Origin of the sequence: Vitreimonas sp., from assembly GCF_036392335.1 — a bacterium.
Lineage (GTDB): Bacteria > Pseudomonadota > Alphaproteobacteria > Caulobacterales > Aquidulcibacteraceae > Vitreimonas.
Genome location: NZ_DASVYD010000045.1, coordinates 1 through 53,923 on the forward strand (window position 1 = coordinate 1; position 53,923 = coordinate 53,923).

Annotated in this window: 61 protein-coding genes and 1 other RNA gene (1 of these 62 cut by a window edge); 32 read left to right on the forward strand and 30 right to left on the reverse strand. The window is 64.3% G+C overall.

Annotated elements, in window-relative coordinates:
• The first annotated feature begins 257 nt into the window (after positions 1-257).
• Positions 258-1,127 carry an HAD family hydrolase gene (locus VF769_RS10305; protein WP_331008316.1) on the forward strand — a complete coding sequence of 290 codons (870 nt, stop codon included), beginning with the start codon at positions 258-260 and terminating at the stop codon, positions 1,125-1,127.
• On the opposite strand, the gene VF769_RS10310 is transcribed toward VF769_RS10305, so the two are convergent.
• A complete protein-coding gene (locus VF769_RS10310) occupies positions 1,124-1,492 on the reverse strand; it encodes a DUF6491 family protein (RefSeq protein WP_331008317.1) in 369 nt (122 codons plus the stop codon). The genes VF769_RS10305 and VF769_RS10310 overlap by 4 nt on opposite strands.
• A 98-nt stretch (positions 1,493-1,590) precedes the next feature.
• On the opposite strand from VF769_RS10310, the gene murB reads away from it, so the two are divergent.
• A complete protein-coding gene (gene murB / locus VF769_RS10315; RefSeq protein WP_331008318.1) occupies positions 1,591-2,520 on the forward strand; it encodes a UDP-N-acetylmuramate dehydrogenase in 930 nt (309 codons plus the stop codon).
• On the opposite strand, the gene VF769_RS10320 is transcribed toward murB, so the two are convergent.
• Complete coding sequence (locus tag VF769_RS10320; RefSeq protein WP_331008319.1) at positions 2,517-3,209, reverse strand: hypothetical protein; 693 nt, start codon at positions 3,207-3,209, stop codon at positions 2,517-2,519. The genes murB and VF769_RS10320 overlap by 4 nt on opposite strands.
• A gap of 121 nt (positions 3,210-3,330) precedes the next feature.
• Positions 3,331-3,672 (reverse strand): c-type cytochrome, encoded by a 342-nt coding sequence (locus VF769_RS10325; RefSeq protein WP_331008320.1) that lies wholly within the window; start codon positions 3,670-3,672, stop codon positions 3,331-3,333.
• A gap of 389 nt (positions 3,673-4,061) precedes the next feature.
• Between VF769_RS10325 and VF769_RS10330 the strand changes: the two genes are divergently transcribed.
• The 3 genes from VF769_RS10330 to ftsA are packed head-to-tail and all read left to right on the forward strand — an operon-like array spanning position 4,062 to position 7,260.
• Positions 4,062-4,976 (forward strand): D-alanine--D-alanine ligase, encoded by a 915-nt coding sequence (locus VF769_RS10330; RefSeq protein ID WP_331008321.1) that lies wholly within the window; start codon positions 4,062-4,064, stop codon positions 4,974-4,976.
• Positions 4,964-5,923: a cell division protein FtsQ/DivIB gene (locus VF769_RS10335; RefSeq protein ID WP_331008322.1), complete on the forward strand. Its 960-nt coding sequence runs from the start codon at positions 4,964-4,966 to the stop codon at positions 5,921-5,923. Before VF769_RS10330 ends, VF769_RS10335 begins: the two co-directional genes overlap by 13 nt.
• The gene (ftsA, locus tag VF769_RS10340) at positions 5,923-7,260 is read left to right on the forward strand and encodes a cell division protein FtsA (RefSeq protein WP_331008323.1); all 1,338 of its coding nucleotides are present in this window, start codon (positions 5,923-5,925) and stop codon (positions 7,258-7,260) included. Before VF769_RS10335 ends, ftsA begins: the two co-directional genes overlap by 1 nt.
• Here ftsA and VF769_RS10345 read toward each other — a convergent pair.
• The 6 genes from VF769_RS10345 to VF769_RS10370 all read right to left on the reverse strand — a co-directional run bounded on the left by VF769_RS10345 (position 7,257) and on the right by VF769_RS10370 (position 13,122).
• A complete protein-coding gene (locus tag VF769_RS10345; protein ID WP_331008324.1) occupies positions 7,257-7,934 on the reverse strand; it encodes a hypothetical protein in 678 nt (225 codons plus the stop codon). The genes ftsA and VF769_RS10345 overlap by 4 nt on opposite strands.
• Before the next feature lie 100 nt (positions 7,935-8,034).
• Positions 8,035-8,580 carry a class I SAM-dependent methyltransferase gene (locus VF769_RS10350; protein ID WP_331008325.1) on the reverse strand — a complete coding sequence of 182 codons (546 nt, stop codon included), beginning with the start codon at positions 8,578-8,580 and terminating at the stop codon, positions 8,035-8,037.
• On the reverse strand, positions 8,573-10,546 hold the full coding sequence (locus tag VF769_RS10355) for a protein meaA (protein WP_331008326.1): 1,974 nt from the start codon (positions 10,544-10,546) through the stop codon (positions 8,573-8,575). Before VF769_RS10355 ends, VF769_RS10350 begins: the two co-directional genes overlap by 8 nt.
• 41 nt (positions 10,547-10,587) lie before the next feature.
• The gene (locus tag VF769_RS10360; protein ID WP_331008327.1) at positions 10,588-11,259 is read right to left on the reverse strand and encodes an STM3941 family protein; all 672 of its coding nucleotides are present in this window, start codon (positions 11,257-11,259) and stop codon (positions 10,588-10,590) included.
• Positions 11,260-11,360: 101 nt separating this feature from the next.
• Positions 11,361-11,624: a GlsB/YeaQ/YmgE family stress response membrane protein gene (locus tag VF769_RS10365; RefSeq protein WP_331008328.1), complete on the reverse strand. Its 264-nt coding sequence runs from the start codon at positions 11,622-11,624 to the stop codon at positions 11,361-11,363.
• 124 nt (positions 11,625-11,748) lie between these two features.
• Entirely contained in the window at positions 11,749-13,122 is a 1,374-nt protein-coding gene (locus VF769_RS10370) for an L-serine ammonia-lyase (protein ID WP_331008329.1), read from the reverse strand.
• A gap of 185 nt (positions 13,123-13,307) precedes the next feature.
• Between VF769_RS10370 and ccrA the strand changes: the two genes are divergently transcribed.
• From ccrA to VF769_RS10400, 6 genes are all read left to right on the forward strand, one after another.
• Positions 13,308-14,579 (forward strand): crotonyl-CoA carboxylase/reductase, encoded by a 1,272-nt coding sequence (gene ccrA, locus VF769_RS10375; protein ID WP_331008330.1) that lies wholly within the window; start codon positions 13,308-13,310, stop codon positions 14,577-14,579.
• 59 nt (positions 14,580-14,638) lie between these two features.
• Positions 14,639-15,094: a pyridoxamine 5'-phosphate oxidase family protein gene (locus VF769_RS10380; RefSeq protein WP_331008331.1), complete on the forward strand. Its 456-nt coding sequence runs from the start codon at positions 14,639-14,641 to the stop codon at positions 15,092-15,094.
• A gap of 161 nt (positions 15,095-15,255) precedes the next feature.
• Positions 15,256-16,203 (forward strand): hypothetical protein, encoded by a 948-nt coding sequence (locus tag VF769_RS10385; protein ID WP_331008332.1) that lies wholly within the window; start codon positions 15,256-15,258, stop codon positions 16,201-16,203.
• An 87-nt stretch (positions 16,204-16,290) separates the two neighbouring features.
• On the forward strand, positions 16,291-16,911 hold the full coding sequence (locus tag VF769_RS10390; protein ID WP_331008333.1) for a glutathione S-transferase family protein: 621 nt from the start codon (positions 16,291-16,293) through the stop codon (positions 16,909-16,911).
• Between the two features lie 72 nt (positions 16,912-16,983).
• Positions 16,984-18,462, forward strand: a complete 1,479-nt coding sequence (locus tag VF769_RS10395; RefSeq protein WP_331008334.1) for a M20 family peptidase — start codon at positions 16,984-16,986, stop codon at positions 18,460-18,462.
• Positions 18,459-18,908, forward strand: a complete 450-nt coding sequence (locus VF769_RS10400; RefSeq protein WP_331008335.1) for a protease inhibitor I42 family protein — start codon at positions 18,459-18,461, stop codon at positions 18,906-18,908. The genes VF769_RS10395 and VF769_RS10400 overlap by 4 nt, the downstream gene beginning before the upstream one ends.
• Here the strand turns inward: VF769_RS10400 and VF769_RS10405 are convergent.
• Positions 18,889-19,338 (reverse strand): hypothetical protein, encoded by a 450-nt coding sequence (locus VF769_RS10405; protein WP_331008336.1) that lies wholly within the window; start codon positions 19,336-19,338, stop codon positions 18,889-18,891. The genes VF769_RS10400 and VF769_RS10405 overlap by 20 nt on opposite strands.
• A gap of 128 nt (positions 19,339-19,466) precedes the next feature.
• Here VF769_RS10405 and VF769_RS10410 point away from each other — a divergent pair, with 128 nt between their 5' ends.
• Positions 19,467-19,676 (forward strand): hypothetical protein, encoded by a 210-nt coding sequence (locus VF769_RS10410; RefSeq protein ID WP_331008337.1) that lies wholly within the window; start codon positions 19,467-19,469, stop codon positions 19,674-19,676.
• The gene (locus VF769_RS10415; RefSeq protein ID WP_331008338.1) at positions 19,673-20,731 is read left to right on the forward strand and encodes an aromatic ring-hydroxylating dioxygenase subunit alpha; all 1,059 of its coding nucleotides are present in this window, start codon (positions 19,673-19,675) and stop codon (positions 20,729-20,731) included. The genes VF769_RS10410 and VF769_RS10415 overlap by 4 nt, the downstream gene beginning before the upstream one ends.
• On the opposite strand, the gene VF769_RS10420 is transcribed toward VF769_RS10415, so the two are convergent.
• The gene (locus tag VF769_RS10420) at positions 20,732-21,157 is read right to left on the reverse strand and encodes a Gmad2 immunoglobulin-like domain-containing protein (protein WP_331008339.1); all 426 of its coding nucleotides are present in this window, start codon (positions 21,155-21,157) and stop codon (positions 20,732-20,734) included. It abuts the gene before it with no gap.
• Between the two features lie 70 nt (positions 21,158-21,227).
• On the opposite strand from VF769_RS10420, the gene VF769_RS10425 reads away from it, so the two are divergent.
• A complete protein-coding gene (locus tag VF769_RS10425; protein ID WP_331008340.1) occupies positions 21,228-21,926 on the forward strand; it encodes a VIT family protein in 699 nt (232 codons plus the stop codon).
• 55 nt (positions 21,927-21,981) lie between these two features.
• Here the strand turns inward: VF769_RS10425 and VF769_RS10430 are convergent, their stop codons facing one another.
• Positions 21,982-23,808, reverse strand: a complete 1,827-nt coding sequence (locus VF769_RS10430; protein ID WP_331008341.1) for a HAMP domain-containing methyl-accepting chemotaxis protein — start codon at positions 23,806-23,808, stop codon at positions 21,982-21,984.
• 245 nt (positions 23,809-24,053) lie between these two features.
• Between VF769_RS10430 and VF769_RS10435 the strand changes: the two genes are divergently transcribed.
• The gene (locus VF769_RS10435) at positions 24,054-25,286 is read left to right on the forward strand and encodes a hypothetical protein (RefSeq protein WP_331008342.1); all 1,233 of its coding nucleotides are present in this window, start codon (positions 24,054-24,056) and stop codon (positions 25,284-25,286) included.
• Positions 25,287-25,295: 9 nt separating this feature from the next.
• Here VF769_RS10435 and VF769_RS10440 read toward each other — a convergent pair whose 3' ends face one another.
• Positions 25,296-27,035 (reverse strand): cation:proton antiporter, encoded by a 1,740-nt coding sequence (locus VF769_RS10440; RefSeq protein ID WP_331008343.1) that lies wholly within the window; start codon positions 27,033-27,035, stop codon positions 25,296-25,298.
• 100 nt (positions 27,036-27,135) lie between these two features.
• Between VF769_RS10440 and VF769_RS10445 the strand changes: the two genes are divergently transcribed.
• The 4 genes from VF769_RS10445 to VF769_RS10460 all read left to right on the forward strand — a co-directional run bounded on the left by VF769_RS10445 (position 27,136) and on the right by VF769_RS10460 (position 29,901).
• Entirely contained in the window at positions 27,136-28,755 is a 1,620-nt protein-coding gene (locus VF769_RS10445; protein WP_331008344.1) for an acyl-CoA dehydrogenase family protein, read from the forward strand.
• A gap of 26 nt (positions 28,756-28,781) precedes the next feature.
• On the forward strand, positions 28,782-29,105 hold the full coding sequence (locus VF769_RS10450; protein ID WP_331008345.1) for a hypothetical protein: 324 nt from the start codon (positions 28,782-28,784) through the stop codon (positions 29,103-29,105).
• Positions 29,102-29,536, forward strand: coding sequence for an META domain-containing protein (locus VF769_RS10455; RefSeq protein WP_331008346.1), 435 nt, complete (start codon positions 29,102-29,104; stop codon positions 29,534-29,536). The genes VF769_RS10450 and VF769_RS10455 overlap by 4 nt, the downstream gene beginning before the upstream one ends.
• 92 nt (positions 29,537-29,628) lie before the next feature.
• On the forward strand, positions 29,629-29,901 hold the full coding sequence (locus VF769_RS10460; protein ID WP_331008347.1) for a hypothetical protein: 273 nt from the start codon (positions 29,629-29,631) through the stop codon (positions 29,899-29,901).
• A gap of 3 nt (positions 29,902-29,904) precedes the next feature.
• Here VF769_RS10460 and VF769_RS10465 read toward each other — a convergent pair whose 3' ends face one another.
• The 4 genes from VF769_RS10465 to VF769_RS10480 are packed head-to-tail and all read right to left on the reverse strand — an operon-like array spanning position 29,905 to position 33,050.
• Positions 29,905-30,303: a DoxX family protein gene (locus VF769_RS10465; RefSeq protein ID WP_331008348.1), complete on the reverse strand. Its 399-nt coding sequence runs from the start codon at positions 30,301-30,303 to the stop codon at positions 29,905-29,907.
• A gap of 58 nt (positions 30,304-30,361) precedes the next feature.
• Positions 30,362-30,976 carry a recombination mediator RecR gene (recR, locus tag VF769_RS10470; RefSeq protein WP_331008349.1) on the reverse strand — a complete coding sequence of 205 codons (615 nt, stop codon included), beginning with the start codon at positions 30,974-30,976 and terminating at the stop codon, positions 30,362-30,364.
• A 5-nt stretch (positions 30,977-30,981) separates the two neighbouring features.
• Positions 30,982-31,305 carry a YbaB/EbfC family nucleoid-associated protein gene (locus VF769_RS10475; protein WP_331008350.1) on the reverse strand — a complete coding sequence of 108 codons (324 nt, stop codon included), beginning with the start codon at positions 31,303-31,305 and terminating at the stop codon, positions 30,982-30,984.
• On the reverse strand, positions 31,302-33,050 hold the full coding sequence (locus tag VF769_RS10480; protein WP_331008351.1) for a DNA polymerase III subunit gamma/tau: 1,749 nt from the start codon (positions 33,048-33,050) through the stop codon (positions 31,302-31,304). The genes VF769_RS10475 and VF769_RS10480 overlap by 4 nt, the downstream gene beginning before the upstream one ends.
• A gap of 141 nt (positions 33,051-33,191) precedes the next feature.
• Here VF769_RS10480 and VF769_RS10485 point away from each other — a divergent pair, with 141 nt between their 5' ends.
• Positions 33,192-34,601, forward strand: a complete 1,410-nt coding sequence (locus tag VF769_RS10485) for a sensor histidine kinase (protein ID WP_331008352.1) — start codon at positions 33,192-33,194, stop codon at positions 34,599-34,601.
• Here VF769_RS10485 and VF769_RS10490 read toward each other — a convergent pair.
• Both VF769_RS10490 and VF769_RS10495 read right to left on the reverse strand, forming a co-directional pair.
• On the reverse strand, positions 34,598-35,206 hold the full coding sequence (locus tag VF769_RS10490; protein WP_414731776.1) for a TetR/AcrR family transcriptional regulator: 609 nt from the start codon (positions 35,204-35,206) through the stop codon (positions 34,598-34,600). The genes VF769_RS10485 and VF769_RS10490 overlap by 4 nt on opposite strands.
• 19 nt (positions 35,207-35,225) lie before the next feature.
• On the reverse strand, positions 35,226-35,858 hold the full coding sequence (locus VF769_RS10495; protein ID WP_331008354.1) for a TetR/AcrR family transcriptional regulator: 633 nt from the start codon (positions 35,856-35,858) through the stop codon (positions 35,226-35,228).
• A gap of 390 nt (positions 35,859-36,248) precedes the next feature.
• Between VF769_RS10495 and VF769_RS10500 the strand changes: the two genes are divergently transcribed.
• Together VF769_RS10500 and VF769_RS10505 are read left to right on the forward strand one after the other, a co-directional pair.
• Positions 36,249-37,586 (forward strand): tetratricopeptide repeat protein, encoded by a 1,338-nt coding sequence (locus VF769_RS10500; protein ID WP_331008355.1) that lies wholly within the window; start codon positions 36,249-36,251, stop codon positions 37,584-37,586.
• Positions 37,587-37,665: 79 nt separating this feature from the next.
• Positions 37,666-38,496 (forward strand): alpha/beta fold hydrolase, encoded by an 831-nt coding sequence (locus VF769_RS10505; protein ID WP_331008356.1) that lies wholly within the window; start codon positions 37,666-37,668, stop codon positions 38,494-38,496.
• A gap of 1 nt (position 38,497) precedes the next feature.
• Here the strand turns inward: VF769_RS10505 and ffs are convergent.
• Positions 38,498-38,595, reverse strand: an RNA gene (gene ffs / locus VF769_RS10510) — signal recognition particle sRNA small type.
• A gap of 178 nt (positions 38,596-38,773) precedes the next feature.
• On the opposite strand from ffs, the gene VF769_RS10515 reads away from it, so the two are divergent.
• Together VF769_RS10515 and VF769_RS10520 are read left to right on the forward strand one after the other, a co-directional pair.
• Complete coding sequence (locus VF769_RS10515) at positions 38,774-39,037, forward strand: hypothetical protein (protein WP_331008357.1); 264 nt, start codon at positions 38,774-38,776, stop codon at positions 39,035-39,037.
• A 59-nt stretch (positions 39,038-39,096) separates the two neighbouring features.
• Positions 39,097-39,492 (forward strand): OsmC family protein, encoded by a 396-nt coding sequence (locus tag VF769_RS10520; protein ID WP_331008358.1) that lies wholly within the window; start codon positions 39,097-39,099, stop codon positions 39,490-39,492.
• Here the strand turns inward: VF769_RS10520 and VF769_RS10525 are convergent.
• Both VF769_RS10525 and VF769_RS10530 read right to left on the reverse strand, forming a co-directional pair.
• Complete coding sequence (locus VF769_RS10525) at positions 39,489-39,992, reverse strand: hypothetical protein (RefSeq protein WP_331008359.1); 504 nt, start codon at positions 39,990-39,992, stop codon at positions 39,489-39,491. The genes VF769_RS10520 and VF769_RS10525 overlap by 4 nt on opposite strands.
• 109 nt (positions 39,993-40,101) lie before the next feature.
• Entirely contained in the window at positions 40,102-40,848 is a 747-nt protein-coding gene (locus tag VF769_RS10530) for a hypothetical protein (protein ID WP_331008360.1), read from the reverse strand.
• A gap of 146 nt (positions 40,849-40,994) precedes the next feature.
• On the opposite strand from VF769_RS10530, the gene def reads away from it, so the two are divergent.
• From def to truA, 4 genes are all read left to right on the forward strand, one after another.
• On the forward strand, positions 40,995-41,507 hold the full coding sequence (def, locus tag VF769_RS10535) for a peptide deformylase (RefSeq protein ID WP_331008361.1): 513 nt from the start codon (positions 40,995-40,997) through the stop codon (positions 41,505-41,507).
• Positions 41,508-41,537: 30 nt separating this feature from the next.
• Positions 41,538-42,458, forward strand: a complete 921-nt coding sequence (fmt, locus tag VF769_RS10540; protein WP_331008362.1) for a methionyl-tRNA formyltransferase — start codon at positions 41,538-41,540, stop codon at positions 42,456-42,458.
• Positions 42,459-42,516: 58 nt separating this feature from the next.
• A complete protein-coding gene (locus VF769_RS10545) occupies positions 42,517-43,089 on the forward strand; it encodes a hypothetical protein (RefSeq protein WP_331008363.1) in 573 nt (190 codons plus the stop codon).
• 72 nt (positions 43,090-43,161) lie between these two features.
• Positions 43,162-43,896, forward strand: a complete 735-nt coding sequence (truA, locus tag VF769_RS10550) for a tRNA pseudouridine(38-40) synthase TruA (RefSeq protein ID WP_331008364.1) — start codon at positions 43,162-43,164, stop codon at positions 43,894-43,896.
• On the opposite strand, the gene VF769_RS10555 is transcribed toward truA, so the two are convergent.
• Together VF769_RS10555 and dapE are read right to left on the reverse strand one after the other, a co-directional pair.
• Positions 43,890-44,279, reverse strand: coding sequence for a VOC family protein (locus VF769_RS10555; RefSeq protein ID WP_331008365.1), 390 nt, complete (start codon positions 44,277-44,279; stop codon positions 43,890-43,892). The genes truA and VF769_RS10555 overlap by 7 nt on opposite strands.
• Positions 44,276-45,421, reverse strand: coding sequence for a succinyl-diaminopimelate desuccinylase (dapE, locus tag VF769_RS10560; RefSeq protein ID WP_331008366.1), 1,146 nt, complete (start codon positions 45,419-45,421; stop codon positions 44,276-44,278). Before dapE ends, VF769_RS10555 begins: the two co-directional genes overlap by 4 nt.
• 58 nt (positions 45,422-45,479) lie before the next feature.
• Between dapE and VF769_RS10565 the strand changes: the two genes are divergently transcribed.
• From VF769_RS10565 to VF769_RS10575, 3 genes are all read left to right on the forward strand, one after another.
• Positions 45,480-46,694: a DUF418 domain-containing protein gene (locus VF769_RS10565; RefSeq protein ID WP_331008367.1), complete on the forward strand. Its 1,215-nt coding sequence runs from the start codon at positions 45,480-45,482 to the stop codon at positions 46,692-46,694.
• A gap of 16 nt (positions 46,695-46,710) precedes the next feature.
• A complete protein-coding gene (locus VF769_RS10570; protein ID WP_331008368.1) occupies positions 46,711-47,082 on the forward strand; it encodes a hypothetical protein in 372 nt (123 codons plus the stop codon).
• A 77-nt stretch (positions 47,083-47,159) separates the two neighbouring features.
• Complete coding sequence (locus VF769_RS10575) at positions 47,160-47,516, forward strand: carboxymuconolactone decarboxylase family protein (protein WP_331008369.1); 357 nt, start codon at positions 47,160-47,162, stop codon at positions 47,514-47,516.
• Here the strand turns inward: VF769_RS10575 and dapD are convergent.
• Complete coding sequence (gene dapD, locus VF769_RS10580; RefSeq protein ID WP_331008370.1) at positions 47,513-48,358, reverse strand: 2,3,4,5-tetrahydropyridine-2,6-dicarboxylate N-succinyltransferase; 846 nt, start codon at positions 48,356-48,358, stop codon at positions 47,513-47,515. The genes VF769_RS10575 and dapD overlap by 4 nt on opposite strands.
• 88 nt (positions 48,359-48,446) lie before the next feature.
• Here dapD and VF769_RS10585 point away from each other — a divergent pair, with 88 nt between their 5' ends.
• A complete protein-coding gene (locus tag VF769_RS10585) occupies positions 48,447-49,232 on the forward strand; it encodes an SDR family oxidoreductase (RefSeq protein WP_331008371.1) in 786 nt (261 codons plus the stop codon).
• On the opposite strand, the gene VF769_RS10590 is transcribed toward VF769_RS10585, so the two are convergent.
• The 5 genes in view from VF769_RS10590 to yidC are tightly spaced (at most 54 nt apart) and all read right to left on the reverse strand, a layout consistent with a single transcriptional unit that may run on beyond the window.
• Positions 49,229-49,873: a pyrimidine 5'-nucleotidase gene (locus VF769_RS10590; protein WP_331008372.1), complete on the reverse strand. Its 645-nt coding sequence runs from the start codon at positions 49,871-49,873 to the stop codon at positions 49,229-49,231. The genes VF769_RS10585 and VF769_RS10590 overlap by 4 nt on opposite strands.
• Entirely contained in the window at positions 49,873-50,976 is a 1,104-nt protein-coding gene (locus tag VF769_RS10595; RefSeq protein WP_331008373.1) for a DUF1036 domain-containing protein, read from the reverse strand. The genes VF769_RS10590 and VF769_RS10595 overlap by 1 nt, the downstream gene beginning before the upstream one ends.
• 49 nt (positions 50,977-51,025) lie before the next feature.
• The gene (gene argB / locus VF769_RS10600; protein ID WP_331008374.1) at positions 51,026-51,961 is read right to left on the reverse strand and encodes an acetylglutamate kinase; all 936 of its coding nucleotides are present in this window, start codon (positions 51,959-51,961) and stop codon (positions 51,026-51,028) included.
• Between the two features lie 28 nt (positions 51,962-51,989).
• Positions 51,990-52,622 (reverse strand): ribosome biogenesis GTP-binding protein YihA/YsxC, encoded by a 633-nt coding sequence (gene yihA / locus VF769_RS10605; protein WP_331008375.1) that lies wholly within the window; start codon positions 52,620-52,622, stop codon positions 51,990-51,992.
• 54 nt (positions 52,623-52,676) lie between these two features.
• Positions 52,677-53,923: the 3' portion of a membrane protein insertase YidC gene (gene yidC / locus VF769_RS10610; protein ID WP_331008376.1), read on the reverse strand. It continues 613 nt past the right edge of the window; the window shows 1,247 of its 1,860 coding nt (coding positions 614-1,860); the start codon falls outside the window, past its right edge; its stop codon occupies positions 52,677-52,679.

The following is a 53,923-nucleotide window of genomic DNA, read 5'->3' on the forward strand; positions in this document are numbered from 1 at the left end:
TGAGAATGTGCACAGATGGTCTCCGAGGTAGCGGGTGCATCATATTGGATTGTGCGCTGAACGGGAGCTGAGTGCGCCGGCCGTCATCCCGGGGTGATCTCGCGAAGCGAGAGCGAACCCGGGGCCCAGGGCAAACGACGCGCTGGTTGCCCTGGGTCCCGGGTTCTCGCTGCGCGAGCCACGGGATGACGGGGGCGCTTTATCAATTCGCCAGTGCAACATTTGACGACTCCCCCGACTCTGGGCAGCCGGGTGGGATGGCTGATACGGCATCACGTAAGCGCATCCGCGAACCGCTTCGGGCGGCGATTGTGTATGACTTCGACGGCACGTTGGCGCGGGGCAATCTGCAGGAGCGCAGCTTCATCCCCGACATCGCCGGCATGAAGCATCCGGACTTTTGGCTTGAGGTGAAGCGCCTCTCCAAGGCCGAGGATGCGGACGAGATCCTGGTTTACATGCATCTGATGCTCGATCGCGCGCGCGCCGCGGGGCATCCGGTGACGCGCAAGCAATTGCAGGAGACCGGCGCCGATCCGGATTTCTTCGATGGGCTCGATCATTGGTTCGATCGCGTCGACGCGTTCGCCGATGATTTGGGACTGCAGCTCGATCATTACGTCGTCTCGTCCGGCATTTACGAGATGATCGAGGGTTGCCCGCTGTTTCCGCGGTTTCGCAACGTGTTCGCCTCGCGCTTTCTTTACGACAAGAACGGCGAAGCGAAATGGCCGAGTGTGGCGATCAATTACACGACCAAGACGCAATTCCTGTTCCGCATCAACAAAGGCATCGACAATGTCTGGGATACGGACTCGATCAATCGCTGGGTGCATGACGATGCGCGCGCGCTGCCGTTCGAGCGCATGATCTTTATCGGCGATGGCGACACCGACATCCCGTCGATGCGGATGGTGACACAGCAAGGCGGTTGCGCGATCGCGGTGCTCGATCCGTATCAATGGACCGAGCCGCGTTCGTTGGACAAGATTTCGCGGCTGATCGCGGAAGATCGCGTGAGCTACGTAGCGCCGGCGGATTATCAGCCGAAGAGCCAGCTCGATGTGATCGTGAAAGGCGCGCTCGGCCGGATTGCTCTGCGCGCCGGGCTGAAGGTCAGCGCTTAGGAGCCGGTGGGCTCGGGTTGATCCGTGGTCGCGCGGGTGATGCTGGTCACGGGATAGCGTTGCTGCGGTTCGCCGCCGATGATTTCGACGCCCAAGCCGTTGCCGGTGCAGATGAAGCCGGCGCTGGAGCGGATGGCGATGGCGTGCGTCCAGTCGAGGTCGCGCGCGTTCCAGGTGGTGGAGAGCACGTAATTGCGGCTGGCGCCGACGCGCACGCCGATATTGTGGTCGTCAATCACGCTATAGCCGCTGACGTCCTCGGCGCGGAAGCAATCGCGGGCGGCGGACGTCGTCTCGGTGCTTTCGCTGGTGGCGCAGGCGGAGAGCGCGAAAGCGGCGATGATGGCAATTCCCATACGTTTCATCGGGGACTCCTTTAACGCCAGTATGTACGGGTCAGTTGCAGGCGGCGAGGCGCCCAGCGCGTTGACGGCGCTCAAATCCCTGCGATACGGCATCAAGAATGAGTGAACTCGCCCTGCCGCCGGTCCGTGGACAAATCCTGCGTGGGGAGAGCCTTGCGCCGTTTACCTGGTTTCGTGTCGGCGGGCCGGCGGAGGCGCTGTTCATCCCGGCCGATGAACAGGATTTGGCCGACTTCCTGCGGGCGTTGCCGGAAGAGATTCCGATCACGGTCTTGGGGGTCGGCTCCAATGTGATCGTGCGCGATGGCGGCGTGCCGGGCGTCGTGATCCGCTTGGCGGGTCGGCAATGGGCCCAGATCGTCGCCGACTTTGACAGCGTCGATGCGCCTGAGGCGCGCATTGTCGCCGGCGCCGGCGCGCTGGACTCGATGGTGGCGAAAGCCGCGGCGAAAGCGGGCGTGGCGGGGTTGGAATTCTTCGCCGGCATTCCTGGCACGATCGGCGGTGCGCTGACCATGAACGCAGGCTGCTATGGGGCCGAGACGAAGGACGTGTTGGAATCCGCGTGGGGCTTTGATCGCACTGGCGAGATGCGCACGTTCAGCGTCGAAGATATGGGCTTCACCTATCGCCATAGCGCCTTCGACGGGAAGATCATCTGGATGCAGGCGGTGTTTCGGGGACGTCGTGACAGTCCTGAAGCGGTGCAAGCGCGCATGAACGAGATCACGGCGCGGCGCGAAGCGTCGCAGCCGATCCGGGAGAAAACGGGCGGCTCGACGTTCAAGAATCCGGAATTGGAAAGCGGCGAGAAGCTGTCGGCGTGGAAGCTGGTCGATGAAGCGGGCATGCGCGGCGCCCAGCGCGGCGGCGCGCAAGTGAGCGAGAAGCACGCGAATTTTCTCATCAATACGGGCGAAGCGACAGCCGCCGATATTGAAGGCTTGGGCGAAGACGTGCGCGCGGCCGTGAAGGCCAAGCACGGCGTTGAGCTGAATTGGGAAATCAAGCGCGTGGGGCGCCCTTAATCCAAGCTCTCAGCGAAGGCGTTGACCTGCGCGGCGAAGCCGGGATCGCGGACGTAGAAGACGGCGCCAGCGGCGAGTGCGATGAGCGCGCCGACGAAGAGTGTTGTCACCAACACGCCAAACACGCCTATGCCGCGCTGCTTTGGCTTTTCGCTGATCGGCGGCGCTGCCGCTTTCATGGGTGCGGGCTTTGCGGCGATGGTCTGTGGCCTCGGTGGCGGGGTCGCAGCTTTTGATGACGTCGGCGCTGTCGTGGACGCGGCGGCTCTGCGTTCGCGCATCGGGCGCGCGCGCTTTTCGAGTTTACGCGGCGCGGGGCGGATGGGCGTTTGCGCGGGCGTCGGCGATTGCGGGCCGAGCAGACGCCGCCATGCGCGCGTGGTTTGCCTGCCGCGCGGCAGCTTTACGGCGCGGCCCGCTTCCTTCGGCGGGCGCGTGGAATCGACGCGCACGGTGACGAGTTTGCCGTTGGCTTTGGCGCGGCGTGCGGCGGCGCGGAGCGCGGGGCCGCGCGCTTGGCCGCTGGTCCAGAGCAGCACGACCTTGTGCGCTTGATCGACTTCGGCGCCGGTGATGCGGCCATCGCAGCCCTCGACCTTGAAGCCGAGCTTGGAGAGATCGCCCGCGACGCGGCGTGCGTGTTTGAGGGCGGCGGCGTTGGGCGCGAGAATGACGACGGGTTCTGACATGCGAACGCGACGCTGGCCGGCTTCGCGTGGCGGCGCCAAGTGGGCGGGCGGCGTCGCGTGAACTCTTCAAACGGGCGCCCATTTCCACGGCGCCGGGCGCCGCTCCAGTGCGCGACCACGGTCAGTTCTCGAGCGTTGAAATATAGGCCGACAGCTCGTCGATCTGTTCCGGCGGCACAATGAGGTTCGGCATGCTCGGATGGGGGGTGTTGAGCCAAGCATTGAGGGCGCGGCGGTTCATGCCGGGCATGCGCGCCGCCTCCGCAAACGCCGGAGCGTCGGGATTGGGCGAAGTTTCCTGGTAGGCCTCGATGGCGTGGCAGGCGGCGCAATTCTGGATCGCGTAAGCTTGACCGCGTGCGGCTTGGCGCGCGGTTTCACGGTCGGCGACGTCTTCCGGCGTAGCGCACGCCGTCAGCGCCAGGGCCAATGCGGCGAGACCCAGAATGCCTGTGGCTCTCATCACTGCCTCCACTCATGCCGCCAGCATCATGCAGCCGAATGGCCCGGCATTGCGATGGAGCAAAAAGAACGCGCGCCGGCCTCTCAGCCCAGCGCGCGTTCGCACACAGGAGATGTGCGGGGAGGATGCCGCAGAATGTTTTCGCGCGGCGTATTCATCCAATCGATTGATTGGATGCCAAGGATAGAGGACGCCAATGCGCGCGGTGATGTGGTTAAGCCAGCTCAATCCTGTTGAACGGAAATTTACCATGAAAATCAGCAACTAAGAGCCTCGCCCTCATGATGCCTTAACCCCAAGGCGTTTCATTATGACACTCTCGGAATGAGCGCGAAAACGCGTCGATCCGGGCGCTGGTTGGTTGGTCGGTTAGTCTCGAGGCGCAGAACATGGCGCGCGTGGTGGTTCTTCTTGGGGGGTTAAGCCCTGAACGGCCTGTGAGCTTAAGCTCCGGGGCTGGGTGCGCGGCGGCGCTGCGCCGGCTTGGCCATGATGTCATTGAAATCGATCCGCAGAATCCCGGCTGGATCGCCGAACTCGCGGACGTGCGCCCAGACGCGGTGTTCAACGCGCTGCACGGCGAATGGGGCGAGGACGGCCGCACGCAAGGCGTGCTCGAATATTTAAAGCTTCCTTACACGCACTCGGGCGTGCTCGCGTCGGCGATCGCGATGGATAAGGACAAGTCCAAGGCGGTGTTCGCGCAAGCCGGGCTGCCGCTGGCTAAGGGCAAGCTGATGGATCGCCACGAGGCGGCCAAGGCGCACCCGATGCCGCTGCCGTACGTGGTGAAGCCGAACGCGCAGGGCTCGTCGGTCGGCGTCTATATCGTGCGCGAAGGCGCCAATCGCCCGCCCGAACAATTGCTCGATCCGGACTGGACCTTCGGCGACGACGTGTTGGTGGAAGAATTCATCGACGGCCAAGAGCTGACGGTCGCGGTGATGCACGATCGCGGCGCGCTGGCGGTGACGGAGATTTTGCCGGCCGGCGAATGGTACGATTTCGACGCGAAATATTCCGAAGGCGGCTCGCGTCACGAAATTCCGGCGAAAATTCCGCAGACAATTGCAGACCAATTGATGCGCGCCGCGGAAGCGGCGCACCATGCTTTGGGCTGCCGCGGCGTGTCCCGCTCGGATTTCCGTTACGATCCCAAACGCGATGTGATCGCGCTGCTGGAAGTGAACACCCAGCCGGGCATGACGCCGACGTCGCTCGTGCCGGAGCAAGCCGCTTATGTTGGCATGTCGTATGACGACATCGTCGCCTGGATCCTGGGAGACGCGTCATGCCAGCGGTAAGAGGGGCGCGCCGCTCGGGGCGCAATCAGCATGCTGATCATCCGCGGTCGCGCCGTGGCAAAGCCGTGCCGCCGCCGTCGATGAGCTCGATGCCGCGCTTGGCGCAGATCAAATTGAGCGGCGGCTTAGCGCCCGACGACGTGAAAGTGTCGGGCAAGAGTCTGATGCTGGCGCTGACCGGGGCGGTGTTTTTCCTGGGCGCTGGCGTTGCCGGCGCGGCGTGGCTTGGATCGTCGCTGTTTGACGTGCGCGAAGCGTTTGCGCGCGCGGCGGATGGCGCGGCGGCCAATGTGGGTTTCGCGATCGACGAGATTGAAGTGTCGACGATCGAAGGCGCATCGGCAATTTCGCCGGCGCGTGCGGCTGAGGTGCGCGCGCTGATCGTGCCGGAGGGGCGTCAATCGATCCTCGCGCTCAACCCCGCTGACGTGAAGACGCGGGTGGAGAGCCTGGATTGGGTGCAGGGCGTGCGCGTGCGCCGCCTGTGGCCGAACGACATGCTGATCGAAGTCGAGCGCCGTCAGGAATATGCGCGCTGGCAGGAAGATGGCGAGATTTCCGTGATCGATGCGAACGGCGAGCGTTTGCTCACCGAGCGCGCGGCGGACCATGCGCATTTGCCGCTCGTGGTGGGTCAAGGCGCCGGCCCCGCGTCGCCGCCGATGCTGGCGGCGCTCGAGAGCCTGCCGCAGGTTCGCGCGCACTTGCGTGCGCTGGTGCGCGTGGGCGATCGCCGCTGGAATGTTGAACTGACGAGCGGGACGACGGTGGCGCTGCCGGAGGAGCATCCGGAAGCGGCGCTGGCGCAACTCGAACAATTGCAGACGGAACACGCGCTGCTCGACCGCCCGCTGGCGCAGATCGATATGCGCGTGCCGAACCGTGTCGCCATTCGCGTGCATCCGGTGCTGGCCGGCGGCTTGCGGCCTCTTCTGGGAGGCGCGTGATGGCTCTGGCTTACGACCCCGTCCGCGAAACGCGCGCGCCGCGCGAGGATGCGCCGCGTGAAGCCTTGGCGCCTCTGGTGGCGACACTGGATGTGGGTGTGGCGAAAACCGTGTGCTTGGCCGCGCGCCGCGACCCAGTGCTGGAAATGCACCCGGACCGGCCAATGCGCGTGTTGGGTATTGGCGTGCAAACCGCGCCGGCGATCGCCAGCGGCAAGCCGGCGGATTTCGATGCGTGTGCGCGCGCTATTCAAGTTTCGATCGAAGAGGCGGCGGCGATGGCTGGCGCGCCGATCCGTCGTGTCGTGGCGTCGTATTCGGGGCCGGGTGTGGCGTCGCGCATTTCGCGCGGCGCGGTGCGTTTGAAGAGCGGCGCGGTGACCGGCCGTGACATCGACGCGGCGATCAACGCGGCGATGCAAGCGAGCCCGACGCCGAACCTGGCGGTGCTGCACATCGAACCGCTGCGCTACATGGTCGACGATGGCGAGCCGATCGACGATCCCTATGGCTTGAGCGGCAAGACGCTGGCGGTTGAAGCCTGCATCGTGACCGCGCCGGATGCAGCTGTGAGCGCGCTGAAATCGTGCGTACGCGCGGCGGGCGCCGAAATCGAAGAGATCGTCGCGGCGCCGCAAGCGGCGGCGCTTGCGGTGATGACGGCCGAAGAACGCGAGATGGGCGCGCTTGTTGTCGATCTGGGCGCGGGCTCGATCGGCTTGGCGGCGTATGCGGCTGAAGGCTTGGTTTACGCTGAGACTGTCGCGTGTGGCGGTGGCGTGCGTATGACGCGCGATCTGGCGGCGAAGCTGCAAACGACGTTCGCCGCGGCCGAGCGCGTGAAATTGCATTTCGGCGCTGTCGGCAATGCGTGCGATCCGCGTGAAGCAGTGTCGGCGCCCAAGCTTGGTTTGGACGGGCGCTTGGAAGCGGCGACGACGTTGCGCGGCGTGATCGTCGATACGCTGACGCCGCGTTTGACGGAAATGCTGTTGCTGGCGCGTCAGCAATTGTCGCGCGCGGGCTTCTCGGGCGCGGCTGGTCCGCAACGCGCGATCCTTGTGGGCGGCGGCGCGCAAATGCCGGGCGTACGTGAATTAGCGGCGGAAGTGCTGGGCATGCCGGTGCGGCTGGGCCGTCCGCATGATCTGTGCGGCTTCGATCAATACGAAGCGGGGCCGGGCTATGCGGCGAGCGCTGGCTTGTTGCGTCATCGCTTCGACAACCCACAGCTCGCCGACGTCGAAGATCATTTCGCGCCGAGCTTGGCGCATGTGGCGTCGATGATGCGCGACACCATGGGCAAAGCTTGGAATTGGTTGCGCGATAATTTCTAGCGGCGGCCGCCGCGCCCGTAATTGGCGGGGTCGGCGTTCGGGCCGCTGTCATTATCGGTGACGCCGGTGTAGCCGCGCGAGCCACCGCGGCCATAGCCGGCACGGTCGGCGTACGCGCCGCTGTCGTTGTCGGTGTAGCCGCTGCCGCCGCCATAGCCGCGCCCGCCACGTCCGTAGCCGGCGCGATCCGCATATGGACCGGAATCGTTGTCTGTGTAGCCGGTTTGGCCGCCCGAGCCGCGACCGCGTCCGGCGGGATCGGCATAGGGGCCAGAATCGTTATCGGTCATGCCGGTGCGACCGCCGCGGCCACGACCGGCGGGGTCGGCGTACGGGCCTGAATCGTTATCGGTGACGCCGCTCGAACCGCGTCCGCGTCCGGCAGGGTCGGCGTAAGCGCCCGTGTCTTGATCGGTGACGCCCGCATAGCCGCCACGCCCGTAGCCGGCGCGGTCGCTCGGGTCGTTGTCGGTGACGCCGCTGCGTCCATAGCCGGCGCGATCCGCGTAAGCGCCGGAATCGGCGTCGGTGCGGCCTGTGTAGTAGCCACCGCCATAAGCGCCGCCGGTGGCGGTCGCGCAACCCGTCACGGTTGCAGCTGCGCCGCCGATGATCAGCGTGCCGCCGACGCGGCTCATGAATGAACGCCGATTGAGCGGCTTCTTGTCTGACATCGCGCCTTCTCCCCATCGAGGATGCTAGGCGCCCGTGATGCTGATGCAAGCGGAGATCCGGAACTGCGAGTCGTTCGCGGATTTTGCCCGGGCGTTTGCGCTAGACGGTCGCGCGCTTCTTAGGTGCGCTGGCGATGATGGCGACGAGCCCGGCGCCGCCGCGTGTCGTCATCTTGGTGGTGACGTTCTCAAACAGCTCGTCAGCGTTCTTGGCCGCGGCGCGGGCGATGCCGCGGCGTTGGTTGGCGTTGGGCGGTTCGTACACTTGCACGAACACGCCGCGCTTGGTGACGATGCGGCGGATGTCAGTTTTGGGATCGTACGCGTCGGTCCAGAACAGGTTTACGTTCACGGCGAAGACGCGATCGAACAGAGCGGGTTCGCGATCGAACACGTTGAGCGGCGCTTCGATGAAGATGGAGCGGCCGGCCTTCGTGTAGGCGGCGTTGCGCGCTAGCGCGGCTTTGATGGCGGCGGGCGATTTGTCGAGCCCCATATAGGAGCCGCGCCCGAGCAAGGGGCAGATGCGCTGGGCGGCAATGCCGCTGCCGCAGCCGATTTCGAAAATGTTGTGCTTCGGCTCGATCTCCATGAGCTCAATCGCCCACTTGATGCGCGCCGGCGCCATCGCTTGGATTTTACGCACTCGTTTTCGCAGCCACCAGCTTCACGACGTCGCCCATGATCTGGGTGATGCGGAAATCCTTGGGCGTGTACACGCCGGCGACGCCCATTTGGCGCAGAGCGAGCGCATCAGCCGGCGGGATGATGCCGCCGACGATGAGGGGAACATTGTCCAAGCCTTCGGCGCGCATCAGACGCACGACTTCCTGCACGAGATCGAGATGCGAGCCGGAGAGGATGGAGAGGCCGACGGCGTGCGCCTGCTTTTCCTTAGCGGCTTTGACGATCTCGGCGGGCGTGAGGCGGATGCCTTCGTAGATCGCGTCCATGCCGACGGCGCGGGCGCGGGCGGCGATCTGCTCGGCGCCGTTGGAATGGCCGTCGAGGCCCGGTTTGCCGACGAGGAAGGTGAGCGTGCGGCCGAGCTTTTCGCTGAGGGCGGCGACATCTTGCTTCACCGCGTCGATGTCTTCGCCGCTGGACTCGATGACGACGGCGACGCCGGTGGGGCCGCGATATTCGCCATAGACTTTGCGGAGCGTCGCCGCCCATTCGCCGGTGGTGACGCCCGCTTTCGCGGCGGCGATGGACGCTGGCATGATGTTCTTTTCTTCTTGTGCTGCCGCGCGCAACGACGCTAGCGCGGCTTCGACGGCTTTGCCGTCGCGCGCGGAGCGCCAAGCCTTGAGGCGGGCGATCTGTTCGCCTTCGACGGCGAGATCCACTGTTTGAATGCTCTTCTCGCCGGCTTCGAGCGGCGAGGGCTCGCCGCCGGTAAAGGCGTTGACGCCGACGACCTTCTGCTTGCCGGCCTCGATCTGCTCGATACGGCGGCGATTGGACTCGACCAGCGCGCCTTTCATGTAATCAACATTGGCGACCGCGCCGCCACTGGCTTCGATCTTCGCGAGTTCGGTGCGCGCGCCTTCGATCAATTGCGCGACCTTGGCCTCTATGACTTTTGAGCCGTCAAAGATGTCTTCGAACTCGAGCAAATCGGTTTCGTAGGCGAGCACTTGCTGCATGCGCAGCGACCATTGCTGATCCCACGGGCGCGGCAGGCCGAGCGCTTCGTTCCAAGCGGGCAATTGCACGGCGCGGGCGCGGGCGTTTTTGGAGAGTGTGACGGCGAGTGTTTCGAGCAGGATGCGATAGACGTTGTTTTCCGCTTGCTGCTCGGTGAGACCGAGCGAATTGACCTGCACGCCATAGCGGAAGCGCAGCGCCTTCTCGTCGGTGACGCCATAGCGTTCGCGGCCGATTTCTTCCCAGAGCGCGGTGAACGCGCGCATTTTGCAGAGCTCGGTGACGAAGCGCATGCCGGCGTTCACGAAGAACGAGATGCGGCTAAACACATCGGCGAAGCGCTCGGGCGCGACTTCGCCGCGGGCTTTGACGCCGTCGAGAATGGCGATGGCGTCCGCGAGCGCGAAGGCGAGCTCTTGTTCGGGCGTCGCGCCGGCTTCCTGCAGATGGTACGAGCAGACGTTCATCGGATTCCATTTTGGAATCGTGTCGAGGCTCCAGGCGATCGTGTCGGCGGTGAGTTTGAGGCTCGGCGCTGGCGGGAAGATGTAGGTGCCGCGCGAGAGATATTCCTTGAGAATGTCGTTCTGCGTCGTGCCGGTGAGCTTGCGCGGATCGGCGCCTTGTTCCTCGGCGAGCGATACATAGAGCGCAAGCAGCCAAGCGGCCGGCGCGTTGATCGTCATCGACGTGTTCATCTGTTCGAGCGGGATCTGATCGAACAGCGCACGCATGTCGCCGAGATGCCCGATCGGTACGCCGACTTTGCCGACTTCGCCGCGCGCGAGGATGTGGTCGCTGTCGTAGCCTGTCTGCGTCGGCAGATCGAAAGCGACGGAAAGCCCAGTTTGACCCTTCGCCAAATTGGCGCGGTAGAGCTTGTTGGATTCAGCCGGCGTCGAATGGCCCGCATAGGTGCGGAAAATCCAAGGGCTGTCGGGGGCGTGCTGGAACGCGGTCATGGCGCGCGCAAGGAAGCATGCGCCGCGCCATGGCGGCAAGCTTAATGTTGCAGTGCAGCAGGCGCTGAAGCGTCGCGGTGACGCTGCCAGAGGTCGAGAACGATGCTCTGCAAATCCTCAAACCTCAGCCGCGAGCCATGCACGCCGAGCGTATAGCCGGGCCCGGCGGTCGGCAGAATGCGTGCGGTGTCAGTGTCGAAGGCGAGGAAAAGTTGGCCCGCGATCGCACCGCTGCTGACGCCGCTTATATCGCGCCAGGCGAGTGACCATGCGCCGACGCCGAAGGTGCGCACGCCGTCCTGGTCGATGCGGGCGAGCGGTTTATCTGTGAACACGCGCCACAAAATGAAGACGCCGCCGAGGCCGAAGAAGACAGCGCCGGCATAACCGACGAGCGAGATGACCTGCCTGTTCTCGGAGGCGGCGATCGGCGCGAAGATGCCGCAGCCGACCGCCATGCCGATCGCGGCGATGGCCATGCCCGCGAGTTGGATGCGATCGGGTTGGATGGTGAGCCCGCCTTGCGCATCAAGCGCGGCGCGCTGGTGCGGCAGGAGCTGCAATCCGCCGACAAGCGCGCAGGCGCCGAAAAAGAGCGTCACCCCGAGCGCCATGAGGCGATCTTCGGGATCGCCTTTGATCAGCAGGAATATGCCGATGGCAACGAAGGCGAGGCTGCCGAGGGTGAGCAGAATGTCTTTGCCGCGATTCATGAGTCTGGGTGGTGTTGTGCGAACTGTCGTACCCAGGGACTATCGACGTATCGGCGCCTGTCAACGCCACTCGCTTGGAACAGGCGTGGATAGCGCCGTTCCTATCTCGCGCGTCGCACCAATCCTATGAGGATCAGCAGCACGACCGCGCCGATGACGGCATAGAGGATTGATGTGACGAGCGGTCCGCCCACGCTGAAGCCTAAGCCCAGCTGCGGCAAGAGCCAGCCGGCGAGGACTGCGCCCAGAATGCCAATCACAATGTTGCCGATTAATCCGAAGCCATAGCCTTTGACGATCAGGCCGGCGAGGAAGCCAGCGACCGCACCAACGATCAACCAAACGATCAGCGTTTCAAGGGTCATAAGCGCCTCCGTTGGTCCGCGCGCCAATATCGTGCGGACTCAACAATGGTAGCACACTTTAGGGCAAATGCCGCGTCATACCGCGCTCATCCAAAGTGGCGCTCTTGTGCAGTGCGATATGTCCTCAACACTCCACCACATTCACGGCCAAACCGCCTTGGCTGGTTTCCTTGTATTTCGACGACATGTCGAGGCCGGTTTGGCGCATGGTCTCGATGACTTGATCGAGTGACACTTTGGTGGCGCCGGTGGTGTGGAGTGCGAGACGCGCGGCGTTGACCGCTTTGACCGCGCCGATGGCGTTGCGCTCGATGCAGGGGATTTGCACAAGCCCGCCGACGGGATCGCAGGTGAGCCCAAGATTGTGCTCCATGCCGATCTCGGCGGCGTTGGCGACTTGTTGCGGCGTCGCGCTCCATATGGCGGCGAGCCCGGCGGCGGCCATCGAACAGGCGACGCCGACTTCGCCTTGACACCCCATCTCGGCCCCGGAGATCGAGGCGCGCTGTTTGTAGAGCAGGCCAACCCCGCCAGCGGTAAGAAGGAACGTGCGCGTCTTCGCCTGCACGTCGCCTTCGCTGCAATAATGGCGCAGCACCGCGGGGATGATGCCGGCGGCGCCATTGGTGGGCGCGGTGACGACTTGGCCGCCGGCGGCGTTCTCTTCGTTCACGGCCATCGCATAGACGTTGAGCCAATCGAAGAGCCGTTCAGGCTCGTTGGCTGCGCCAGCGCTGCTCATCTTGCGCCAGAGCTCTGGCGCGCGGCGCTGGACTTTGAGGCCGCCGGGGAGTTCGCCGGTGCGCTGCAGGCCGCGCTCGATGCAAGCGCGCATGACCTCGCCAATGCGATCGAGTTTGGCTTCGGTCTCGCTGCGTGGACGCATCGCGTCTTCGTTGGCGAGGATGATGTCGGCGACACTCGCGTTAGTGCGGTCGCAGGCCTCGAGCAATTCAGCGGCGGAGCCGAAGGGATGCGGCACGCTGATGCGTGAGGGGATGAGGTCGCCGTCGACGGGTGTTTCGAGCTGGCGGCGCGTGGCGATGAAGCCGCCGCCGGTCGAGTAATAGTCTTCGCTCGCCAGCACGGCGCCGTTGGCGTCATAGGCGGTGAGCTTCATGCCATTGGGGTGCAGCTTGGGCATGACATCGTAGGCGAAGACGATGTCTTGCTCTGGATCGAACGCGATGACGCCGCCGTGGGGCAAATCGATCTGCTTCTGTGCATGCACATGCGCGACGATGCGATCGGCTTCGGCGGGGTCGAGAGTCTCAGGCTCAAGACCGGCAAGGCCCAGGATGACAGCCTTTGGCGTGGCGTGACCGGCGCCCGTGAGTGCCAGCGAGCCTTGCAGTTCGACGACGATGCGCTGTGTGGCGGCGCGCGTGCGCGCGCGCTCGAGACTATCGACGAAACGCTTGGCGATACGGATGGGGCCGACCGTGTGGGAACTCGAGGGCCCAATGCCGACGCGAAAAAGGTCTAGAACTGAAAGCATGGGCGGCAGCTATTTCCCGAACGCGCGGTCGGCGCTTGCGCTGCTTACACGTGCGCGTTGGCAACCGCTACGCTGCTTGACGTTGGGAAAACGACGCGGCGGCGCCGCTTGCAGCGCCAGGGCATTGACGACTTGCCTAAAAGATGTCCCATTGTGCGCTGCAGCATAAATCGCGAGAGCGCTCCATGGCCCAGCCGAACCTGAAAGCCGTCAAGGACCTGTACGATATCGGGGAGATTCCGCCCCAATTCCATGTGCCCAAAACCATGTGGGCGTGGGCTATCCGCAAGGAGCGGCATGGCCGCCCCGCGACGGCGATGCAGCTGGAAGAAGTGCCAGTGCCCACGATCGGCGAGGACGAAGTGCTCGTGCTCGTGATGGCGGCCGGCGTGAATTATAATGGCGTATGGGCCGCGCTCGGCCAGCCACTCAGCCCGCTCGATGGCCACAAGCAACCTTATCACATTGCCGGCTCCGACGCCTCCGGCATCGTGTGGGCTGTTGGCTCAAAGGTGAAGCGTTGGAAGCCCGGCGACGAAGTCGTCATCCACTGCAATCAAGACGATGGCGACGACGAAGAATGCAATGGCGGCGATCCGATGTTCTCGCCCAGCCAACGCATTTGGGGTTACGAGACGACGGACGGCTCTTTCGCGCAATTCTGCAAGGTGCAAGCGCGCCAGCTGATGCCGCGGCCGAAGCATCTCACCTGGGAAGAGGCCGCGTGTTACACGCTCACCCTGGCGACTGCGTATCGCATGCTGTTCGGCTGGCGTCCGAACGTGCTCCGGCCCGGCCAGAACGTGCTGGTGTGGGGCGCCTCGGGCGGCCTCGGCGTGTTCGCGACGCAACTCTGCGCGGTCAGCGGCGCCCACGCGATCGGCGTCGTCTCCGATGAGAGCAAGAAAGATTACGTGCTCTCGATGGGCGCGAAGGCGGTGCTCAACCGGAAAGACTTCGATTGCTGGGGCCAGCTGCCAAAGGTGAATGGCGAGGGCTTTCCCGAATATATGAAAGAGGTGGCGAAGTTCGGCAAAGCCGTGCGCGCCATCACCGGCGGCAAGGACCCCGACATCGTGTTCGAGCACCCGGGCGAGCAGACCTTCCCGGTTTCCGTGCGCATCGTGAAGCGCGGCGGCATGGTTGTGATCTGCGCCGGCACCACGGGCTACAATCTGACCATGGACGCGCGTTATCTCTGGATGCACCAGAAGCGCGTGCAAGGTTCGCACTTCGCCCACCTCTATCACGCCAGCCAGGCCAACCAGCTCGTGATCGACCGCCGGATCGATCCGGCGATGTCGGAAGTGTTCGCCTGGGACAAGATCCCGGACGCGCACGAGAAGATGCTCGATAACAAGCACGCGCCAGGCAACATGGCCGTGCTGGTGAACGCGCAGCGTTCGGGTATGCGCACCTGGGAAGAAGTGCTGGAAGCCAGCGACGCGCGGGGCTGATTGCGCCAGCTCAATGCGGCATGCGGCAAGGGAGCGCTCCTTAACCAAAGGAGGCTCCCATGCTTAACCCAGCCCAGCGCGACTTTGTCGTGTCGATCCTGGATGAAGCGGCCGATCTGACGGTCGCCACGCTGCGCGCCGACGGCTGGCCGCAGGCGACCACGGTCAGCTTCGCCAATGACGGGCTCGCGGTGTATTTCGGAACGAACGCGGAGAGCCAGAAGGCGCAGAACATCGCCCGGGACAATCGCGTTTCGGTCACGGTCAATTGCCCCTACGATGGCGATTGGTCTGCGATCCGCGGCGTTTCCATCGGCGGGCGGGCGCAGCGCGTGACGGCGAGCGATGAGGCGGCGCGGGTCGGCGCGCTCATGGCGAAGAAATTTCCGCAAATATCGCAATTCGTGGATGTCGGCGCCGGCTTTGAGATGGCGCTCTTCCGGATCGACGCGGAGATCATTTCCGTGCTCGATTATTCAAAGGGCTTCGGCCACGTCGACCTCCTGACGGTTTAACCAGACCTGGCGCGGCGCCGGTTTGGTTATCGGCCCTAAACGATACAAGCAGGTCTCGGGACATACGCGCGGCAGGGGTTTTGCGTGCCGGATTGATCGAATCCCGCGGCGCCGCACATGCACAGCGGCCTCCGAAGCTTATGAAAGCTGGGAGAATACAAGTGGGTTTCGCGAAACAAGTTCTGGCGACCGCCGCTGTGATCAGCGTCGTCGCCTTCGCGCCGGCGGCGTCCGCCGGCGGCACCAATCATGGCGGCGGCAATCAGTGCCACTACAATTGCAGCGGATCGCCGTCGGCCAACGCCAACGCGAACGCCAATGCCTGGGCGCAGGGCGGCAACGCCACCAACAACAACAGCATTCGTAACGACAACTCGAACAGCAACGAGAATCGTAACGAAAATTGGAACCAGAACCAGAACCAAAACTGGAACGAGAACCGGAACGAAAACTGGAACCAGAACACCAATCAAAACTGGAACCAGAACACGAACAACAACACGAACAACAACGCCAACACCAACAACAACTCGGCTAACGCCTCGAACTCGAACACGAACAACGCGTCGAACTCGAACACGGTGACGGCGAACGGCGGTTCGGCGACAGCGTCGAACAGCAACACCAACAGCGCTGACAATTCGAACTCGAACAATTCGAGCCAGACGGTCAACGTCAACAACAACACGCCGCGCGATCCGGTGAACACGGCGTACGCCGCCGGCCTCACCGCGGGCGAAGACACCTGCATGGGCTCAAGCTCGGTCGGTGCGCAAGGCATCAGCTTTGGTCTGTCGATCGGCACGACCTGGCGTGATCGCAACTGCCAACGCCTGAAGAACTCGCGTCAGCTGGTTGCGCTTGGCTATCACAACGCCGCCACCGCGCTGATGTGCGTGGACCCCGATGTCCGCGAAGCGATGGAAGAAGCCGGCACGCCTTGCCCGAGCCGCGCCTCGGCTCAACCGGCGGCCTTCGTGGCGCCGGCGCCGGAACCGACCCCGGTTGCGGAAGCGCCTGTGGTTGCCCCGGTCGTTGTCGCTGAAGAGCCAGCGCCCGCGCCGGCCCCGCGCCGCCACCGCCGCTTCTACGGCGAAAAGTCCAACTAAGCCGATCCCATACCAGATCGTCTCAACGAAGCGGCCCCGGCAACGGGGCCGCTTTTCGTTTGCGCGCGCCGCGGGCATAAGCGCGGCATGCTGCGTATTCTGGGCCGTGTCACCTCGATCAATGTCCGCAAAGTTCTGTGGACGGCCGACGAGCTTGGGCTGACCTACGCGCACGAGGATTGGGGTTTGCCGCTGCGCGATCCGGACGTTCCAGAATTTCGCACGCTTAATCCGAACGCGCAGGTCCCCGTCCTGATCGACGGCGATTTCGTGCTTTGGGAAAGCCACGCGATCATGCGCTATCTCGCGGAGCGTGAAGCCTCACACCTTTTGCCCGCGGATGTGCGCCAGCGTGCGATCGTCGAGCAATGGCTTGGTTGGCAGGCAAGCGACCTCAACATGTCTTGGCGCTACGCGGTGGCGGCGCGGGTGCGCCACCTGGCCGGCTATGACGATGAAGCGCGCATCGCGGAATCGTTGAAGGAATGGACCTCGAAGATGCGCGTGCTCGATGCGCGACTGGGGGAGACAGGCGCGTACGTCGCGGGCGCCGAATTCTCGCTCGCGGACCTCGCCTTGGGGCTCTCTGCACATCGCTGGTTCGGCGGCGCGTTCGAGCGGCCGGACTTGACGCATGTCAGCGCGTATTACGAGCGCGTGCGGGCGCGGCCCGCGGCGCTGGCCCATTTTTCCGCGGCGACACCCTGAGCGGCGCCGTCCGGCGTTGACGGGGGCGCCGGGCAGGGCGCTAATGCCCGCAGATTGCGGGGGAGCGCTTTCATGGTTCGATTGATTGTGGCGGGCTTGGCCGTCGTGTTGTTGGCGGTCGCCGGGTTTGTCGGCTACCGCACCATGTCGTTCACCGCGCCCCCGCCGCCGGCCGAGACGGCGATCCCCGCGACAGGCGCGTATGAAATCGACGTGAGCGCGGCCGCGCAGCATGTCGCTCAAGCTATTCAATTTCCGACCGTCTCGTTGGTGAGTGTCGAGGAAGACCGCACGCCTTTCCTCAATCTGCATGCGTGGCTGCAACAGACGTATCCTGCGCTCCATGCCGTGGCGCGGCGCGAACTGATCAACGAGCTCTCGCTGCTCTACACGTGGGAGGGCTCCGATCCGGCGCAGCCGCCCATCGTGCTCTTGGCGCACCAAGACGTGGTGCCCGTGCCCGACGATACGCGCGCGGCGTGGCGCGTCGATCCGTTTGGCGGCGTCATCCAAGAGGACGCCGTGTGGGGGCGCGGCGCCATCGACGATAAGGGCTCGCTGGTCACGCTGATGGAGGCGGCCGAGTTTCTGGCGCGGCAAGGGCGTCAGCCGCGACGCACGATCATCTTTGCATTCGGTCACGACGAGGAGATCGGCGGCGACGACGGCGCGATTGCGATGGCCGAAGCGCTGAAGGCGCGCGGCGTGCGCGCCTGGTTCGTGCTTGATGAGGGCATGGCCGCGATCGACAATCATCCGCTCACAGGCGGTCCCGCATCGATGATCGGCATCGCCGAGCGCGGCTTCGGCACGTTGCGTGTGCACGCCACGGGACAGCCGGGGCATTCCTCGATGCCGCCGCCGGAGACGGCGGTGTCTTCGGTCGCGGAAGCGGTGGTGCGTATTCACGACATGCCGATCGAGCAGCGGCTCGAAGGCGGCCCGGCCTTGGAGATGATGCGGGCGCTCGCGCCGGAGCTTTCACTCACCAATCGCATGGCGGTGTCGAACGAATGGCTGTTCGGGCCGATGCTGCGTGCGCGCATGTCGGAGAATCCCACGGCGCGGGCGTTGCTCGGGACAACGCAGGCGCCGACCATGATCAACGGCGGCGTACGGCCGAACGTGCTGCCGGCGGAAGCGACCGCCATGATCAATTTCCGCTTTCACCCGCGCGATCCCGCCGCCGATATCTTGCAGCGCGCCCGCGCCGAAGTGGCTGATATCGAAGGCGTCGATGTCGATTGGGCGGAGCCGCCGCGCGAGGCGACGGCGATGTCGAGCACGACGAGCAGCTCCTATGCGCTGCTGGCGGCGCTGTCGCGCGATATCCTGCCGGATGCGCCGGTGGCGCCGGGCCTAGTACTCGCCGGTACGGATTCACGGCACTATTCGGAAGTGGCGGAGAATGTTTATCGCTTCCAGCCGATGCTGTTCTCGACGGAAGACCTTGAAGGTATTCACGGCACGAATGAACGCCTGACGCTGGCCAATCTTGAGCGTACGGTGCGGTTCTATATTGGCTTGATGGAAGCAGGAGCGATGCAATGATCCGCGTTTTGCTGATGGCGGCGGCTTTGGCTGCGTGCACGCCGGCGCAGGAAGCCAAAGAGGAGGCGGCGCCCGTGACCAATCAAGCCGTGCCCGCGCCGACGCCGGAGGATGTCACGGTGCGCATCACGGCTGCGCAGGCGGGGCAGACGATCGAGGTGGGCGTGAACCAGCGCTTCGCTGTGGAGCTCGTGGGCGTGCCGACGGCTGGCTATGTGTGGACGCCCGCGCAGCTGCCAGCGTTCGTGACGCGAGCGGGCGAGGCGTCGGGCAATACGACGCAAGCGCAGAGCCAACCGGGTTTCGTCGGCGGCAATCATTGGGAAGTGCTGATGTTCGTCGCCACCGCGTCGGGAACGGGCGAGTTGGTGCTGGAACAGCGGCGGCCCTGGGAAAGCAATGAGCCCGCGGCCGACGTGTTCCGCGTTACGATCGTCGCGCGCTGAGCTGGGATTTGACGCCAGTCCCGAGCGCGCCGCTGGCGAGTATCGGGATGAGGAAGGTGACGAGAAAGCCGGTGTTCGAAACCGCATTCAACGGCCAACCTGACGCCACCGAGATGACTGAATCGATGAGGTACCAAGTCACGATTGCGATCGTGAGGCCGCGCCAGGCCGGTGCGCCAATCTGATCGGCTGCGGCCACGAGGGCGAACACAGTCATGGCCCAGCCCATCATCACCGCGCCGAGCAGTGCGGCGGTGAAGCGCACCTCTTCGCCATAAGGGCTTACACCATCAATCGGCCAAGCGACGGCATCGTAGAACAGCCGCACGCCGCCGTCCGCATCAGGGATCGCCCCCAGGGCGAAGATGGCGCCGACGCCGAGGACCGCCCAGCACCAAACCTGCATCCAGTGTTTCCATATGCCTTGCATGGCCAAATTCCGTGTTTGATGGCCTGAGACTCAATGCGGTGGCGGCGCGGGCCAATTCCCTTCCAGGTAATGGAGCACTGGGCCAACATCTGGCCGCGTGCTAGGCCCTGGGCATGTTGTTGCTCCAATTGCTGCTCTATCTGGCGGCCGTCGCGGGCGTCGTGGTCGGGTCGCTGGGCGCGATCTTTTTCGCCGGTGGGGCGCTGAATCGAGCGCGGGCGCGTGAATACAGGGTAAGGCGGGCTATTTACGCCGCGCTTTGCGTGTGCGGGATCGTCGCATCGGCGGCGCTGGGCTTTGTCGGCATCGCCGCGATCGTGTATTTCGCTCAACAATGAGCGACCTTCTCCGAGACCTTTGGTATTTCGCCGCGACCTCGAAAGAGCTGAAGCGCGGCAAGATGTTTCGCCGCGAAATCCTGGGCGAGCCGATCGTGCTGGGGCGCGACGAGGAGGGGCGTGCGTTTGCGTTGCGCGATATTTGCCCGCACCGCGCCGTGCCGCTCTCTTCCGGCAAGATCGAAGCGACCAATGGCGTGCAGACGGTGGAATGCCCTTATCACGGCTGGCGCTTCGGCACGCAGGATGGCGTGTGCAAGCAGATCCCGTCGCTCGTGGAAGGCCAGCCTTACGAGGCCAGCCGCATTCGCGTGCGCAATTTCCCGACGCATGAGGCCAACGGCATCGTGCTCGTGTTCGTTGCCGCCGATCCGCGTTTCGCGGGCGAGCCGCCGCCGGCGCCGGACTTTGGCTTGGGCGATTTGGTCGAGCCGAAATTCGTCATCCATCGCGTCTTCGCGGCGAGCATGGACAATGCGGTGGTGGGGCTGATGGACCCCGCGCACGTGCCGTACGTGCATAATCAATGGTGGTGGCGCCCGCCGAGCGCGGGCAAGAAGCTCAAGCAAAAGCGCTTCGTGCCGCGCGAGCGCGGCTGGGCGATCGAACGCCATGCGCCGAGTGGTAATTCGCTTGCGTATCGCGCGCTGTTTGGCGGCGAGGTGACCACCGAGATTTGCTTCATGCTGCCGGGCTTCCGCTGGGAAGTGGTGGACAATCCAACCTCGCGCCTGTTCACGCTGACCTGTCTCACGCCGGAGAATGAAAACTCCACGCGCATCACGCAAGTGACGTATTGGAAGAACGCGCCGTTGCTTGATGTGATGAAGCCGATCCTCATTCCGGCGGGGCGTGAGTTCTTGGATCAGGACGGCCGCATGGTCGATCTGCAGAATACTGGGCTTGCCTATTCGCCGGCGATGCTTTGGATCGACGATATCGACGTGCAGGCCAAATGGTATCTGAAGCTCAAGCGCGAGTGGACGAAGAGCCGCGAAGAGAAGCGCGATTTCGTCAATCCGATTGAGCCGACCACGCTGCAGTGGATGAGTTAATCAGCGCGGCGCCAGCACCACCGGAATCGTGATCTCGCGCGGGGTTGCGCCTTCGCCGGGCATGTCTTCCTGCAGGACGAGTGTTACGGGCGTGTCTTGTGTGACGCGGAACGTTAGTTCGCCACGGAACGGCACCGGCGCCTCCGTCATCCAATCGCTCTGGGCGCGCGCGGGCGCTTCCGCAAGCAGCGTGCCGTCGGCGGTGCGCAACTGAAGCGGAAACTGTGCTTCGAAGTACCAATCACCGGGCGCTGTGCCTTCAACGATGAGCGGGTTTGTGACGCGCGCGTCTGCGCGCGGGGCCGTGACGTTGATGGCAGGCGCTTCGACGATCGCAGCGGACGGCGCAGGTTCGGGCGAGGGCGGCGGCGCGGGTTGTGAGCAGGCGGCGAGCGCGAGAGCCAGGAACAACGAAGTGCGACGCATACGCATTCTCCAAGATTCCTGTTTATCGAAGCGGGGGATGGCGGCAACAAGGCGGCGATAGGAGCCTCGCATGCCGCCGATTCTGCATACGGAACGTCATTTGCTCGACCGCGTGGGTTGGTTGCGCGCCGCGGTGCTGGGCGCAAATGACGGCATCGTTTCAACGGCGAGCTTGATTGTGGGTGTGGCGGCGGCGTCCGCAACGCGCGAGCCGATCCTGATCGCGGGCGTCGCTGGCCTGGTGGCGGGCGCGATGTCGATGGCGGCAGGCGAGTTTGTTTCCGTTAGTTCGCAAGCCGACACCGAGAAGGCCGATCTCGCGCGTGAGCGGCGCGAACTTGCGACAGATCCCGAATTCGAGCTTGAAGAGCTGACGCAGATTTACGTGAGCCGTGGCGTGGAGCCGGCGCTGGCGCGGCAAGTGGCGCAGCAGATGACGGCGAAGGATGCGCTGGGGGCGCATGCGCGCGATGAATTGGGCATCTCGTTGGCGACGCAAGCGCGGCCGGTGCAAGCGGCCGCTGCATCAGCGGCGTCCTTTGGCATTGGCGCGGCGATGCCGCTCGCGATCGCCTGGCTGGCGCCGCTCGCGCAGCTCGGCTGGATCGTCTCGATCGCGTCGCTTGTGTTCTTGGCGGCGCTCGGTGTGTGGAGCGCGCGAGCCGGCGGCGCGCATGTGGGCCGGGCGGTGTCGCGCGTTGTGTTTTGGGGCGCGTTCGCGATGGCGGCGACGGCGTTGATCGGTTCGCTGTTCGGCACGAGCGTGTAAAGCAAAACGGGCGCGCCTTGCGACGCGCCCGCTGAATTGCTTGTCGCGTTGAGGTTTACGCTGCGTGGCGCTTGCCGTGCGCCGGGGCCCCGGTGTTGACCTTGAACTGACCGACCAAGCGGCCAAGGTCGTTGGCGTCGTCGGCGAGCGAGCGGCTGGCTGCGGTGGTTTCTTCCACCATCGCCGCGTTTTGCTGGGTGACCTGGTCCATCTGGTTGATGGCGGTGTTCACTTCGCCGAGGCCCAGCGATTGCTCACGGGCCGAGGCGGCGATTTCCGACACGAGGCCGTTGATCTCGGTGACCTTGGCGACGATCGAGGAGATGGCTTCACCCGCATTGTTGATGCGTTCGACGCCAGTCTCGACCTGTTCGCTGCTGGTGGAGATGAGGCCCTTGATCTCCTTGGCGGCGTCGGCGGAGCGTTGCGCCAGCGCACGCACTTCCGAGGCGACGACCGCGAAACCGCGGCCGGCTTCGCCCGCGCGCGCGGCTTCGACGCCGGCGTTGAGGGCGAGAAGGTTGGTTTGGAAGGCGATCTCGTCGATCACGCCGATGATCTGGCTGATCTGGCGTGAGCTTTGCTCGATCTCGGTCATCGCCCGGACGGCGTCGCCGACGATCTCACCGGTGCGTTCTGCTTCGTTGCGCGCCTCTTCCACGGTGGCGTTGGCGTGCGATGCGCCGGCGGCGGTCTTGGACACGGCGGCGGTGATTTGATCCAGCGCGGCGGCGGTTTCCTCAAGCGACGCGGCTTGTGTTTCGGTGCGGCGCGACAGGTCGTCGGCGGCGCGGCTGATCTCATTGGTGCCGCTCGTGATGGAGAGCGTCGAATTCGCCACCAGCGCCATGGCTTCGTGCAATTGGCGGATGGCGGCGTTGAAATCGTCGCGCAGCTTCAAATAGCGACCGGCGAAGTCATTGGTGACTTGGCAGGTGAGATCGCCGCGGGCGACGCGCTCCAGCGCGCCGGCAAGGGCGTCGACGACTTCCGTCTGCTCTTTTTCGGCGGCGGCGCGGATCGCGTCGTTGCGGGCGCGTTCCTCGGCGGCGAGCGCTTCCATGCGCACTTTCTCGGCGGCTGCCTTGTCGAGCGCGATGGCGGCGTCTTTGAAGACCTGCACCGCTTCGGCCATTTCGCCGACTTCGTCCTTTTGGCCAACGGCCGGCACGACGATGGTCTTATCGCCATCCGCGAGGCGGCGCATCGCATCCGTCATTTGATTGACGGGGCGGGCGATCATGCGCGTCAGCAGCATGCCGATCGCGGCGGACAGCAGCGCGGAGAAGAGCAAACCGCCCACCAGAACCATCGCGACCATGTTGGCGGCGGACGCCGACTCGACGTTGAGCCGATCCAGCTGCGCTTGCTCAGCCGCAAGCAGGGCGTCGATGCCTTCCTCGGCCGGTGCAATCAGTTGATCGGCTGTGCCGTTGTTGCCGACGAGCGAACTGGCTTGGCTATAGGTGGCGGGATCGCGGACCAATTGCGTGACCTGCGGGACGATGCCGTCGTACCAAAGATCGGCGGCGCGCTCGACTTCGTCGACCAGGGCGAGCTGCTCCGGCTCGCCCGCGGCGAGTTCGCGAATATTATTGAGCGCGTCCTTGAACTTGCCGCGATGGCTCTCGACACGTTCCAGGTAGTATTCGTCTTGGCTGATGATCCAGCCGCGGATCGAGTTCTCTTGGCGGGCAAGGCGGAATTGCGCGTCGAACACGGCCTGCATTGTGGCGTTGGCCCGCGTGCTTTCGTCGCGCGCTTCGTTCATGGTGTTGATGTTGAGTAGCGAGACGCCGCCCGTAGCGGCAATTACGGCAACCACCGCGGAAAACCCGAGTAACAGCTTCCGCGAAATCTTGAGGTTGTTCAAATTCAACATCGCGTCGGTCCCCATAGTGGTGTGACTCTTCACACAAGGACTTGCCGCAGAGGCATTAAGCATGTCTGACCATGGCTGCGATTGTCGGAAAGCTGCCGAACGATTCTTCGCGCCGTAACGGGGCGGCTGTGGCGGGGCCTGCGCAAACTTCGCTTTCATGCACTTTCGGCAATGTCTGGTTAACCAGCTTAGCGCAGCCATTTCCGCACGAGGATTTACCAAGAATCCCTTGGAGGGCTGGGCATATGCGTAAAGTTATAGTGCGCGCCGCGGGCGTGGTGGCGGGCGCGGCGTCGCTTGCGGGCGTGGCGAACGCCGAGGATGCGGGCAGCATCAGCGAAGCGATCCAGAATGGCGAACTGATCGCCGAGGCGCGCGCGCGCTACGAAACGTTCGAGCAGGTTGGTCAGAATGACGCCGACGCACTGACGCTGCGCTCCCGTCTGGGCTGGCAGACCGGCACATGGAACGGCTTGTCGGCGCTGGTTGAGTTCGAGGACGTGCGCGACCTCGGCGGCGATTACAACGACGGCATCCCGCCAGCCGAGCCCTACGCGACGATCGGCGACCCGCCCGGCACGGAACTCAATCGCCTGCAATTGCGCTGGCAGATCAACCAACACCTGAACGCGACAATCGGCAGGCAATATATCAGCTTTGACGACAATCGCTTCCTGGACGTGTCCAACTCGCGTCAAGACGCGCGCACGCTGGATGCGCTGCGGGCGGATTTCACGCTGAACGGCCTGAAAGCGACCTACGCTTATGTCGATCACGTCAACAACACGACGGCCGAATACAATGATTGGGAAAGCGCCAGTCATCTGTTGAACGTCTCGCAGACGTTTTCGGACGCCTTCAAGCTCACGGGCTTCGGTTATTTCTTCGATTTCGACGAGCCGGCGAGCGCCATCAATCAGTCCTCGCAATTCCTCGGCGTGCGCGCCACCGGCAAGGATATCGAGGCGCTTGGCCTGACTTGGAGCTATGCGGCGAGCTATGCGCAGCAACAGGATTACGGCAGCTCCACGGTGTCGTTTGACCTCGACTATTGGCAGGCGTCTGTGACGGCTGAATACGGCGAATGGTCGGTGCAGCTTTGGCAGGAAACGCTCGAAGGCGATGGCGCGCGCGGCTTCTTTACGCCGCTTGGGTCGTCCAACAGCTTCCACGGCTGGGCCGGCGCGTTCATATCCAAGCCGGCGGATGGTCTGGTCGACCGCAACGTCATGCTCTCGTATTCGCCCGAATGGGCGCCGGACTTCCTTGAAGATCTGACGTTCATGGTCCGCTACTACGATTTCGAAGCCGAGCGCACCGACGCTGATTTCGGCGAGGAATGGGATTTCGCGGTTGGCGCGGACATCACCGATAATCTCGATTTCTCGATTGACTACGGCGACTACGAATCGGGCGACGGCCCCGGATCGCCGATGAGCCGCACCCGCACGCGCTTCGTGCTGCAATACAGGCTGTAAAACCGGGCGTCAGGGCGCCTGATAAAGCGCCTTGGCGATCTCGGCTTCGCGACGCTCGTCGATGATGCGCCGCGCGGCCTCGTCTGGAACGCCAATCCCATTGAGCAGCGCTTCACCCAACTGAAGCGCTGCTTCGATTGTGTCGGGGCTGGCGAGTGCCGCCCCGAGCTCGTGCAGGCGGCGGGCATGTGCGCCGTCGCGGGCGCGGGCATAGACCGGCACGTGCGGCCAAGCTTGCTTGGCTTGCGCCACGATCAAATCCACGGATTCCGGATTGTTGATGGTGACGATGATGGCGGCGGCATTGGCGGCGCCGAGCGCGGCGAGAACGTCGCGGCGGCTGGAATCGCCGAAGTGCACACTATTGCCCTGACCGCGCAGCATCGCGACGAGCGCAGCATCGGCGTCGACTGCGACATAGGGAATCTCCTGTTTGCCGAGGATGTCGGCGAGCGTTTGCCCGACGCGGCCGAAGCCGGCGATGACGACGTGGCCTCCTTCCTGTGCGAGATCAGGTTCGATCGTCGCCGGCGTCGGGGCAAAGCTTTTGGCGAAGCGTCCGCCCAGCGTGGCGACGAACGGCGTCACGAAGATCGAAAGCGCCGTCACCAGCAGCATGTAGTGGGCCGTGGCTTCGGGCAGCGCGCCGTTGGCGCTGGCGGCGGCGATCACGACGAAGGCGAACTCGCCCGCCTGTCCAAGCATGAACGCCACAGCCAGCGCGCGCGGCCAAGGAATGCCGAACAGGCGCGCGAGCGGCGTGATGATGGCGATCTTTACGGCGAAGAGGCCGGCGACGCCGAGCAGGATCATCAGCGGATTCGCCAGCAGCAGCGGGATGTCGATTTGCATGCCCACCGTCACGAAGAAGAGGCCGAGCAACAGGTCCTTGAACGGCTCCAAATCGCTTTCGATCTGGTGGCGGAATTCGGTCTCCGCGAGCAGGAGGCCGGCCAGGAAGGCGCCCAATCCCATCGACAGGCCGGCAGATTGCGCGGCCGTCGCCATGCCAATCGCGGCGAGGATCGCGGCGGCGATGAACACTTCGCGGCTGTCGATCGAGGCGACCCAGCGAAACATCGGGCGCAGCAGAACGCGGCCCAGGGTGAAGATGACCAGCAATGACACGAGCGCGGTGAGCAGCGCGATGAAGATGTTCTGGCCGCTGAATGCGCTGGCGCTATCGGCGCCGAGCGCGGCGACAACAAACAGGATGGGCACGACCATCAGATCCTGCATCAGCAGCACCGAGAAACTGATGCGTCCGACCGGAGTCGCGATCTGACGGCCCTCGCGCAGCAATTGCAGCACGAGCGCTGTGGAGGACAGCGCGAACGCCAGGCCGAGCACGGAGGAGGCGGCGAACGAATTGCCGAACGCGAGCGCGATGCCGGCGATCACGACGGTGCTCACCGTGACCTGCGCGAGGCCCAAGCCGAACACGTAGCGCTTGAGCGCCCAGAGACGCTCGAATGAGACTTCCAGCCCGATCACGAACAGCAGGAACACGACGCCCAATTCGGCAAGGGCGATGGTGGGGCGGTCTTCCCGGAGTTCGAACGCCGCCAGCGAGGGCCACATGTCCGCCAATTGGCCGAGCACGTGCGGCCCCATGCCGACGCCAATGAGGAGAAATCCCATCACGGCGCTGAGCTTGGCGCGACGTAAAGCGGGAACGACCAGGCAGGTCGCCCCGAGGAAGACCAGGGCTTGGGTGAGGACCGCGCCACCGGTTGCTCCGTGCTCCATTTCGCTCTCCTGTGGCGCGGCGTCGCGCTCGGCGCCTCAGCCTGGGTCTTTCGCAACTGCGAAAGACCGGCTTTAGTGCCCTGACTCGGGAGGAGATAGCATGTCCGCTGAAGTGCTGGCGCAACTGGATCAGGCGGCCAACAACGCCGCCAAATACGCTGAAGCCGCGCGGGACGCGGTGAAGCCGCTGGTGAGCAAAGGCGGCAAGATCGACCGCATAGCGCTCGACCGCGAGCAGCACGTTGTGCACGGCCTGGCCTGGGTCGCCACCTACGCCGAAACATTGCGCGAGGTCCGCGATTGGGCGCGAGCGCTGCATGAAAAGGGCGCGCTGGGCGAGACTGAACGCCTGCTGGCGAAGCTGCTGGCGGCCGAATACAGCGCCCAACTCGCCGGCGGCGTGCCGATGACGCAAGTCGAGATCATCCGCCCCGACCATTTTGGCGTCGCAGCGCCGGCGGTGGCGCTCACCATCACCAAAACGGAGAAGGCCCGGCTGGCCGCGTTGCTGCGCGACGCCCAAGGCCGTGCGACGGTGGAGAACACGAATCTCGATGCGGATTTCGAGATGATCCGCGATCAATTCCGCAAATTCGCCGACGACAAGATCATGCCGTACGCGCATGCGTGGCACTGCAATGACGAGCTGATCCCGCTCGAGATCTTGAACGAGATGGGCGCGCTGGGCGTGTTCGGTCTTACCATCCCGGAAGAGTACGGCGGCTCCGGACTCGGCAAGACGGCGATGTGCGTCGTCTCCGAAGAGCTCTCGCGCGCGTGGATCGGTACGGGTTCGCTCGGTACGCGCAGCGAAATCGCGGCGGAACTCATCCTCATCGGCGGCACGCCGGAGCAGAAGGCCGAATGGCTGCCGAAAATCGCCAATGCGGAAATTCTGCCCACGGCGGTGTTCACCGAACCGAATACGGGCTCCGACCTCGGTTCGTTGCGGACGCGCGCGGTGAAAGAGGGCGAGCATTACGTTGTCACGGGCAACAAAACTTGGATCACGCACGCGGCGCGCGCCGATGTGATGACGCTGCTGGTGCGCACCGATCCGAACACGAATGGCTTCAACGGCCTTTCCATGCTGCTCGCGCCCAAGCAGCGCGGTGATGACGCAAACCCGTTTCCGACGCCCGGCATGAGCGGCGGCGAGATCGAGGTGATCGGTTATCGCGGCATGAAGGAATACGAGATCGGTTTCGACGGCTTCAAAGTGCCGACGGGCAATCTTTTGGGCGGCGTCGAAGGTCAAGGCTTCAAGCAGTTGATGGCGACGTTTGAAAGCGCGCGCATCCAGACGGCGGCGCGCGCTGTGGGCGTGACGCAAAGCGCTTTGGAACTGGGGCTCAAATACGCGATCGACCGCAAGCAATTCGGCCAAGAGATTTTCGAGTTTCCGCGCGTCTCCAATAAGCTCGTGATGATCGCGGCGGAATTGATGGCCGTGCGTCAGCTCACCTATTTCTCAGCGCGCCGGAAGGACAGCGGCAAGCGTTGCGATCTGGAAGCGGGGATGGCGAAGCTTTTGGCGGCGCGTGTGGCGTGGGCGGCGGCGGACAATGCGCTGCAAATCCACGGCGGCAATGGTTTCGCAGTGGAATACCCGATCAGCCGCGTTCTGGCGGATGCGCGCATTCTCAACATCTTCGAAGGCGCGGGCGAGATTCAAGCCATGGTGATCGCGCGCCGACTCTTGGAAGAGGGCGCCAATTAGGGCATCAGAGCGCCAAGGAGTTTTCCATGCGCTCTCTTTTGGCTTTCGCGATTCTGGCGCTCGCTGCATGCGGGCCACAGGCCGAGCCCGCTTACACGCCGGAATATTCGTTCGGCTTCACGCAAAGCTGCACCGCGCAGAGCGGCTCGCGCGAGCTATGCACCTGCATCTGGGGCAAGATCGAAGCTAATGTGCCGCGTGCGGATTTCGACGCGTTGGAGCGTATGCCCGCCGCCGAACGCTCCGCGCACCCGTTGAGCCGGCAGATCGAAGGCTATGCCGTGGAGTGCGCCGCAAACTTGCCGCAACCGGCCGTCAACCCTGCAGTGGAACCGGAGGCCGCGCCATGACGTTGACCGGCGCTATGCGCTTTGTGCTCAATCGCACCAATCTGACCGGCTTGGCCCTTGCCAGTGCGCTGGTGGCGGCTGCGTGTGCGTCGACGGCGCCGGAGCCGCCGCTCTCGGGCACGCGCTGGGTGGCGCAAAGCATTGAAGGGGCGCCGGTCGCCTATCGCACGCCGACGATCGAGTTCGCGGCCGACCGCATCAGCGGCACGGGCGGCTGCAATCGCTTCTTTGGCGGCTACACAATTAGCGGGGACCGTATCAGTTTCGGCGGCGTCGGCGCGACCGAGATGGCGTGCGAGCCGGTGGTGATGGCGCAGGAAGCCGCATTTCATACCGCGCTCAGCAGCGCGCAAACGTATCGACGCGAAGGCGAAACGCTGATTTTGTCCTCTTCCGCAGGCGAAGCACTGGTTTTTCGGGCCGCCCAGTAGCGCTTAACCGCGTTTAGGCGCCGCTCTCTTAACCGTCCGAGCGCATACTTCATGGCCATTGCGCGGCAATTATTGCCGCCCTGGAGGTCACGATGCGCACGCGCATCCTGAGTTTTATCGCGGTGCTGGCGCTGTCGGCGTGCGGCGGCGGCGCGCCGAATGAGTATCCGGCGGAAGCCCGCTCGCATTTTGAAGCGTCATGCCCGCCTGAGAGCGCGGTGTGTGCGTGCACATGGGACAAGCTCACGCGCACGCTCACCTACGAAGAATACGAGGCTGCGCTGACGCGCTTTCGTGAAGAAGGGCTGATGGACCCTCGCGTCACGCGTGCGCGCACCCAATGCCTCGAGCGGCACCGCGAGTAGGGCTTAGCCCTTCTTGGTGATCATATTGTCCACGCTCAACGAGCCGCCGCCAGCGGCGGCGATGTAGAGGAACGTGAAGCAGAACATGATGGCGAGTTCGCCCTGGTTCTGAATCGGCCAAAACGCCTGGGGCGCATGCGCCATCCAATAGGCGACGGCCATCATCCCCGAGAGCACGAACGCGACCGGTCGCGTGAAGAGGCCGATCGCCAGCAGCGCGCCGCCAACCAATTCGAGCACGCCAGCAATCCAGATCAACGTCATCGGCTCGGGCGGTTGCGCGAACATCTCGGTCGCGGGGAAGCCGAGCAGCTTCGCCGTGCCGTGCGCCATGAACAGCAGCGCGCTGATGATGCGTAGAATACTGAGCAGCGGCCCGGAATAAGTGCTGAGAAAACCCATGTTCGATCCCTCCGTGGAGGGAGCTAAGGGGGTGTCGCGGAGTTTGGCGAGAAGATTCTTATGACGGGCGACGGCTTTGCAGTGCAGCAAAGAGTGTCCCGTCGTCCAAGAGATCAAGTTCGCCGCCGACGGGCACGCCGTGCGAGAGGCGGCTTACGGTGATGCCAATGGGCTGCAGGCGCTCGGCAAGATAATGGCCGGTGGTTTGGCCGTCGACCGTCGCGGAGAGCGCGAGGATGACTTCGCGTACGCCCGGCGCGCTGGCGCGTTCGACCAGTTTGGAGATGCGGAGGTCTTCGGGGCGCACGCCGTCGAGCGCCGAGAGCAAGCCGCCGAGCACATGGTAGCGGCCTTTGAAGGCGCCGGCGCGCTCGAGCGCCCAGACGTCGCCGACTTCGGCGACGACGCAGATGAGGCCGTCGTCACGCTCGGGCTTGCTGCACAGCGCGCACGGATCTTGCGTATCAAGCGCGCCGCAATTGGAGCAGGGGCGCACTTTCTCGGCCGCGTCCGATAGCGCGGAGGCGAGCGGGACCATCAGCGCGTCTTTTTTCTTCAACAGCTGCAACGCCGCCCGCCGCGCCGAGCGTGGGCCTAAGCCTGGCACTTTCGCGAGCAGCGCGATCAGCGCCTCGATCTCGGGGGCGGCAGTGGTGGATTTGCTGGAGCGCACGGGTGTTAGAACGGCATCTTAAAGCCGGGCAGAATTCCTAGGCCGCCGCTTAGGCCCTTCATTTCGTCGTTCTGCGCCGTCTCAAGCTTGCGGCGGGCGTCGTCGTGGGCGGCTTTGATCAGGTCTTCGAGGATTTCGCGTTCGTCGGCGACCATGAGCGAAGGATCGATACTGATGCCGAGCAGGGCGTTCTTGCCGGAAATGCGCAGCTTCACCATGCCGCCGCCGGCGGTGCCTTCGACTTCCATGGCTTCGAGCTTCTTCTGCGCCTCGTTGATCTTGGCCTGCATCTGCTGGGCTTGGCGCATGATCTGCGAGATGTCTTTCATCGGTCGGCTTCCTTCTTGCGCGCCGGGGAGGGCGCGGTCTTGTTCTGAGACGGCATCTGCACAACGTCGCCGCTGCTTGCCTCTTCCTGCGGCTGGCGCACGGCGGTGATTTCAGCGCCGGGGAAATGCTTCAATGCCTCGGCGATGAAGGGTTGGCGCTTCAATTCTTCCATCGCGCGTTGGCGTTCGCGCAGGCGCCGTTCGGCGAGGCTTTCGACCGAGGCGTTGGTGCTTTCGACGCCGCGGACGCGCCATTCGATCTCGGTGATCTCTTCAAGGAAATCCTTGATCTGACGGATGAGGTCGCGCGGCTGATCGGGCGCGGAGACGAACACGAGATCGCCAGCGGGCGAATACTGAACCACTTTCAAGCGGTCGAGCAGGATTTCGAGTTCGATCATGCGCGCGTCAGAAACGGCGCGGAGGAAATCCTCGAAGGTTTGTAGGCGATGCGTGGGCGCGGGCGGCGCCTTGTTGACGGTGGGCGTGTCGCGCGGCGGCTCGCGCGATGGCGGCGCCGAGGGCCGGCTGGAAGCCGGCGGTCCATCTCTGAGTAGGCGCGCGGCTTCTTCGGGCGGCGGCAGTGATTGCGCCGCGCAGATGCGGACCATCGCCATTTCGACGGCGGCGATTGGGTCTGGCGCCTTGCTGGCTTCTTCGAGCGCCTTCAGCAGCATCTGCCAGATGCGCGAAAGCTGCGCCGGCGAGAGCTTGTCGGCGAGCCCGCGCACGCGGCCGACCCAATCGGCCCCGCCGATGATCTTGGCCTCGGCGCCGAGCGCTTGCGCGCGTGCGGCCTCGTGGCCGATGTCGAGCAGGTCGCGCAGGATGAGTGTTGGATCGGCGCCACTGTCATATTGGCTGCGGGCTTCGGTGATGGCGGTTTTCGCGTCGCCTTTGGAAATGGCGTCAAACAGATCGAGCACGCGCGCCCGATCGGCTAAGCCCAGCATGTCGCGCACGTCCGCCGCGGTGACGGTTTCGCCGGGCTTCTGCACCAAGGCCTGATCGAGCAGCGAAAGGCCGTCGCGAGCGGAGCCTTCGGCGGCGCGGGCGATCAGCGCGATGCCGTCAGCGTCGACCTTCACGCCTTCCTTGGCGCAGATATTGCTAAGATGCGTGGCGAGCCGTTCGCTATCGATGCGCTTCAGATCGAAGCGTTGGCAGCGCGAGAGCACCGTGACCGGCACTTTGCGGATTTCCGTCGTCGCGAACATGAATTTCACGTGCGGCGGCGGCTCTTCCAATGTCTTCAACAGGCCGTTGAAGGCGGCCGTCGAGAGCATGTGCACTTCGTCGATGATGTAGATCTTGTAGCGCGCCATCACCGGCGCGTAGCGGACCGAGTCCAGAATTTCGCGAATGTCATTGATGCCGGTGCGGGAGGCGGCGTCCATCTCGAACACGTCGGGATGGCGGCTTTCCATGATCGCCTGGCAATGTTCCCCGGGCGGATCGAGTTCGACGCTTGGGTGATCAATGTCGCCGCGCTTGTAATTCAGCGCGCGCGCCAGCAGACGGGCGGTGGTGGTTTTGCCGACGCCGCGCACGCCGGTCAGCATGGTGGCGTGCGGAATGCGGCCGAGCGCGAACGAATTGGCGATGGTGCGCACCATCGCCTCCTGACCGATCAGGTCTTCGAAGGTCTTTGGCCGATATTTCCGGGCCAGAACGACATAGGCGGGGCCAGTCGTATCGTCGCCGAAAAGGCCCAAAGAGCCTGGAGGGGAATTGGATTCGCTCACGCTCGAAACCTAGGGGGTTTCGCCAGAAATGCGACCCCCGGCGCCCGCACCGGCCAGGGCCCATTTGCGGTAAATCTACACCTTTTGTTTAGCGAACCGGGTTCGGCTTGCCGCAAGGGCGATAAGATCCGGAGGAAACCCATGGGCGCGACGAGCGAACATCGCCGCATCTGGGTCATGACCATCCGCCGCTTCGTGGAGCTGGCGTGGGCCGGCCATGGCCTTACCCGATACGCTTCCGTCACCGTTGTGCCGTTGCTCGTCGGCATGATCGTCCCGGGCCCCTGGTGGATTCCGTGCGCTATCGGCGGGATCGCCGGCCTGATCGCCGATCACTTCGCGCAGCGGGCGTTCACGCGGCTTTCGGCGCGTCTGGATGCGCTGGACGACAAGGCGCTGCGGGGCGTGTTCGCCGGACACACGCTGGTGCTGGCCGTGGTCACGTTTTCCTATGTTGCGCCGTATGCGCTGTTGGCGCTGGCGCCGCAGCCCGGACCGCTGATCGGGCTCATGTTCTCAGCCGGCGCGCTGATGATCTGCACCTCACTGCACATCATGACGCCGCGCATGATCTTCTTCACCTCTCCGCCCATCATCGTGTCGCTGATCGCCAACGGCTATGTGCTCGGCGGCGAGAGCGCGCTGTTGGGCGCGGCGCTGGCGGGCATCTTGGGCGGCAACGCCATCGTCATGGCGCGGGCGAACGCCGGGAGCTTCCGGGATTTGATGAAAGCGCAGCTCAAGGCGGAGCAGGCAGCCGAAGAATTGGAGCGGCGGGTTGACGAGCGCACCGCGCAACTGGCGATCGCGACGCGGCGGGCGCAAACGGCCAACCGCGCGAAGTCGATGTTCTTGGCGAATATGAGCCATGAATTGCGGACGCCGCTCAACGCCGTGATCGGCTACGCGGAAATCGTGCAGGAAGACATCAAGAGCGGCGATACCGAGCAGTGCGCCGCTGATCTAGGCCGCATTCGCAACGCCGCAAGCCATTTGCTGGCGATGATCACCGAGGTGCTGGACTTCTCCCGGATTGAAGCCGGCAAGGTTGAGCTTGCACCGACGACGTTCGATCTGGCGGCGTTGCTGCGCGCCGCCGCCGATGACGTGCGTTTGGTCGCGGAAAAGAACAACACCCAGCTCAAGGTGACGGTCGCGCCCGCTGTCGCCAGCATCTTTGCGGATCAAACGCGCGTCCGCCAATGTGTGCTCAATCTCATGTCCAACGCAGCAAAGTTCACACAGGACGGCGCGATTGAGGTGGAGGCCGGCCCCTGCCGCATCGACGGCGCGCCGGGCGTGGCGATTGTCGTGCGCGATACCGGGCAAGGCATCGCCCCGGAAGATTTGAAACGATTGTTTCAGCCGTTCGTGCAGGTCGACAACACCAACACGCGTGTCCACGACGGCGCGGGGCTTGGGCTCGTCATCACGCGGCGGTTGGCGCGGGCGATGGGCGGCAATGTCGTGGCCGAAAGTGCGCCGGGCAAAGGCTCGACCTTTACGCTCTATCTGCGCTCAACGCCGCGGGTGGTGGAGCAGGCGGCCTAACCGCCGAACACAAGCTTCACATAGGCGCGATATTGCATGATCTGTCGCGAGAGCACGGCGGGCTCGGCAAGCGATTTGCCCAGAATAATGCCGCCGTCCGCCACCGCTGAAAGCATGTCCGCCATGTCGTTGAGATCGACTTCGATCTTCGGCGGATAGCGTGCGGCGATGCGGTCCAGCCGTTCGCGGAAGCGCACGCGCCAGATGCGATGGCCTTCGGTCGTCATGCGGCGGACTTCCTGGCTGAACAGATAGTCCTGATAGACATAAGACGCGACCAAGCAGCCGGGATGACCGTTGGGAATGTCGCTCATCAGGTCTGCGAACAGTTTCAGGAAGATCAGGAAGCTGTGCAGCGGGTCGTCGCTGAGCTCTTCAGCTTGACTAAAGAGGTCCTCAAAGACGCGCCATTCGTTGTCGAGATAACGCTGGAGCAGCGCCTTGGCGAGGTCGTTCTTATCGCGGAAGTGATAGAAGAAACCGCTCTTGGTGATGCCGGCTTCGCAGATGATCTCATCGAGCGATGTGCCGGCGAAGCCTTTGTGCAGCACCGCGTCCTGCGCGATGTCGAGCAGACGTTCGCGGGTTTGTTCGCCTTTGCTCAGTGCTTGAACTTGAACCATCTCATGCCTCCCGCGTCTCAAACGCGAGTCTCACGTAATTGCGATACGCCATGACTTGGCGTGCGAGCATTTCCTTCTCGTCGAGCGTGCGGCTCAGAATGATGCCGCCTTCCACGATCGCCGTGCACATATCGGCAAGCGCCTCGATATCCACGCCGGGGCGCGGCGGATAGCGCTTGGCGATCTCTTGCAGGCGAACCTGAATGCGGGCGCGCCACGCGCGGACGCCTTCAGCATTCAAATCGCGAATATCACGGCTGAATTGCTGATCCTGGTAGCAGAACGAGGCGACGATGCAGCCTGGATGCGTGTTGGGCAGATCGGCCAGCAGGTCGGCGAAGAATTTGAGGCCGATCAGGAAGCCGTGCAAGGGATCGTCGGTGAGTTCGGACGACCGCACGAACATGTCGTCGATGATGTCGTTGTGCCGGTCGATGTACCGACGCAGCAAAGCTTGGGCGAGATCGTTCTTGTCGCGGAAATGATAAAAGAACCCGCTCTTGGTGAGGCCGGCGGCGGCGATCAATTCCTCGATCGTGGTCGCGCCAAAGCCCTTCTGCAGGACGGCTTTCTCGGCCAAATCCAGCAGGCGCTCACGCGTTGCCTCGCCTTTGCTCAGAACCTTCACGCTCATCGTCAAAACCGTACCACAAGTACTGTACCAACAGTGCACTTCTCACGCGTTCGTCATTAGCGAAATCGCCGCTGCAACACCTGTGACGCGCGTAACGTCGTTATTTTGAAGCGCTTTTTAGAAAACGCAGGCGCCGCACCACGAGTTTTCTATCGAGCGGGACGGCGCGCCGATACACCTCGCGACATCCCGAACGCAAGTGTTTGGGCATGAAACGAAGGAAAGGGACAATGTCACGCGGCCTCACGCTCTTGGTTTCGATCGTGGTCTTTTGGCACGGCGCATTCGCACTGCTTGGCCATGACCTGACCAGCCTCATGCTTTCCTTCGCTTGACCTGAACCACACAGCCGAAGCCTCTCGGCGCGGCGCCCCGAATTGGAGAAATCCCATGTTGAAAGACCGTTACGGCAATCCCGCTTCGACCAAGTCAGAAGCCGCTATGGCCAAGTACAACGAAGCGCTGGACCTCATCCGTCTCTACCGCGGCGACCCGATCGCGGCGCTCGATGACGCGATCGCCGCCGATCCTGATTTTGGCGGCGCCTGGGCCGCCCGAGCCGGCTTGCTGGTGCAGCAGACCGACAAGGCTTACGCGGACGAGGCGGCCAAGAGCATCCGCGCCGGCGCCGAGGCGAATTTGAACGATCGCGAGCGGCTGCATCTCAGGGCGGCCCAGGATTGGGCTGAGGGGCGCTATAGCGACGGCACAATGCGGCTGGCGCGCATAGCCCAGGAACATCCGCGCGATGTGCTGGCGCTGCAATATGCGCATGTCGGCTGCTTCTTCCTCGGTATGCAGAGCGAATTGCGCGACTGGCCCTTGCAGGCGCTGCGCGCATTCAAAAGCGGGGAAGACGGGTACAGCTACATTCAAGGCATGGCCGCATTCGGTCTGGAGGAATGCGGCGATTATGCGCGCGCGGACATCTATGGCCGTCAGGCCGTCGCGACCAACCCGCGCGACGGTTGGGCCGTGCATGCGGTGGCGCACGTCAACGAAATGCGCGGCGATCTTGAGGCCGGCATTCCCTGGCTTGCGGACAACGCTCAGCACTGGGCGCCGGAGAGCGGTTTCGCCTATCACAATTGGTGGCACCTCGGATTGCTCTATCTCGACCAGGGCGACACCGCGAAAGTGCTGAAGCTGTTCGACGAGAAAGTGCGCCCCGATCCGAACGCGCAGGTCGTGCTCGAGTGGATCGACGCCTCGGCGATGCTGTGGCGCCTGCACCTCGAAGGTGTCGATGTTGGCCCACGCTTCGAACAATTGGCGACGTGCTGGCAGCGCGCGGGCGAGGACGCGTTCTACGCGTTCAACGATCTGCATGCGATCATGGCTTTCCTAGGCGCCGGCCGCGCCACCGACGCAGAGCGCACATTGAAGGCGATGCGTCGCGCGGCCGCCGATGGCGGCGACAACGCGTACATGACGCGCAAGGTCGGACTGCCGCTGGCGGAGGCTTTCATCGCGTTCGAAGCCGGCCGCTATGACGAGTGCGTGGAGAAGATCATGTCCACGCGCGGCATCGCACAACGCTTCGGCGGCAGTCATGCGCAGCGCGATATCCTGACGCTCACGGCGCTGCACGCGGCGCTGCGCGGCGGCTTGGCGTCAACCGCGGAAGCGATCGCGGCGGAGCGTTTGGCGCACAAGCCGCAAAGTCCTTGGGCGGGGCGCCTTGCGCGCCAAGCTCGCGAGCTGAGCGCCAAACAGCGCGCAGCTTGATCCGAACCGGCGGCGGGCCCTTACGCCTGCCCCAAGCCCGCCGCCGGTTCTTGCTTTTTTGAGAATGGAGATTGGTCCGATGATTTCGGATTGCGCCTTCGTGCGCCTGAACAATGGTTTGCGTCTGGCTTATGTGGAGCAAGGATCCCGCGATGGCGTCGCCGTGCTCCTGCTGCACGGGTATTCCGACACGCACCGCTCGTACGACTTGGTGCGGCCGCTCCTACCGCGCGCGTGGCGCGTCATCGCCGTGACGCAGCGCGGGCACGGTCATTCGGACAAGCCGCAGAGCGATTACGCAATGGACGATTTCGCCGGCGACGTGCCGGCGCTGCTTGATGCGCTGGGCATTGAACGCGCCGTATTGGTTGGCCATTCGATGGGCGCGGCTGTGGCGTTGCGCGTGGCGGCCGAACATGCCGACCGCGTGGCGGGACTGGCGCTGGTGAACGGCTTCGCCGATTTTCGCGGCAATGCGGGCGCGAAAGAGCTCTTTGATCTCGTCGAGAGCTTTGGCGAACAGCTCGATCCGGTGTTCGTGCGCAGTTTTCAGGCGAGCACGATCGCCACGCCGATGTCGCAGGGCTTCATTGAATTCGTCAGCAACGAGAGCATGCGGTGCCCGCCGCGCGCTTGGAAGGGCGCGGCCCAGGCGATGCTGTCATGCGATCCGCTCGCGGACGCGGCGCGCGTCAAGGCGCCAAGCATGCTGATCTGGGGCGACAAGGACGAGTTCGTGCCGCGCGCGGATCAGCACGCGTTGCGCCGGGCGCTGCCGGGGGCGCGATTGGTGACGCTGAGCGGCGCCGGCCATGCGCCGCACTGGGAGCGGACGGCGGACACGGCGGCGAGTTTGCGCGCTTTCATCGCCGATATCGATGAGCCGGCCCGCTACGCATATGTGGGGTAGGAAGTGCAGACAGGACGACGACCCGTACGCAACCCGTTACGGCTGCTTCCTTCCGGACCTGACCGGGTTGGCGGGGCGGCCGTCCGCCGCCTGCCTGCGAGGGTCATATCGCCGCTCGCATGAACCGGCGCAAGGCCGGAACTGACCCCGACATGCGGCGTTTTCTCTCCGTCAGCCACATCGGAGAGGCCGCGCACGGCGCGCGGAAACGCAAATGTTGCGAACCCTGGTTTTTACCCTGGCATTGACCCTGCCTAGTCTGGCGGGGGCGCAGCAAATGCGCGAGCAATTCCCGGATTCGCCGCTTGGCCTTGAAGTGCGCGGCCATGACGGCGCGGTGCTCGGCCGGGTGACCCATGTGGAGCGCGACCGCCACGGCAATATCGTTGCTGTGGAAATTCCTGGCTTGGAGCCAGGCGACGCGCCGGCGGCGTCGGATGATCTGGTGGCTGAGAACGATCGCCGTCTGATCGCCCCGGATCGTCAGCGTTTGGCGCGCCAGCGCGTGCTTGCGGGTAATGTTGTCACCCGCACGCAGTAAGCAGCTGCATCAGCTGAACGATTGGACCACAATGCAGGCAAAGCATTGGAGGCTGGTCGATGGCAGGAGCGCATGTGCGCGCGAAATTGAGCGCGCCCAACTACAAGGTCGAAATCAACGCCAACGCGCATGCGCTCATCGCAGATGAGCCCGCCGAATTAGGCGGCGGCGACGCTGGCCCGTCGCCCTTTGCGCTTGTGCTGTCGGGCTTGAGCGGCTGCACCTTGATCACGCTTAAGATGTACGCCGATCGCAAAGCCATGCCGCTCGAAGGGCTGGATGTGGATCTGCGCCTGCATGCGGGTGAGCCGAAGCGGCGGATCGAGCGCGTCGTCACCGTGCGCGGGCCGTTGAGCGACGAGCAGATAGGGCGATTGCGCGAGATCGTCGAACGCACGCCGGTGACACTGGCGCTGCTCAATGGATTTGAGATCAATACCCAGCTCGGTGCTTAGCGCCGCAGCAACGGCAGCCCCGCGAACACGAACCCCGCGCCAAACAGAATGCCGGCGACCATGAAGGCATAGTCGGGCAAGGGCGCGGGCAGCATGCCGAGAACGCCTGCGGCCAGGGCCGCGCCAAACCAGCAGAGCGGCGGCGCTAGCGGTTTTTCCTTTGCCCGCAGCCAGGCGATACTCAGGCCGATCAACGCGATCATAAGCGTGGCGGCCCCTTGCTCGTAGGTGCTGAAGCCGAACGGATCAGCATCCGGTCCGCCGATAAAGGACAGCGCGGCCATGGCGATGGCGAAGCTCATGAGTCCGAGGAAGCCCAATTTATCCGAGCGCGAAACGTAAATGCCGATCAGTCCGAGCGTCAGCAGAATATCGATGATGACCCAAAGCCATTGCTGTTGGATCGGGTCGGCGCTGAGCGGCAAGGCCGAGACGATGCGGAGCGCGCCGCCAGCGATGGCGGATGCGCCGGAAAGGCGAAAGAGTTGCACGGCATTCATGCGCGGGAACCTGACGCGCGACGCGCGGCTGTTCAACCGTTTGCAGAATGCGGAAAAGAACGGGCTCGGTGCGCCGAGCCCGTTGCGACGTGAAGCTGGACGTGGGTGCTTACGAGCCGCTTTCCGGCGTGGTTGTCGGCGTCTCCGTGGGCGCGGTTGTGTTGGCCGTCGGCGTCGTCGCGGCGGCGACCCCGACGAAGCTCATGCGCACATCGAGGCGACCAGTGTTGGAGGCTTCGGCGTCGGCGTTCGCTTCCTGAGCGATGACAATCCGGTCTTCCGGCACTCCTTGCGCAATCAGCGTCGTCCGTACGGCGCTGGCGCGGCGGGTGGAGGTGGCGCCGCTGGCGCTGTCCACGATCTGCACTTGCTGGAGGTTGCAGACCGAGGCGGCGTCCACGGCATGCTCAAGGGCGTTGCGGTTTTGCTGACTGAGCGCACTGCCGCGTGCGCCGAAATGCACCGATGTGACCCGTGGTTGGCATACGGCGCTGGCGCTGGCAGGGATGGGGGCAGGTGGCGTCCGCGCGGAGGCGCTCGCGGCCGTTCCGCCGGCTATTGCCGCGTTAGGTTCGGCCGGAGAGGCCGCCATCGCCGCGGCCGATTGGGCGGCTTCCGCGGGCGTTTCGGCGCTGGCCTGGGCTTCCGCCTCCGCTTGGGTCTCGGCGCGGACCGAGCCTTCGGGCGTTTGCACATTGGCTTCCGCCGCCCCCGTCAGGGCTGCATCGGGATCAAGGGGCGTTTCGGCTGTAATCGGCGGCGTGGCCGGGACGGCGTTGGGCAGGTCTTGAGCGGTCGCGGGGCCAGCTAAGGCCAATCCGGCCGCGGCCACGGTCACCAGAAGCATGTTGCGCATGGGGAGGGCTCCTGAAGGAAACAAAAAGGGCGCCGACTGCCGCCGTGCGCCCCCAACCGAAGCCAACGCGGGCTGAGGCTGCCAGTTCCTGTTCCCACACGGCGCGTTTGCTTGACGCGGCGCTCGGCTCTTCATACCTGCAGGGCATGGCCATTCGCCCCATTCTCGTCGCGCCCGATCCGCGCCTGAAGCAAAAATCCCTTCCGGTTGAAGGGCCCGTCACGGATGCGCATCGCCGCCTCATGGATGACATGCTGGAAACGATGTATGACGCGCCAGGCATTGGCTTGGCCGCGATCCAGATCGGCGAGCCGTTGCGCATTATCGTGATGGACTTGGCGCGCGAAGATGAGCCCAAGGCGCCGCGCTATTTCGTGAACCCGGAAATTCTCTGGGCGTCCGAGGACGTCGTCCCCTACGAGGAAGGCTGCCTTTCCGTGCCGGATTATTACGATGACGTGGAACGCCCGCGTCACGTGAAGATTCGTTACATGGATTATCACGGCAAGCTGATCGAGGAGGACGCCGAAGGCCTCTATGCGGTGTGTATCCAGCATGAGATGGATCACCTCGAAGGCGTGCTCTTTATCGATCACCTTTCGCGCCTGAAGCGTGAGAAGGCGCTCAACAAATTGAAGAAGCAGCGCCGCGCGCTTTAATCCCGTCCCGCCGTCGTGCATGAGGAACGCATGACGCTTCGCCTTGCCTTTATGGGGTCGCCCGCTTTTGCGTTGCCAGCCTTGGCGGCGTTGCTTGAGGCTGGCCATGACATCGCGTGCGTCTATTCGCAGCCGCCGCGTCCAGCTGGGCGCGGCAAGCAGGAGCGGCCGACGCCGGTGCATGCGTTCGCGGCGGAGCGCGGGCTTGAGGTGCGTACGCCGAAAAGCTTGAAGCGCGCTGAGGAGCAGGAGGCGTTCGCCGCGCTCAAGCTCGATGCGGCGATCGTGGTGGCGTATGGGCTCATTCTGCCGAAGGCGATCCTCGATGCGCCGCGCCTCGGCGCGTTCAATCTGCATGGCTCGTTGCTGCCGCGTTGGCGGGGGGCGGCGCCTATTCAACGCGCCATCATGGCCGGCGATCGGGTGACGGGCGTGCAGGTGATGCGCATGGAAGAAGGGCTCGACACGGGGCCGGTGCTCGCCACGGCTGAAACGCCGATTGATGTCGATGACACCACGTCTTCGCTTCACGATCGTTTGGCGGCCTTGGGCGCGCCGCTTCTGGTGGAGGCGCTCGCGAAGGTCGAACGCGGCGAAGCGGTCGCTGTGCCGCAAAGCGAGGAAGGCGTCACATACGCGCACAAGATCACCCCCGCCGAAACGCGCATCGATTGGACCTGCCCCGCGCGCGAGATCGATTGCATGATCCGCGGCCTCTCGCCCGCGCCCGGCGCATGGTTTGAGCTGAACGGCGCGCGCATGAAGGTGCTGCATTCGCGGCTGGGCATGGGGAAGGGCGCGCCAGGCGAAGTTTTGGACGACAATCTGCTGATCGCGTGCGGAGATGGCGCGGTGCGCTTGCTCAAGGTGCAGCGCGAAGGCCGGGCGCCGCTTGAAGCGCAGACTTTTTTGCGGGGCCAACCCGTTCCTGCCGGTTCCAAGCTGTCCTAAAGCTACATTGAAGCAATGCTGGCTGGCGGCTAGGTTTCCGCGCAGCGGAGGGTAATTCATGCGTGTTCGCATCGCTCTTGTGGCTTTGGCGCTGGCGCTTGCTGGCTGTAATCCGCCGTCGTCGCCAGGCGAGGCGGACGGCTCCGAGGCGCCATCGCTCGATGCGCCGGCCCCGGAGAGCGAACCCTCGCGGGTGTTCGCCGCCGTCAATGACGCCGCACGCGGCGCCACGGGCGAACTCAACGTATCGCTCGCCCTGCGCATGCCGGACGCCGCGCAAGAGAACGCAGAGGCGCGCGAAATTCTAACGTTGCGCGGCTCCAACGATTTGGTTGTTGAAGCCGAGATCAACGGGGCGGTGTCGCCGGCGACGCAAGTTGGCGGGCAGACGCTGCGCGCGTTGCTGAGCATTCCAGTCGAGGAGCCGCAAGTGCTCGTCTATCGCGTGATGCAAGAAACCAAGCCGTCGAACGGCCAAGGGCTGTGCGGCGCCGATGCGCCGTCCTTCATTGTCGTTTGGGAGCCGTCGGGGCCGGGCGACGGCGGCATGAAAGTGCTCGGCCTCACCGGCGGGGCGCCTGGCGCGGAAGGCGCGCGGGCGTGTCCGATGCTGGAGTATAATCGCTCGTAGGGGAAATAGGGCAATACGGCAGTGGGGATTGGGAATCCTATTGCCTAATGCCCACTGCCCATTGCCTCAAACATGCGCTTCAAGCTCACCATCGAATATGACGGCGGCCCGTTTCAGGGCTGGCAGCGTTTGGCTGACGGGCCGAGCGTGCAGGGCGCGCTTGAGGATGCGGTTGAGAGCCTGACGGGGACGCGCGCCGATGTGATCGGCGCGGGACGCACCGACGCTGGCGTGCATGCGTACGCGCAAGTGGCGCATGTCGATATCGAAAAGCCGTTTGAAGCAGGGCGCTTGGCGGATGCGCTGAATGCGCATCTTCGCCCGCATCCGATCGCGGTGCTTGAGGCGGAAGAAGCCGCGCCGGATTTTCACGCGCGCTTCGATGCGAAGTTGCGCGCCTATCGCTATCGGGTGACGAACCGGCGCGCGCCGCTAACGTTTGAGTTGGGTCAAGCTTGGCGCGTGCCGAGGGCCCTCGACGTCGAAGCGATGCAGGCGGCGGCGGAGCGGCTGATCGGACGGCACGATTTCACCACCTTCCGCGACAGCCAATGCCAGGCGAAGTCGCCGCTGAAAACGCTCGACATCGCCGAGGTGACCCGCGACGGCGAAGAGGTCGATTTCTGGTTCGAAGCGCAGAGTTTCCTGCACCGGCAGGTGCGTTCGATGGTGGGGACGCTGGTCGAGGTCGGCGTTGGCAAGATGAGCGCCGACGATGTGGCGCGCGTCCTGGCCGCGGCCGACCGCGCGCTGTGCGGGCCGGTGGCGCCGCCGGACGGCTTGTATCTGGCGCGCGTCGATTACTGACGCTCGATCATGTCCCAACGATTGCCGTAGAGGTCTTCGAAGACAACGACCTTGCCAAATGCTTCCTGGCGTGGGGTTTCGATGAAGCGCACGCCGGCGCTGCGGTAGCGCGTGTAGGTCGCGTCGAAGTCCGAGACGTAGAGGAAAAGAAAAACACGGCCGCCGGTTTGGTTGCCGATATAGGCCTGCTGGGTGTCGCTGCCGGCTTTGGCGAGTAGAAGGCGCGCGCCGCTCTCGGTCGATGGCGCCACAACGACCCAGCGTTTGGTCGGGTTGAGCGCGGTGTCTTCGATCAGCGTAAAGCCCAGCGTCTGGGTGTAATACGCGATCGCCTCGTCGTAGTCGCGGACGAGCAGGCTGAGCATGCCAAGCGATGCGCTCATGCGAAGTACCGGCGCAGCACCGCCTCATAGCAGCGCGCCAGCGTGCGTACGTCTTCGACCGCGCAATGCTCGTCGACCATGTGCGCCGTGGCGTTGCGCAGGCCGAGTTCGGCGACCTGCGCGTAATTGCGGATGTAGCGCGCGTCCGAGGTGCCGCCGGTGGTGGTGAGCGCGGGCGTAATGCCGAAGCTTTCGCGCACCGATTCAACCAACATCGACGTGAATGGGCCCGGATCGGTATAAAAGGGAACGCTTTGCGAGGCGATGGCGCACGCGGCGTTCGCGCCGAGGCGCGCGGCGGCGGCTTCCGCCGTCTGCTTAATCCAAGCAAACAAGGCATCGCCGGTATGATTGGTGTTGAAACGGATATTGAGCTTCGCGCTGGCGCGCTGCGGGATCACGTTGTGCGCGGCATTCCCCACATCGATGCTGGTGACTTCGAGGTTTGATGGATCAAACCCCGGCGCGCCTTCGTCCAGGCGACGCGCTTTGATCGCCGCCAAGGCTTCGACAAGCGCCGTCACCGGGTTCACCGCGCGTTGCGGGTAGGCGACGTGGCCTTGCTTGCCTTCCATCGTGATCACAACATTGAGGCTGCCGCGCCGGCCGTTCTTGATCACATCGCCGACGCGCTCTTCGCTGGTGGGTTCGCCGACGAGGCAATGGTCGATTTTCTCGCCTTCCATGGCGAGCGCTTCGAGTACAGCCTTGGTGCCATCGACGGCGGGGCCTTCTTCATCACATGTGAGCAGGAATGAGATCGAACCTTTCGGCGCGCCGTTCTTGTTCAGATAATTCTCGGTGGCGGCGATCATGGCGGCGATCGCGGTTTTCATATCTGTGGCGCCGCGGCCATAGAGATTGCCGCCGCGAATTTCCGCCGCGAACGGGTCGCTGGTCCAACCTTCGCCCGGCGGCACGACGTCGAGGTGGCCCGCGAAGCAGAAGTTCGGCTGCGTGTCGCCCAGGCGTGCATAGAGGTTGTCGACCGCGCCAAATTTCATGCGGCGCGTGCGAAAGCCAAGCTTCGCCAGCGCCTGTTCGGCCACATCCATCGCGCCCGCCTCGATCGGCGTCACGGAGGCGCAGCGCATTAGTGCTTGGGCGAGCGGGATCGGGTCGGTAAGAGTGTGGGCGTCCATGGTGTCTCGATCTAGCCGCGCGCGGGGCGGGGCAAAAGAGGCAAAAGCGGGGAAGAGCATGAGCGATATCGCGCCCGTCCAAGAGCAGAGCCGCATCAAGAGCCTTGATGTCATGCGCGGCTTCGCCGTGCTGGGCATCCTGATCGTCAACGCCGCCTATTTCGCGGCGCCCTGGCAGACCGGGCTCAATCCATCGCTGCCGCCGCTGGCGGTGACGGAGGAGACCCTCTGGTCCTGGTTCGTCATGCACGTGTTCTTCGAGTTCAAGTGCATTACGCTGTTCTCGCTTCTGTTCGGGGTGAGCATCTATCTGGTTGGCGGCGAGCGTGAAGATAAGGCGCGCGGCGCGCTGTTGCGCTCACGTTTGTTCTGGTTGCTGATCTTTGGCCTCGTCCACGCGACGCTGATCTGGAACGGCGACATTCTGTTCACCTACGCGCTCACGGGGTTCCTGGTCATGCTCGCCCGGTCCTGGACGCCGCGGACGCTCCTCATTGTGGGCGTTCTCTTGCTGCTGATCTCGATCGGACTGCAGAGCATGTTCGCGCTGTTCATCGATTTCATTCCGCCGCCCAAGCTCGCCGAGATCGAGGCGCAGATCTACACGCCGTCGCCGGAAAGCGTGCAGGCGACCATCGCGGCGTATCAGGGCGGTCTGATCAGCGCGACGCTTGAGAATGTCTCGACATGGGTGGAATTTCTGGCGAATTCGCTCGTCGTGCTGATCATTCGCACGGCGGGCGTGATGATGATCGGCTTGGCGCTCTACAAGTTGGGCTTTCTTTCGGGCAACGCACCCGCCTGGGCGTACGGGCTGTTCGTCGCGCTCGGCGCGGCCGCGCTGGGCGTGATTGGCTACCAAGCATGGCTGAATGCGCAGGGCGGGTTTGCGTTCCGTCATATGATGGCCGGCGGCGGCTTCGCCAACGCCGCGCTCTCCATCCTGGCATCCTTGGGGTACGCGAGCGTGCTCATCCTGTTGGTAAGGGCGGGGGCGCGGGTCCTGACGGAGCCGCTGGCCGCTGTCGGGCGGATGGCTTTCACGAATTATCTGACGCAATCGCTGATCATGACGACGATCTTCTGGGGCGGGCGCGGCTTCGGGCTCTATGGCGAAGTGGATCGGCCGACCTTGATGGCTATTGTCGTCGCGGTGTGGGTGCTGCAATTGATCTGGTCGCCGCTGTGGCTGGCGCGGTTTCAGATGGGGCCGCTTGAATGGGTTTGGCGCAGGCTTTCCTATGGGCGGCCCGTGGCCATGGCGAAAGCATAACAGGGAAGGAAATTGGATGAAGAAATTTGCAGCGATGGTTGCGTTCGGGGTGGCGCTCTCAACGGGCGCCGCGTTCGCGGACACGATGGCGAACGCCTATGAGAATACAATTGTCGTGACCTACGCGAACGGCGTCCAATCGCGGTATCATTTCAATGCGGACAACACCTTCGGCGTTCACACGCCGGACGGCGCTCATGTGCACGGCACTTACGAATTGGCCGATGGCCAATTGTGCCTGACGCCGGCGGGCGGTGAGCGTGGCTGCACGCCTTATGTCGGCGACAAGAATGTCGGCGACACCTGGACGCAGACCGCGACGGACGGTTCGACCATCAACGTCACATTGGAGGCCGGCCGCGGCGGCGGGCACAGCCACGGCCACTAAGCCGCAGGCGAGCTTGATCTGGATCATGGATTGAGGGCGCTCCTTTGGGCCTGCTTGGGCCTGAAGGAGCGTTTTTCATGCACAAGAACTGGCCGGAAATGGCCGACACGCTGAACCCCTTGGTGTCGGCCCTCCGGCAAAGCCATCCGGACGTGATGCGTGCGTTCTCACAGATGGCGCAGTCGGCGACCAAGACTGGCGCCTTGGACGCCAAGACCAAGGAGTTGATCGCGTTCGCCGTGTCGGTGGCGGCGCGTTGCGATGCTTGCATCGCCTTTCACGCCAAGGCCGCGCAAAAATATGGCGCAACGCGCGAAGAGGTCGCCGAGGCGCTCGGCATGGCGGTTTATATGGGCGCGGGGCCGAGCGTGATGTACGCGGCGCAAGCGCTGGAGGCGTTCGACCAATACGTGGCGCGAGCCGCCGAAAGCTAGTCGCGCAGCAATTCGTTCACGCCGGTCTTCGCGCGGGTTTGCGCATCGACGCGCTTCACGATGACAACGCAGGCGAGCGAGGGACCGCCCTTCGGGTCGGGCAGCGAGCCTGGCACGACAACGGCGTAAGGCGGGACTTCACCGCGCGTGATTTCGCCGGTCGCGCGGTCGACGATCTTGGTGCTCTGGCTGATGAACGTGCCCATGGCCAACACCGCGCCTTCGCGCACGATCACGCCTTCGGCCACTTCCGAGCGCGCCCCAATGAAGCAGCCGTCTTCGATGATGGTGGGGTTGGCTTGCAGCGGCTCGAGCACGCCGCCAATGCCGGCGCCGCCGGAAAGATGCACGTTCTTGCCGATTTGCGCGCAGGAGCCGACCGTGGCCCACGTATCGACCATCGTGCCTTCATCGACATAGGCGCCGATATTCACGAAGCTTGGCATCAGCACGACGTTCTTGCCAATGAAGCTGCCCCGACGCGCCACCGCGCCAGGCACCGCGCGGAAGCCGGCCTTCTCGAATGAAGTGGCGCCCCAGCCGAGGAATTTGGAATGCACCTTGTCCCAGTAGGGGCCGGGCGACGGATCGCCATTGCCGCCAACGGCGCCAATCAATTGGTTGGCGGTTGTGCGGAAGGAGAGCAGCACGGCCTTCTTGAGCCATTGGTGCGTCGTCCATACGCCATCGGCGCCACGCTCGGCGACGCGTGCCTGGCCGGAATCCAAAAGGTCGAGCGCGGCCTCTATCGCTTCGACGTCAGCGCCTTTGCTGGCCGGCGTGAGTTCGGTGCGCCGCTCCCAGGCGGTTTCGATGGCGGTAGATAGATCGGAATTGCTCATGGGGCCGAGTTAGCCGCCGCCTGACGTTGTGGCAAGGATCGACAGAGCCGCGCGCCGGTTCGATAGTGCCGCCACAGGGAGCCAAACAATGAGTGCATTCAAGGACGGCCTGCTGAACGGCAAAGTGGCGTTCGTCGCGGGCGGCACCAGCGGCATTAATCTGGGCATCGCCACACGCATGGCCGAGCTTGGCGCGAAAGTCGCGGTGGCGGGGCGCGATCCGGAGAAGGCGCAGCGTGCGGCCGCAGGAATCGGGCGTGGCGCGGTCGGCTACTCGACTGACGTGCGTGATTACGCGGCGACGCGCGCGGTGATGGAGCAGATCGTCAACGCTTGGGGGCCGATGGATATCGTCGTCTCGGGCGCTGCAGGGAATTTCCTATCGCCTGCCGCCGGCTTGTCGGCGAACGGGTTCAAGACGGTGGTCGACATCGACCTTCTCGGAACCTTCAACGTGTTTCGCGGCTGCTACGATCTCATCCAGAAGCCGGGCGCATCGCTGATCGCGATCACGGCGGGCCAAGCGGTCAATCCGATGATGATGCAGATACATGCCTGTGCGGCGAAGGCGGGCATCAATCAGGTCATTCGCGTCATGGCGATGGAATGGGGGCCGGAGGGCGTGCGCGTGAACGGCATTTCGCCGGGGCCGATCGCTGGCACCGAGGGCATGGCCCGCTTGGCGCCAAATCCGGAAGTCACGAAGGCGTTGACCGGGCGCATTCCGCTGCGCCGCTTCGGCGAGATCAGCGAGATCGCGGAGAGCGCGGTGTTCCTGTGCTCGGAATCCGCCGCCTACATCACCGGTACGATTTTGGATTGCGAAGGCGGCTCGCAATTGGGCGACGCGCGCAGCCCGTTCGAGCGGAGTTAAACGCCGAGCCAGCCACGCAGCAGCGTGTGCACGTCGTGCGCATAGTGCTGCACGTATGTGGGGCGCGGGTCGGGATGCACGGGGCCGACGAGGGCGGTGGCGAAGCCCAAGTCGTGCGCGGGTTCGAGATTGCGCAAGGTGTCTTCCACCAAGATCGCGCGCGCGGGATCGATATCGTAGGCGTGGCAGAGGCGCGTGTAGGATTCGCGCTGCGGTTTGGGGGCGTAGCCGGCGTCGCCCAGATCGAACACGCAGTCGAAATGCGCGTCGAGACCGAGCGCCTTCAGCGTGCGCTCCGCGTGGCCGCCGCCGCCATTGGTGAAGATGATTCTGCGGCCGGGCAGTCTGCCGATCAGCGCCGCGAGATCGTGATCTTCGCCGAGCACGGAATAGTCCACGTCGTGCACGTCGAGCATGAAATCATCGGGATCGATGCCGTGGTGGCGGCTGAGGCCGACGACGGTTGCGCCATATTCATGGAAATAATGCTCGCGCAGTTCGAGCGCGCGGACATCATCGACCTGCGCGTGTCGCGCGATGTAAGCGGTCATGCGTTCGCCGATCGCGTCGTAAAGCGTTGGCGCTGGGTAGAGTGTGTTATCGAGATCGAACACCCAGTCGCGAATACCCGCGAGCGGCATCAATCACCCGATCCGCGATCTTGCGTGGGCGCGCCGGCGGCCGAGGGCGGCGCCAGGCCGCGGCGCGGCGCTTCGCGCACAGGCGCTTCGGCGCCATCTGGCGCGACGGCGGCCATGCGGGGACGCACGCCGGCTTCCAGGAAGTCGCGCTCCTCGAACTCGACGACGAGGCCTTCACGGCCGCGGGCGTTGATCGCGGAGAAGGGCTCGGTGGCGTAATAACGGGCTTCGCAATCGCCGCGGCCAAGAATGGCGAAGCGCGAAGGGCTGGTGCAGAACGGCTCGCCGGCGGCGAGGTAGCGCGGGCCTTCGGGCGTATCCATCGCGGCGTACACGAAATAGCGTTCTTGGATCAGCACCTCGTCGATCACCCGCACGCAGGTGTCGGCGTTCAGCGGCCACCAGCCGCGGCTTTCCCAACCTTCGCCGCGCCGACGGCCCACCGCCGTCCACACGCGCGCGTTCGTACGATTGCAGAGCGTCAGACCAACTTGGCCGGCGCGGCGGCGCGCCGCGGTTTCAAGCGCGTCGATCAACTGATCTTCGCTGGCGTTCGGCGAAAGCCGCGCGACCGAGCGGAATTGCGCGATGGCTTGGGCGATGGCGCGCGGATCGACGCCGCGACGGCCTTCCGGCACGTTGTAGCCCGCGTCATCCAACAGCCGCTGCAGGCCGCGCTGGCGAGCGCGGGCGAGCGTGTATTGCTGCGCCTCGGAGAAGGACGTGCGCCAAGTGTCGCGCTTGTTGATCTGCACGCGGCGGAAGCGCCGCTCCTCCAGGCCTTGCGGCGCGCACGAGGGTGGATTCTCGATCGAAAATGAGCTGCCGGGATCGACGCAGAGGATGCCGTCGCCGGCCCATTGGCGTCGCCCGCCTCGGTGTGCGGAGGAGGTGCGGGCGTAGAGATAATGGGTGCCGCGCGCCAGCGGCGCTGCGATCGCGGTGCGGCACTCGCCCGGGCGAAGGCGCGTCCAGCCTTGCACGATGATGGAGCGGTTGTCGGGGCGGCCCGTGGCGGCTTCGAGCACGAAGCTGGTCTCGTTGCAGATTTGCCAGCCATTGGCGCGTTCGCGCTGTTGCGCGTCGGCGCGATGCGCGAACACAATAATCGCCGCAAGCGCGGCGCAAACAGACGCGGCGAATCCGCCGAGCCTAATCAGCCTTGATGAGCGTGCCTGCGCCATAATCGGTGAACAATTCCATGAGCAGGACGTGCGGGGTGCGCCCGTCGAGGATGACAGCTGCTTCGACGCCGTGATCGACGGCGGCGATGCAGGTTTCGAGTTTCGGAATCATGCCGCCGGTGGCGACGCCATCCTTGATGGCGTTGCGCGCGTCGGCGGCGGACATGTCGCGGATCAGTTCGCCGTCCTTGTTCAGCACGCCGGCGACATCGGACAGCAACAGGAAGCGCTTGGCGCTCAGCGCCTTGGCGATGGCGCCGGCGGCGGTGTCGGCATTGATGTTGTAAGTGCGGCCGTCCTCGGCCACGCCGATAGGCGCGATCACCGGGATATAATCTTCTGGCGCATTAATGAGCGCTTGGATGAGGGTGGGATCGACTTCCGTCGGCTCACCGACGAATCCCAGATCGATCGCTTGCTCGATCATGCTGTCTGGGTCCTTGCGCGTGCGCACGACCTTTTCGCAGGTGATGATCCGCGCGTCTTTGCCGGAGAGACCGACGCCGCGCACGTCCGCTTCGCGCCCCTCGGAGGTGATGAGGTGCGCGAGTTCCTTGTTGACGCTGCCGGACAGCACCATCTCCGCCACTTCCATCGTGTCGGAATCGGTTACGCGCAAACCATCCACGAACTCGGATTTCACTCCCGCCTTTTGCAGCATGCGGCTGATCTGCGGACCGCCGCCGTGCACCACGACCGGGTGCATGCCCACGAGCTTCAAAAGAACGATGTCTGCGGCGAATTTGCGGGCGGTTTCGGTATCGCCCATGGCGTGGCCGCCATATTTCACAACAATCGTCTCGCGATCGTAGATCTGAATATACGGCAAGGCCTCAGCGAGCGTCTTCGCTGAGGCGAGGCTTTCGGCGAGCCGGGCGGCGTGGTCGGCGGCGGTCTTATTCACGAATGCGGTTCCTAAGGGGTTCGCAGGATCACGCCAAGGCCGCGATTTCAGCGCGGAGAATATCGATGCCTTGGCCCGTCTCGGAAGAGGTTGCGATAATTTCAGGATGCGCCGCTGGGCGCTTGATGATGGCGGCGCGCACGCTCTCAAGCGTCTCGGCCAGTTCGGTCGGTTTGATCTTGTCGGCCTTGGTCAGCACGATTTGATAAATCACGGCGGCGGTATCGAGCGCATCCATGACTTCTTTGTCATGTGGCTTGAGTCCGTGCCGCGCGTCGATCAGCAGGATCACGCGATGGAGGGTCGGGCGTCCGCGCAAATAATCGCGGATCAGCGCGGTCCAGCGGTCGATCTCGGACTTGCCCGCCTTGGCGTAGCCGTAGCCGGGCATATCGACGAGCCGCAGGCGATCGCCCACGCGGAAGAAATTGAGCTCGCGCGTGCGCCCAGGTTCAGTCGAGGCGCGCGCGAGTTTGTTGCGGCCGGTGATGGCGTTGATCAGCGACGATTTGCCGACGTTCGAGCGTCCAGCGAACGCCACCTCCGGCAGCGTCGCGTCGGGCAGGTGCTGCATGCTCGGCACGCCGCGCTCAAAATCGACCGGGCCGGCGAAAAGGAGGCGGCCCCTCTCGATCCATTCAGCGTGCTCCTCGGCGTCCATCTTCTCTCCCGTCATCCCGGCCGACCGGAGAGAGAGCCGGGACCCAGAGCTAAGTTATTCGGCAGCTTTCGCTGTCTTGCCAAATCGTTTGGCCAGGAACGTATCGAGCTGCGTCTCCACGCCTTGACGGCGCATGATGACGTATTGCTGCAGGATCGAGAGCGTGTTCGACCAGGTCCAATAGATCACGAGGCCGGCCGGGAAGGCGGCGAACATGACCGTGAACAGGAGCGGCAGGAAGCGGAAGATCTGCGCCTGCACCGGATCGGTCGGGGGCGGCGACAGCGCCTGTAGCGCCCACATCGACACGCCGTAAAGGATCGGCCACGCGCCGATCAACAGGAAGGCCGGCACGTCGAACGGCAGCAAGCCGAACAGATTGAAGATCGAGGTTGGGTCGCGCGCCGAAAGATCGTGGATCCAGCCCACAAACGGCGCGTGGCGCATTTCAATGGTGACGCTCAGCGTCTTGTACAGCGCGAAGAACACAGGGATTTGCAGCAGGATCGGCACGCAGCCGGCGACCGGATTGATCTTCTCGGTCTGATAGAGCTTCAGGATTTCCTGTTGCTGGCGCTGCTTATCCGCAGCGTAGCGTTCCTGCACTTCCTTCATCTTCGGCGCGAGCGCGCGCATCTTCGCCATCGATTTGAAGGATTGATAGACGAGCGGGAAGAGCAGCAGCTTGATCACGATCGTCGAGGCCAGGATCGCCAGGCCAAAATTGAACACGACGCCCCAATCCGCGAAGATTTGCGCGAGTGGGTGCAGCAGCCATTGGAAGAACGGGCGGGTCAGGAACCAGAAATTGCCCCAATCGATGGCGTCGTCGAAGCGCGGGATCGACATGGTGTTCTGGTAATCGCGCAGCACTTCGTAGCGCTTTGCGCCAGCGAACAGATGCTGCGTGTAGGTCACCTCGCCGCCTGCGGCGATTTCGCGCCAATCGCCGCGATAAGCGGCGCGATAATCGTTGACCGCGCCTTCGCTTCGGGCGTCGAAATAGGTCGAGACGCGTTCGCTTTGCGCCGGGACGATCGCGGCCAGCCAATAATGGTCGGTGATGCCGAACCAGCCGCCTTGGCCCTGCATTTCCTCGATGCGTTCTTCGGCGCCGACTCGGCCACGGGCGCGGTCGCGGATGTGCTTGTTGGCGTTTTCGTAGGTGACCTGGCGCAGATTGTTGTTTTCGCCAAAGGCGCCGATCAGTCCCTGATGGACGATCTGATTGCGAACGTAATCCTGCGGCAGGCCCATGCGGCGCACCGTGCCGAAGGGGCGGGCGCTGATCGGCGCGCCGG

Excerpts from the sequence above, each read along its gene's own strand:
- VF769_RS10545 (WP_331008363.1), top strand. The coding sequence starts at position 42,517 with ATGCGTGTTCGCATCGCTCTTGTGGCTTTGGCGCTGGCGCTTGCTGGC.
- VF769_RS10335 (WP_331008322.1), top strand. The coding sequence starts at position 4,964 with ATGCCAGCGGTAAGAGGGGCGCGCCGCTCGGGGCGCAATCAGCATGCT.
- murB (WP_331008318.1), top strand. The coding sequence starts at position 1,591 with ATGAGTGAACTCGCCCTGCCGCCGGTCCGTGGACAAATCCTGCGTGGG.
- VF769_RS10440 (WP_331008343.1), bottom strand. The coding sequence starts at position 27,035 with ATGGAGCACGGAGCAACCGGTGGCGCGGTCCTCACCCAAGCCCTGGTC.
- dapE (WP_331008366.1), bottom strand. The coding sequence starts at position 45,421 with ATGGACGCCCACACTCTTACCGACCCGATCCCGCTCGCCCAAGCACTA.
- def (WP_331008361.1), top strand. The coding sequence starts at position 40,995 with ATGGCCATTCGCCCCATTCTCGTCGCGCCCGATCCGCGCCTGAAGCAA.
- VF769_RS10400 (WP_331008335.1), top strand. The coding sequence starts at position 18,459 with ATGATCCGCGTTTTGCTGATGGCGGCGGCTTTGGCTGCGTGCACGCCG.
- VF769_RS10370 (WP_331008329.1), bottom strand. The coding sequence starts at position 13,122 with ATGCTTTCAGTTCTAGACCTTTTTCGCGTCGGCATTGGGCCCTCGAGT.
- VF769_RS10405 (WP_331008336.1), bottom strand. The coding sequence starts at position 19,338 with ATGCAAGGCATATGGAAACACTGGATGCAGGTTTGGTGCTGGGCGGTC.
- dapD (WP_331008370.1), bottom strand. The coding sequence starts at position 48,358 with ATGAGCAATTCCGATCTATCTACCGCCATCGAAACCGCCTGGGAGCGG.
- VF769_RS10530 (WP_331008360.1), bottom strand. The coding sequence starts at position 40,848 with ATGCGCAACATGCTTCTGGTGACCGTGGCCGCGGCCGGATTGGCCTTA.
- VF769_RS10495 (WP_331008354.1), bottom strand. The coding sequence starts at position 35,858 with ATGAGCGTGAAGGTTCTGAGCAAAGGCGAGGCAACGCGTGAGCGCCTG.
- VF769_RS10310 (WP_331008317.1), bottom strand. The coding sequence starts at position 1,492 with ATGAAACGTATGGGAATTGCCATCATCGCCGCTTTCGCGCTCTCCGCC.
- VF769_RS10435 (WP_331008342.1), top strand. The coding sequence starts at position 24,054 with ATGCGTAAAGTTATAGTGCGCGCCGCGGGCGTGGTGGCGGGCGCGGCG.
- VF769_RS10565 (WP_331008367.1), top strand. The coding sequence starts at position 45,480 with ATGAGCGATATCGCGCCCGTCCAAGAGCAGAGCCGCATCAAGAGCCTT.
- VF769_RS10505 (WP_331008356.1), top strand. The coding sequence starts at position 37,666 with ATGATTTCGGATTGCGCCTTCGTGCGCCTGAACAATGGTTTGCGTCTG.
- VF769_RS10365 (WP_331008328.1), bottom strand. The coding sequence starts at position 11,624 with ATGACCCTTGAAACGCTGATCGTTTGGTTGATCGTTGGTGCGGTCGCT.
- VF769_RS10590 (WP_331008372.1), bottom strand. The coding sequence starts at position 49,873 with ATGCCGCTCGCGGGTATTCGCGACTGGGTGTTCGATCTCGATAACACA.
- VF769_RS10305 (WP_331008316.1), top strand. The coding sequence starts at position 258 with ATGGCTGATACGGCATCACGTAAGCGCATCCGCGAACCGCTTCGGGCG.
- VF769_RS10520 (WP_331008358.1), top strand. The coding sequence starts at position 39,097 with ATGGCAGGAGCGCATGTGCGCGCGAAATTGAGCGCGCCCAACTACAAG.
- VF769_RS10425 (WP_331008340.1), top strand. The coding sequence starts at position 21,228 with ATGCCGCCGATTCTGCATACGGAACGTCATTTGCTCGACCGCGTGGGT.
- fmt (WP_331008362.1), top strand. The coding sequence starts at position 41,538 with ATGACGCTTCGCCTTGCCTTTATGGGGTCGCCCGCTTTTGCGTTGCCA.
- truA (WP_331008364.1), top strand. The coding sequence starts at position 43,162 with ATGCGCTTCAAGCTCACCATCGAATATGACGGCGGCCCGTTTCAGGGC.
- VF769_RS10500 (WP_331008355.1), top strand. The coding sequence starts at position 36,249 with ATGTTGAAAGACCGTTACGGCAATCCCGCTTCGACCAAGTCAGAAGCC.
- VF769_RS10575 (WP_331008369.1), top strand. The coding sequence starts at position 47,160 with ATGCACAAGAACTGGCCGGAAATGGCCGACACGCTGAACCCCTTGGTG.
- VF769_RS10475 (WP_331008350.1), bottom strand. The coding sequence starts at position 31,305 with ATGAAAGACATCTCGCAGATCATGCGCCAAGCCCAGCAGATGCAGGCC.
- ftsA (WP_331008323.1), top strand. The coding sequence starts at position 5,923 with ATGGCTCTGGCTTACGACCCCGTCCGCGAAACGCGCGCGCCGCGCGAG.
- VF769_RS10380 (WP_331008331.1), top strand. The coding sequence starts at position 14,639 with ATGCTTAACCCAGCCCAGCGCGACTTTGTCGTGTCGATCCTGGATGAA.
- VF769_RS10430 (WP_331008341.1), bottom strand. The coding sequence starts at position 23,808 with ATGTTGAATTTGAACAACCTCAAGATTTCGCGGAAGCTGTTACTCGGG.
- VF769_RS10345 (WP_331008324.1), bottom strand. The coding sequence starts at position 7,934 with ATGTCAGACAAGAAGCCGCTCAATCGGCGTTCATTCATGAGCCGCGTC.
- VF769_RS10330 (WP_331008321.1), top strand. The coding sequence starts at position 4,062 with ATGGCGCGCGTGGTGGTTCTTCTTGGGGGGTTAAGCCCTGAACGGCCT.
- VF769_RS10525 (WP_331008359.1), bottom strand. The coding sequence starts at position 39,992 with ATGAATGCCGTGCAACTCTTTCGCCTTTCCGGCGCATCCGCCATCGCT.
- VF769_RS10420 (WP_331008339.1), bottom strand. The coding sequence starts at position 21,157 with ATGCGTCGCACTTCGTTGTTCCTGGCTCTCGCGCTCGCCGCCTGCTCA.
- VF769_RS10390 (WP_331008333.1), top strand. The coding sequence starts at position 16,291 with ATGCTGCGTATTCTGGGCCGTGTCACCTCGATCAATGTCCGCAAAGTT.
- ccrA (WP_331008330.1), top strand. The coding sequence starts at position 13,308 with ATGGCCCAGCCGAACCTGAAAGCCGTCAAGGACCTGTACGATATCGGG.
- VF769_RS10465 (WP_331008348.1), bottom strand. The coding sequence starts at position 30,303 with ATGGGTTTTCTCAGCACTTATTCCGGGCCGCTGCTCAGTATTCTACGC.
- VF769_RS10355 (WP_331008326.1), bottom strand. The coding sequence starts at position 10,546 with ATGACCGCGTTCCAGCACGCCCCCGACAGCCCTTGGATTTTCCGCACC.
- VF769_RS10445 (WP_331008344.1), top strand. The coding sequence starts at position 27,136 with ATGTCCGCTGAAGTGCTGGCGCAACTGGATCAGGCGGCCAACAACGCC.
- VF769_RS10460 (WP_331008347.1), top strand. The coding sequence starts at position 29,629 with ATGCGCACGCGCATCCTGAGTTTTATCGCGGTGCTGGCGCTGTCGGCG.
- VF769_RS10515 (WP_331008357.1), top strand. The coding sequence starts at position 38,774 with ATGCGCGAGCAATTCCCGGATTCGCCGCTTGGCCTTGAAGTGCGCGGC.
- VF769_RS10570 (WP_331008368.1), top strand. The coding sequence starts at position 46,711 with ATGAAGAAATTTGCAGCGATGGTTGCGTTCGGGGTGGCGCTCTCAACG.
- VF769_RS10320 (WP_331008319.1), bottom strand. The coding sequence starts at position 3,209 with ATGTCAGAACCCGTCGTCATTCTCGCGCCCAACGCCGCCGCCCTCAAA.
- VF769_RS10485 (WP_331008352.1), top strand. The coding sequence starts at position 33,192 with ATGGGCGCGACGAGCGAACATCGCCGCATCTGGGTCATGACCATCCGC.
- VF769_RS10395 (WP_331008334.1), top strand. The coding sequence starts at position 16,984 with ATGGTTCGATTGATTGTGGCGGGCTTGGCCGTCGTGTTGTTGGCGGTC.
- VF769_RS10415 (WP_331008338.1), top strand. The coding sequence starts at position 19,673 with ATGAGCGACCTTCTCCGAGACCTTTGGTATTTCGCCGCGACCTCGAAA.
- yihA (WP_331008375.1), bottom strand. The coding sequence starts at position 52,622 with ATGGACGCCGAGGAGCACGCTGAATGGATCGAGAGGGGCCGCCTCCTT.
- VF769_RS10360 (WP_331008327.1), bottom strand. The coding sequence starts at position 11,259 with ATGAATCGCGGCAAAGACATTCTGCTCACCCTCGGCAGCCTCGCCTTC.
- VF769_RS10455 (WP_331008346.1), top strand. The coding sequence starts at position 29,102 with ATGACGTTGACCGGCGCTATGCGCTTTGTGCTCAATCGCACCAATCTG.
- VF769_RS10450 (WP_331008345.1), top strand. The coding sequence starts at position 28,782 with ATGCGCTCTCTTTTGGCTTTCGCGATTCTGGCGCTCGCTGCATGCGGG.
- VF769_RS10325 (WP_331008320.1), bottom strand. The coding sequence starts at position 3,672 with ATGAGAGCCACAGGCATTCTGGGTCTCGCCGCATTGGCCCTGGCGCTG.
- VF769_RS10555 (WP_331008365.1), bottom strand. The coding sequence starts at position 44,279 with ATGAGCGCATCGCTTGGCATGCTCAGCCTGCTCGTCCGCGACTACGAC.
- VF769_RS10585 (WP_331008371.1), top strand. The coding sequence starts at position 48,447 with ATGAGTGCATTCAAGGACGGCCTGCTGAACGGCAAAGTGGCGTTCGTC.